The organism is Pseudomonas sp. TSO6 (assembly GCF_056098905.1).
The window spans coordinates 161,595-215,188 of sequence record NZ_JBLZWV010000024.1 but is presented as its reverse complement, the minus strand read 5'-3'; the positions used below and the strand labels follow the sequence as shown (position 1 = coordinate 215,188).

The window sequence follows — 53,594 nt, the reverse complement described above, 5'->3', positions numbered from 1 at the left end:
GCCGGGGGCGCTTTGCGCCCCTATCGCGGCACAAGGCCGCTCCTACAAGGGACCGGGTCAGCCCCAAAACAACAACAGCGTCTTATCGGAGACCCCCATGGGCAAACTCGCTCTCACTGCCAAGATTACCCATGTACCGTCCATGTACATGTCCGAACTGCCAGGCCCGCGCCAGGGCTTTCGCCAGGCGGCCATCGACGGGCATCACGAAATCAGCCGCCGTTGCCGTGAGCTGGGCGTGGACACCATCGTCGTGTTCGACACCCACTGGCTGGTCAACGCCAACTACCACGTGCTGTGCGGGCCGCGTTTCGAGGGCGTGTACACCAGCAACGAACTGCCGCACTTCATCAGTAACATGCCCTACGCATTCCCCGGCAACCCCGAGCTGGGCAAGCTGCTGGCCGAAGAGTGCAACCGTTTCAACGTCGAAACCATGGCCCACCACGCCACCACCCTCGCCCCGGAATACGGCACCCTGGTGCCCATGCGCTACATGAACCAGGACCAGCACTTCAAGGTGGTCTCGGTCTCGGCACTGTGCACCTCGCACTACCTGGCCGACAGTGCCCGCCTGGGCTGGGCCATGCGCAAGGCCGTGGAAGACCACTACGACGGCACCGTGGCGTTCCTGGCCAGCGGCTCGCTGTCGCACCGCTTCGCGCAGAACGGCCAGGCGCCGGACTTTGCCACCAAGGTGTGGAGCCCGTTCCTCGAAACCCTCGACCACCGTGTGGTGCAAATGTGGCAGGACGGCGAGTGGGAAGCGTTCTGCGGGATGCTGCCGGAGTACGCCGCCAAAGGCCACGGTGAAGGCTTTATGCACGACACGGCAATGCTGCTGGGTGCGCTGGGCTGGTCCGATTACGACGGCAAGGCCGAAGTGGTCACGCCCTACTTCGGCTCTTCCGGCACCGGCCAGATCAACGCGATCTTCCCGGTCACCCCGCAGGACGGTGGTGCCATCCCCGCTGCCCAGGCCGCCAACCCGGCCGCCGTGGTGCCCACCAGCCGCCTGTAACCCACCCGTTCGCGGCTGGTCGCCCTGGCGGGTGGCCAGCCGCCCCTCACCGAGGAGGCCCCCATGCCACACCTGGTTCTGCTCTACACCCCCGACCTGGAAACCGACGCCGACATCCCCGGCCTGTGCCGCGCCCTGGCCGACACCATGCTCGAGCAGCGCGATGCCGAAGGCAAAGCCGTGTTCCCCACTGGCGGTACCCGCGTGCTGGCCTACCCCGCCGCCCATTGCGCGGTGGCCGATGGTAAAGGCGAATACGGCTTCCTGTACGCCAACCTGCGCATGGCTACCGGCCGTAGCGCCGAGGTGCACAAAACAGTGGGCGACAGCTTGCTGGCAGTGTTGAAAGCGCGCCTGGACGCACTGCTGCAACAGCGCCCGATCGGCATCACCGTGCAGATCGACCACAGCACCGCCCAGGTCTACGACGCCAAGCACAGCACCTTGCACCCACTGTTCAACCGCTAGCGCGCCGGCTCAAAACCAAGCCCTCCCTGACTCATTACAGAACAAGTACAAAAACATGAGCACACTCGAACACGCCTCGCCGCGCGAGGCACACGTTGACCGGGCCGCCAGTACCCATCGGGCAGTCACCTGGCGGCTGATGCCGCTGCTGCTGGTGTGCTACCTGTTCGCCCACCTGGACCGCATCAACATTGGCTTCGCCAAGATGCAGATGAGCCAGGACCTGCACTTGTCCGACACAGTCTATGGCCTGGGCGCCGGGCTGTTCTTCATTGCCTATGCGCTGTTCGGCGTCCCCAGCAACCTGATGCTCGACCGCGTTGGCCCACGCCGCTGGATCGCCTGCCTGATGGTGGTGTGGGGGCTGTTGTCGACCAGCATGCTGCTGATCGAAAGCAGCAGCGCGTTCTACCTGTTGCGCTTTGCCCTGGGTGCGGCCGAGGCCGGGTTCTTCCCGGGCATTCTGGTCTACCTCAACCGCTGGTACCCGGCCGGGCGCCGCGCCCAGGTCACCGCGCTGTTCGCCATTGCCGTGCCGTTGGCCGGAGTGGTCGGCGGGCCAGTGTCCGGGGCCATCCTGGCCTTCATGCACGACACGGGCGGGCTGCGTGGCTGGCAGTGGATGTTCCTGCTCGAAGGGGCGCCGGTGGTGTTGCTGGGCCTGGTGGTACTGGCCGTTTTGCCGGAGCACTTCGAGCGGGTGAGCTGGCTGGATGAGCAGCAGAAAGCCACGCTGCGCGCGCAATTCGGTGAGGAAGAACAGCGCAAGCCCGTAACCTCGTTCGGCGCCATTTTCGCAAGCCGTGCGCTGTGGCTGCTGGTGGCGGTGTATTGCGCGGTGATGCTGGCGGTGAACACCCTTGCGTTCTGGATGCCCAGCCTGATTCACAGTGCCGGTGTGGCCAGCGACGCCAGTGTCGGCCTGCTCAGCGCTGTGCCGTACGTGGCCGGCTGCGTGTTCATGCTGGCGTGCGGCCGCTCCAGCGACCGCCAACGCGAACGCCGCTGGCACCTGTGCGTACCGCTGCTGATGGCTGCCATCGGCATCGCCATTGCGGCCATTGCCCCCGAGCAGGCGCTGCCGGTAATGGCCGGCCTGGTGCTGGCCGGCATGGGCGCCAGCGCTGCGCTGCCGATGTTCTGGCAACTGCCGCCGGCGTTCCTCAACGCCCGTACCCAGGCCGCGGGCATTGCCCTGATCAGCTCGCTGGGCAGCATCGCCTCGTTCTTCACGCCCTACTTCATCGGCTGGGTGCGCGACACCACCCAAAGCGCCAGCCTGGCCCTGTACGTACTCGCCGTCTTCATCGCCCTGGGCGGCCTGCTGGTGCTGCGCACCCAGGCTGCCATCGTCAACCCTTGAATCAAGAGACCGCCCCCATGCTAGACAACGCTTTCATCCAGCACGCCGCCGACCGCCTCGACCAGGCCGAACGCTCCCGCGAGCAAGTGCGCCAGTTCTCGCTGGAGCAACCGGCAATCACCATCGAAGACGCCTACGCCATTCAGCGCGCCTGGGTGGCAAAAAAGATCGCCGCCGGGCGCAAGCTGGTGGGCCACAAGATCGGCCTCACCTCGCGCGCCATGCAGGTGTCGTCGAACATCACCGAGCCCGACTACGGCGCCTTGCTCGACGACATGCTGTTCGACGAAGGCAGCGACATCCCCTTCGAGCGCTTCATCGTGCCGCGGGTTGAAGTGGAGTTGGCGTTCATCCTCGGCAAGCCGCTGAAGGGCCCGAACATCACCGTGTTTGATGTGCTGGACGCCACCGAGTGGGTGATCCCGGCGCTGGAAATCATTGACGCGCGCATCCAGCAGGTGGACCCGCAAACCCAGGCCACCCGCAAGGTGTTCGACACCATCTCCGACAACGCCGCCAATGCCGGCGTGGTGATGGGCGGGCGGGCCGTGCGCCCCACCGAAATCGACCTGCGCAAAGTGCCGGCGGTGCTCTACCGCAATGGCGTGATCGAGGAATCCGGGGTCAGCGCTGCCGTGCTCAACCACCCGGCCAAAGGCGTTGCCTGGCTGGCCAACAAACTGGCGCCGTACGACGTCACCTTGCAGCCCGGCCAGATCATCCTTGGGGGTTCGTTCACCCGCCCGGTCGCCGCTCGCCCAGGTGACACCTTCCACGTCGACTACGACATGCTCGGCTCCATCGCCTGCCGCTTCGTTTAAGGACCTGCCCATGGACATGCCCATCAACCACTTCAAGCGACGCCTGCACAGCGGTGAACCGCAAATCGGCCTGTGGCTCGGCCTGGCCGATGCCTACTGCGCCGAGCTGGCGGCCAATGCCGGTTTCGACTGGCTGCTGATCGACGGCGAACACGCGCCCAACGACCTGCGCGGCATGCTCGCCCAGTTGCAGGCGGTGGCACCCTACCCCAGCCACGCAGTGATCCGCCCGGTAATCGGCGACACCGCGCTGATCAAGCAGGTGCTGGATATCGGCGCACAAACCTTGCTGGTGCCGATGGTGGAAACTGCCGAACAGGCGCAGCAACTGGTCAAGGCCATGCATTACCCGCCCAAGGGCATTCGCGGGGTGGGCAGCGCGCTGGCGCGGGCTTCGCGCTGGAACACCCTCCCCGGTTACCTGGACCACGCCGATGAGCAAATGTGCCTGCTGGTGCAGATCGAGAACAAGGAAGGCCTGGCCAACCTGGACGAGATCGTTGCGGTGGAAGGTGTGGATGGCGTGTTCATCGGGCCTGCAGACCTGAGTGCGGCCATGGGGCATCGCGGCAACCCCGGGCACCCGGAGGTGCAGGCGGCGATTGAAGACGCGATCGTGCGCATTGGCAAGGCGGGCAAAGCCGCCGGCATTCTCAGCGCGGACGAGAAACTGGCGCGACGCTACATCGAGCTGGGTGCGGCGTTTGTGGCGGTGGGTGTGGATACCACGGTGCTGATGCGCGGGCTGCGCGAGCTGGCGGGGAAGTTCAAGGATACAGTGGCAGTCCCCAGTGCCGGGGGTGGTGTCTACTGAGGCTTCTGGTTGGATGGCACCGGCTTTGCCGGTGTTCGCGGCTAAAGCCGCTCCCACAGGGACCGCGCCGTAGTTGCTACTGGCGCTGGACCTGTGGGAGCGGGTTCACCCGCGAACACCGGCACAGCCGGTGCCATCCAAAGCAATGTTCAGATGTTGATAAGCGCCTTGAGCACGGTCTTGAAAGTCTCCAGCTGCTGTTCACTGAACTGCCCGAACACCTTGTCCTGCTGTTGCCGGGCTATGGTCCACAACGCCTCGGTCTCGTCCACGCCCTTCACCGATAGCCGCACTCGCCCTTCGTCATCGGCAATCAGCCCTTTGCGCTTGAGGTTGGCAACCGCTTCCTCAATCTCCCGCGCCGGCATCGCCACTTCGCGTTGCAGGTCGTTCAGGCTCAGGCCCGCATCGTTCTCCAGCACCATCAGCATGCGTGCCTCGCTGGTGCGCAGGCCGGTGCACAGCTGGCGTGGCTGGTAGTCAGCCTGATAGGCACGCAACGCCTGGGTCATCAGGTAGTACAGGTTGTGCTGCAGGCGGCCCTGGAAGTGGCTGCTCGGTGCCTGCCCCTCTGCGCCTTGGGTCATGCGGGTATGCGGCAGCACCATTGAATAGGCGCCCTGGTGGTACAGCAGCGGCGAGCGGCCAAAGTCATCAAAGGCCACTACCTTGCCCACCAGGATCCAGTGATCGCCACCGTCCAGCTGCTGGTACTTTTCACACTCAAAGCGCGCCGCGCAATCGGCGAACAACGGCGCGCCGCCAGTGCCGGTCTCGTAGTTGATACCGGCAAAGCGATCTTCCTTCGGGCGGGCAAAGTTGTTGGACAGGTCGATCTGGTCCGCAGCCAGAATGTTCACGGCAAAGTGCGAGGCCTCTTCGAACACTTCATGGCTGGTGGAGCGCTTGTCGATGCTCCACAGGATCAGCGCCGGGTCCAGTGACACCGAGTTGAAGCTGTTGGCGGTAACGCCGACCTTGCGGCCACTGGGGCCGGCGGCAGTCACCACCGTCACGCCGGTGGCAAAGTTGCCCAGGGCGCGGCGGAAGGCACGTGAATCGAAGGTTTCTTTGGACATGCAAGACTCCCGGGCAGGCCTGGCAGCCTGCCCTGTTTGTTGTTGTGCTTGTAGGGGATGGGTGACAACAGGTGGCGGTTCAGACCATCGCCGGGTCAGGCTCCAGGCCCATCAGCTCGCGGCCGAGGATTTGCGCACACACGTCGTAATCGGTGTAGGCATGGGCACCGGTCATGTGCGAATCGCGGAACAGCCGCTGCAGTTCGTTGCTCTCGAACCAGGCGCCACCACCGGCCGCTTCCATCAGGCGGTCGACGGCCTGGATGCACATCTTCACGGCGTAGCCCTGGTTGGTACGCCAGAACGCCAGCGTGCCACGCGACGGGTATTCGTGGCGGGCACTGTGCTCGGCAATCTCGTCCCAGCTCTTTTCCAGCAATGCCCGAGCAGCGGCCACCTGATGGGTCGACTCGGCCAGGCGCATCAGCGCCGGGGTGGCGGCGCCCACGGCAGCACCGGTGTAGGCACGCACGCGGTTGCGGGTTTTCTCGCGGAACACCTCCAGCATGCGCTCGGCAACGCCCAGGCTGACCGTAGAGAAGCCGCTGGCAAAATACGGGCGATACGGGGCGAAGAAAATCTTGCTGTCAGGGTACAAACCAAAGCCCGCCGACTTGCCCTCCATCATGTCCTTGGCCTTCTGGATGCGGTGCTCGGGCACGAAGGCATCACGCACGATCAGGGTCTTGCTGCCGCTGCCGCGCATGCCCACGGCATACCAGTCATCACGGATTTCATAGTCGCTGCGAGGCAGGACGGCGAAGCAGTAATCCTGAGCGCCTTCGGCATTCTTGCGGCGGAAACCGAGAATCGCCCATTCGGCGTGGTCGCAACCGGAACTCCAGCCCATTTCGCCGCTGAACGACACGCCACCCTCAACCTCTTCAGTGCGGCCGAACGGCGCGATACTGCTGCTGGCGGTAGCATCCGGGTCGCTGCCCCACACCTCCTGCTGTAGCTTGGGCGAGAACATTGCCATCTGGTGGCTGTGGGTGCACAGCAGGCTCATGGCCCAGGCTGTGCTGGCGCAGGCCCCCGCCAGCAAGGCGATGCACTGGGCGAACTCCGGCAGGGTGATTTCCATGCCGCCGAAGTGTTTGGGCAAGAAAGCGCGGTGCATGCCGATGCTTTTCAGCAAGGCGATATTCTCTGCCGGCACACTGCGGTCCTGCTCTGCACGCATGGCATTGGCGGCAATGGTCGGCAGGACGGACTTCAGGTCTTCCAGCAGGGGGTTTGGCTTTTTCATGAGCGGTCTCTTTATTATTGGATTCGAAGACGCGATCAGTATGTGAGCGGCGATTGGGTGGCGGAATGCACGTTACGAGGGGAACATTGCACTTTCCATGGCGCCCGGAAATTGCCTTGCGACAAGCATTGACCCGTGCATTTTCGATCACCACAATCCCACCCTCAAGACGCGCGCGGCCCGCCGCGCCCCTGACGGAGTGATGCTGTTGAAAGACCTTTCCCCTTCTGCGGTGCGTGTGTGCGATGCCGCCGTCGGCCACTTCGCCGAGTACGGTTATGACGCCTCTTCGCTGAACGAAATCGCCCAGCTGGCGGGCATGCGCAAGGCATCGCTGTATGCGCATTTCGCCAACAAGGACGCCTTGTTCGTGGAGGTGTTCCAGCGTGCGCTTGTGCAGGAAACGGCCTTTGTCGAGCACGGCTTTGCGCAGGAAGCCCGCGACGGCCTGGCGGCGGGGCACTGGCTGGCCCTGCACCTGGCCGAACGTTATCGCGACTCGGCCGAACTGCGCTTCGTGTTGCGCACGGCGTTCCTGCCCCCGGCGGGCATCAAGCCGATTGTGACTTCGGGCTTTGAACAATACCTGGACGGCATACGCGAAGGGTTCAGCGTGGCCCTGCAAGCTCGCCACGGCTGGGCGCATGAGCAGCACAGCCGCCTGGCGCTGTATGCCGATGCCTACCTGGGCATCATCGACAGCCTGTATGTAGAGCTGATGTACGCAGGCCCCGACGCCTATGAGCGGCGCGCGGCAGCACTGCTGAAAGTGCTGGAAGACTCGCTGTCACTCAACCGCTGACGCCTGGCGCGTCAGGGTTTGATCTTCTTCATTTCATCCAGCAGCTGCATCAGCTGCTGCAGCTTGTCCTCGCCAAACTGGGCGAGGATCTTGTCGTAGTTGTGCGTCATCTCCTCGCTCATCGCCAGAAACGCTTGCTGACCGGCCTTGGTCAGGCTGATGAACACCCGGCGCTGGTCTTCCGGCGACTTGCGCCGCGCTACGATGCCGTCACGCTCCAGGCGCTTGAGCACCCCGCTCATGCTGGGTTTGAGGATACAGGCCAGCTCCGCCAACTGATGGCTTTCCAGCTCGCCTTGCTGGCGCAGGATACGGATTACCCGCCATTGCTGCTCGGTCAGGTCATGGGCATTCAGCGCCGGGCGGAAGAATGCCATGGTGGCTTCGCGCGCCTGCAGCAAGGTCAGGGTGAGGGAGGGTCTGGGTGTGGTCATGCGGGCTCAAGGAGGCTGGAAATAGCAAACCGGCGAGTATGCCAGTGCACAATCATTAATACATTAATAGAATGATTTCTACCCATTTCCAGTCAGCAGGCGGCGTCATGATCACCCTCGAGAGCCCCACCTACTACTCGGCGACCAAGAAGTACAACCTGAGCTTCCCAACCCTGGAACGCGACATCGAGGCCGATGTCGTGGTGATCGGTGGCGGTTTCTCCGGCATTAACACCGCCCTGGAGCTGGCGGAACAAGGCGTGACCAATATCGTCGTGCTCGAGGCCCGTTACCTGGGCTACGGCGGTAGCGGGCGCAACGGCGGGCAGATCATGGCGGGCATCGGCCACGACCTGGAGAAGATCCGCAGCAGCGTCGGCGATCAGGGCGTGAGGGATATTTTCGAAATCAGCGAACTGGGCGCCGGCATCATCAAGGACCGCATCGCCCGCTACGCCATCGACGCCGACTTCTGCCACGGCTATGGCTACATGGGCTTCAACCGCCGCCAGGAACAGACCCTGCGCAAATGGGAGAAGGCGTTCAAGGCGATCAATACACGCGACCAGATCCGTTTTCTCGGTGGCAGCGAAGTGCGCCAGATCATCGGTAGCAACGCCTACAGCAGCGCCCTGCTGCACATGGGCGGTGGCCATGTGCATTCACTGAACCTGCTGCTGGGCGAAGCGCAGGCACTGGTCGGCCATGGTGCGCGCATCTTCGAACACAGCCCGGCCCTGGAAGTGACCTACGGCGAGCGCATCACGGTACGCACCGGCCGTGGCTCGGTACGCGCCAGCAAGCTGCTGTGGGCGTGCGACAGCTTCCTCAACAAGCTGGAGCCGCAGCTGCACGCACGCACTATAAACACCTATGCCTTCCAGATGATGACCGAGCCATTGCCGGATGAGCTGATCGAGCGCATCAGCCCGATACGCGGGGCCTACAGCGACATCCGCCCGGTCATCGACTACTACCGGGTCACCCGCGAGAACCGCCTGCTGTTTGGCGCCGCCACGCCCTTCGTCGAGCACTTCCCGCTGGACCTGAAGGCGTGGAACCGCGCGCTGATGCTGAAGATTTTCCCCTACCTGAAAGACGTGCGCATCGACCTGGCCTGGGGCGGCCCGATGGCCACCAGTGCCAACCTGTTTCCGCAGATAGGCACCCTCGACAACCGCCCCAACGCTTTCTATGTGCAGGGCTACTCCGGCTTTGGCGTCACGCCCAGCCACATCATTTGCAAGATACTCGCCGAGGGTATGCAGGAGGGATCGAAGCGCTATGACCTGGTCAGTTCGGTCAAGCATGCGCGCATCCTCGGCAAGGACCATTTCCGCCCGCTGCTGCTCACTGCCGGCAAGACCGTGCACCAGCTGTCGGGCTACTTCAACGGCCGTCGCTGATCCGCCGCCAAGTGACTTGGGGCTTCATCGCCGGCAAGCCAGCTCCCACAGGTACATCACAGGCCTGAGGATGCGTGAAATACCTGTGGGAGCTGGCTTGCCGGCGATGAGGCCCGCACAAGCAGCGCCATCACACTCAAGCCATCGCCTGCGCCCGGAAGTCCTTCGGAGAGCGTTCGAACTGTTTCTTGAACGAGCGGCTGAAATGCGCCGAGTCGGTAAACCCCCACTTGTAGGCAATCGAGGTAATCGACTCGCTCCTGAAGAACGGGTTGGCCAGGTCATCCGCACTGCGCTTCAGGCGCGCCCGCTGAATGTAGCGGCACACACTATCGCCCTCCTCCTCGAACAGCCGGTACAGGTGACGCACCGAGATGTTCAAGCGACCGGCCAGGTTGGACGGGGTCAGGCCGGGCTGTGACAGCGACTCGTCGATCACCTGCTGCACGTAGCCGCGCAGGTTGGCACCGCTCAAGGCCCCAAGGTTGCCCAGCGCTTCGCCATGGCGCTCGAAGCCCGGCTCCAGCAGGGCAATGAAGGCGGTCTGCAGCGCGTCGCCCTGGGCACCATCACCGCTTACATTGCCGTCCTTGCACAGTTGGTCCATCAGCACATGCAGCATGCGCCCGCAGGCGTTGCTTGAGGAGATCTTGCCAAACATCGGACCGCTGCCTTGCACGTACTTGCGTACCTGCTCACGCGACAGGGCCAGCGAGACATGTTCGATCAACCCAATGGGAGTGATTTCGCAGCGCCCGACCGAATCCATCAGCAGCAGCTCACCCGGCGCCAGGCTGACCTGCATGCCCGCCTGGGACACGGTGGAATGCCCCGCACGCTGGCTGACCAGGAAACAATGCTGGTCATCGTCAAGGGTCGGGTTTTCGCCCAGCCGGCGGATGTTGCCGGCATTGGTGCGCAGGTTGGCCAGCGGCAAGCCGGCACGGGAAAAGGTAGAAACCTCGCCGATGAACAGCGAGTGATTGGACGCAAGTTCCGTCTCGAAACGGCCACAGATCTGCTGCATGGCCGTGGTCCAGCGTTCCAGCCCCTGACGGTTGGATTGTTGAGTATGCATGGCTGCCCTCGACGCAGGATTTGTTGTTATGCGCACATTGTTAACATGTTATCTATGTGCGCACAACTGTCATCATTCGTCGGTTGATACAGCAAGGCGTATGCCAGTTTGCGTCAAAGGTTGGGTAGCAAAGTGTTGAACTGGGCCAGGCTGGCCATCAGGTGCGCCCGCTGTTGCGGGCTGATGGGGATGTAGCGGCGAAACGCTGGCATGCGGTTGACCACTTCGCTACCGCCCATGTGCTCCAGGGTCAGCAACCATTGGCCGTCGCGCCAGGCCAAGGCCAGGCGCTTGAAATCCAGCGGCATCAGCGCCGCCACCAGTGCGGCCTGCTGCAGCAACCGGTCGCGCAGTCGGGCGAAGCGCGCCCGGTCGCCCTTGCGGTACACACAGGCCAGGCCGGTACGGCGAAGCGCACCGGTATGGCGCAGCTCCAGGCTGACCTCGCCCCCTTGCGGAGCAGGCAACTGCAGCTGGAACTCACAGGTGACGATGTGCATCAGCAGGTGGGCCTCGACGCGTTCGTGCACCGTGGCCTGCCAACCCTGGGCCGGGTCGTGGATCACCCCGGCCGCCACCAGGTTCTGCTGCCCCAGGTTGCGCGCCAGGCATGCCAGCGTGGCGCCTGGGCGATAGCCTGAAGGCGCTCGGGGCGCCAGCAAGCGTTCACGCAAATTTCTGATCATGCAGCACGTGCTCCACGGCGTGGCCAGGCTCGGCAGCAAACTCTTTCTCGAGCACATCCTCGACCCGCGCCGGCTTGAACGGGTTGACCTTCTGCACGCACAGCGTCCAGAACAATGCATAGGCCGCAGTGGCGCCAAGCATGATGGCGAACGGCACGTAGACATCGGCAGGGTTCATGCCCGGCGGTGTGATGAACGCCATGCCGATGAGGATACCGCTACTGGAGAATATCTGCGGCAACGGGAACAGCGGCGAGCGGTAGGCACGCGGCAGGTCTGGGCGGCGGATGCGCAATATCACCACCGACAGGGTCACCAGCAGGTAGGCGGTGCTCCAGGCGCACACGGCGGCCAGCACCAGGTGCAGGATGTTGTCCGGGTTGCCGCCCAGGTACCAGGCATGCAGGCAAGGGATCAACGCCACCACCAGGATGCACAGCAGCGGCGTCTTGAAGCGCGGGTGCAGGTAGGTGAACACCTTGGGCAACGCGCCGTCCACCGCCATGCCGTAAAGAATGCGTGGCACACCGGCCATCAGCGTGTTGATGGTGGCCGCGCCGGCGAACAGGAAGCCGATACCCAGCCACACTGGGCCAATATCACCCATCACCTGCTCGGCGAAGCGCGGGATGGCCATGGGCGTGTCCAGCAGGTGCACGCCACTGGCGGCATCCAGCACCACGTTTTCCACCTGGCGCTTCATCGCCGCTCCGTAGATGAACATGCAGCTGGCCACGCCAAACAGGCCCAGCGCCATGGCACGCGGCAGCACCCAGGCCGACCGACGCAGTTCGGGGGCAAGCGGCGTGACGAACTCGCAGCCAACGAACATGAACATGGCCATGCCGACCAGCGAGAGGATGGTCATCAGGTCGGTGCCCACCAGCGACACGCCGAACGGGCCGTCCAGTTCCACTGCGGGTGCGGCGATCAGGCCGAGCACGCCGAACACCATCAGGGTGGTCCACATGCCGAAGGTGAGGACCACTTCCGCGCGGCTGAAGGCGCTGACGCCAAAGGCATTGAGCACCGCAAACGCCACCACGAAGCACACCCCCAGCAGCCACGAACCGCCGGCGGATTCCGCCAGGGTATTGAGGTGCTCGAAGTTCACCAGCGCCATCACCCCCGACAGGATGGTTTCGGCGGTACCGGCGAACACATGCACGATCAGGTAGGCCGATAGCGTGCCGGTAATGGCGAAGAAGCGGCCCATGCCACAGTTGATGTAGTCGTATACCGAGCCCGTGGTCGGCAGGATCGACGCAGCCTCGGCAAAGGTGGTGGACTGCGCCAGCATCATCAGTGCGGCGATGACCATGGCCACGGCGAAGGCGCTGCCGCCGATGCCAAAGCCCATGGTCGCGGTGAGGATCACCGGGCTGGCCATGATCAGCCCGACGGTGCTGGCCAGTGCGGTGGGGAAACCGACCGTGCCGCGGTTGAGGTGCTCGGTGAGCTTGTTATTGAGTGACATCGTATGCCCCGGTTTGTTTTTGTGGCGTTGAACGAGTGATTACTGTGCGCTGCAGGTGGCATGGCGTCTTGCCAATGGCTGCCGCCGGGCTTGTTGCTGCCTGCCAGCAATCAGCCCGGCCTACGCTCGCTCTTTTTGTGGGAGCGGCCTTGCGTCGCGATAGGGGCGCGAAGCGGCCCCAGCATTTTCAGCTTCGCCGCCAACATCGCCGGGGCCGCTCTGCGGCCCTATCGCGACACAAGGCCGCTCCCACAAGGCTTACCCAGTGCGGTTGGCAGCCACAGTCATGCACCTGTCACGCAGGCACAAGCACCGCACTGCCCCGCTCACTAAGCTGCAAACTTTGGCCACCTGCCCCGGAGTCTGCATGAGCGACATCACCCTCCTACCTGCCGTCACGGCCTTCCTGGCCCGCGAGCATGGCGTGTTCATCCACGGCCAGCACCTCGCCAGCCAGTCGTCGTCGAACATTGCCGTGGTCAACCCGGCCAACGGCCAGACCATCGCCCACATCGCCGACGCCAACCAGGCCGATGTCGACCATGCCGTCAGCTGCTCGCGCCAAGGCTTTACCGCCTGGTCGCACACCAGCCCCGCCGCCCGCGCCGCGGTGCTGTTCAAGCTGGCCGACCTGCTGGAAGCCAACCGCGAAGAACTGGCGCAGCTGGAAACCTTGCAATCCGGCAAGCTCATCGGCATTTCCCGTGCGTTCGAAGTAGAGCAGGCCGCGCACTTCCTGCGCTACTACGCCGGCTGGGCGACCAAGATCACCGGCCAGACCATCACCCCGTCGCTGCCCTCGTTCGCCGGTGAGCGCTACAGCGCCTTCACCCTGCGCGAGCCGATTGGCGTGGTGGTGGGCATCGTGCCGTGGAACTTCGCCAGCATGATCGCCATCTGGAAGCTGGCCTCGGCCCTGACAACCGGCTGCAGCATTATCCTCAAGCCCAGCGAATTCACCCCGCTGACGCTGCTGCGCATTGCCGAACTGGCCACCGAAGCAGGCCTGCCGGCCGGTGCACTGAACGTGCTGACCGGTGGTGGCCTGGTGGGCAAGGCACTGATCGAGCACGCAGGTACCGACAAGGTCTCGTTCACCGGCTCCGTGCCCACTGGCATCGCCGTAGGCCAGGCTGCCATGGGCGCCAAGCTGACCCGCGCGACCCTGGAACTGGGCGGCAAGAACGCGGTGGCCTTCCTGCCCGACGTGGCAACCGACAAGGCTGTGGACGGCATCATCGAGGCCGGCTTCCTGCACTCGGGGCAAATCTGTGCCGCGGGCGAGCGCTTCTATGTGCACCGGTCGCGCATCGACCCGCTACTGGACGCCTTGTCCCAGCGCCTGGGCCAACTGAAAATCGGCTCGCCACTGGACGAGGCCACCCAGTTCGGCCCCGTGGCCAACAAGCCGCACCAGCAGAAGCTGGCCGAACTGTTCGCCATCGCCCGCGCCGAAGGCAGCCAGATCATTCACGGCGGCACCCTGGGCGACGGCCCCGGCTGTTTCGTCGAACCCACGGTAATCCTCGCCCGGTCGGCCAGCGACACCCTGCTCACCCAGGAAACCTTCGGCCCGGTGGCGACCTTCCTGCCTTATGACGACGAAGACGAACTGCTGCACCTGATGAACGCCTCGCCCTACGGCCTCAGCGCCAGCCTGTGGACCAACGACCTGGGCAAGGCCATGCGCATGATCCCGCAAATCCAGGCCGGTACCCTGTGGGTCAACATGCACACCCTGCTCGACCCGGCTGTACCGTTTGGGGGCATCAAAGCTTCCGGCATTGGCCGCGAGTTCGGCTCGGCCTTCATCGATGACTTCACCGAGCTCAAGTCGGTGATGATCCGCTACTGACCGCGCCTGTGGCCAAGGCGTGCAAGCGCCTTGGCAGCCACGAACAAGACCCCGCCCCACCGCACACGCCCTAATAGGCCATCGCCGCCAACCGCGATGGCCCCTCGCCAGAACCGAGGGTGCCCCCGAACAACAAAGGCCCCTGTGAAGGTGGCCGAGAACAAACGAGGGATGTGCAAATGGTCAAACCACAGACGCTGTCCAGCCTGGCCCTGGCAACCTTGCTGGCCAGCCAGGCCGCGCCGGCCGTTGAGCTGTACGCCGACGATGACAGCCACCTGAACGCCGACATGCTGGCGGTATGGGGCATGTTCAACAGCCGCAAGAACTACGACGGCACCACAGGGGGTTCGACCTGGCGTGAAGGCTTTATCAAGTATGGCCTCAGCGGTGACCAGGGCCTGGCCGGCAACGGCACGCTGTACGGCAGCCTGAACTGGGTGAGCTCGGCCACCTGGGGCGATGGCGATGCGGCCGGCAACACCGATGGCTCCGAACGCACCACCAAGATCGAAGACGCCTTCCTCGGCTGGCGCTCGGCCGACCTGTTCCCGGTGCTGGGCAAGGATGGGGTGGACGTTTCCGCCGGCCGCCAGACCATTCGCCTGGGCAGTGGTTTTTTGATCAACGACGACGGCCCGAACCTGGGCAACGGCGTCGCCGACGGTGCGCTGGACCGTGGTGGCGCCTACTACCTGGCGGCCCGCCACGCTTTCGACCGCACCGCGATGCTGCTCCTGGGTGGCAGCGATGGCCTGCATGGCAGCCTGCTGTGGCTGAAATCCGACAACCGCGCCCAGGCCGAAACCGAACTGGCCGCCGGCACGCTGGACTACACCCACGCCCTGGGGACCCTGGGGCTGACCTGGATTCACGGCATCGACGTCGCCGACCAGTGGGCCAGCGACTTCCAGAAAGCCCGCGAAGGCATGGACGTGTACAGCGTGCGCGGCGAAGGCAACGCCGGCATCGACAATGCCAGTGTCGCCTTCGAATACGCCTGGCAGGACAAGACCGACGGCCCCGAGCAAGCCTGGTACCTGCAGGCCGGCTACACCTTCGCCGACCTGCCGTGGGCACCGCAGATTACCTACCGCTACACCCGCTACTCAGCGGGCTGGGACTCGCTATTCAGCGGCCTGTCCAGCGGTTACGGCACCTGGTTCCAGGGTGAAGTCGCCGCCAACTACGCCGGGCCCTTCAACAGCAACACCGGCATCCACCATGTGGGCGTGAAGGCGACACCGCTGGAAAACCTCACAGTCGGGGCGCTGTACTTCGACTTCGACACCGTGCGCACCCGCGACAGCCTCAACCTCGATGCGCGGGAGCTGGACCTGTATGTGGAATGGGCAGTCAACGAGCACCTGATCATCAGCCCGCTGGTGGGCCTTTACCAGCCGCGCAAGGACGAGAGCAACGGCGGCAACCAGGTGGGTGGGAATGGTACCAATGTGTATAGCCAGCTGACCGTGGCTGTGCCGTTCTGACGCAACCACGGTAGCCAACCTCTGTCTTGTGCTGCATGCGCATGACTTGAGGCGATGCGGTCAATGTGGGAGCGGGCATGCCCGCGAAGAAGGCGACTCGGTGTATGGCACCGGCTTTGCCGGTGTTCGCGGGCATGCCCGCTCCCACAGGAATCAGTGGCCTTGCGGAAGGGTTTGACCTTGGCCGACTCGGCGCATAACATTCGCAAACCTACCGGTCGGTAGGCGAAAAATCAGCCAGAGAAAACCATGCAAGTCAATCCCTCCTCTCCCATACCCTTCAGCTTCGCCCTGGGCCTGGGCCTGATCGGCGCCCTCGGCCCTTCCGCCGTCGACATGTACCTGTCGAGCCTGCCGGAAATCGCCAGCCACTATCAGGCAAGCTTCACCCGCGTACAGCTGACACTGACCTTCTTCCTGCTGGCCATGGGCGCCGGCCAGTTGATCTTCGGCCCCATCGTCGACGCCTATGGCCGGCGCAAGCCGCTGCTGGCCGGCCTGCTGCTGTTCATCCTGTGCTCGCTGGGCGCAGCCGCAGCCCCCAGCCTCGACACCCTGATCATGCTGCGCTTTTTCCAGGGCCTGGGCAGTGCGCTGACCCTGGTGGTGATCATGAGCATGGTGCGTGATGTGAGCCAGGGCGTGGCCGCGACCAAACTGTTCGCCCTGCTGATGACCATCGAAGGCGTCGCACCGATCCTGGCACCTGCACTGGGCGGCGTGATCGATGCACATTTCGGCTGGCGTGCAGTGATGCTGGTACTCGCCGGCATGGGCGTGGCGGTGCTGGTCAACAGCCTGATGAACCTGCCGGAAACCCTGCCACCCAGCAAACGCGACCCCCTGTGTCTGGACCACACCTGCCGCACATACCTGGCCATCCTCGGCGACCGCCGCTTTCTGCGCCCTACCCTGGCAGTGGCTGCGGTGTTCTTCTTCCTGTTCGCCTACATCGGCGGTGCCACCCTGGTGTACCAGGCCCACTACGGCCTGAGCGCCCAGGCCTTCGGCCTGCTGTTTGGCGCCACCGGTGTGTCGATCCTGTTCGGCGCCATGACGGCCAGCCGCCTGATCAGCCGGCTGGGCCTCAATACCCTGACTCGGGTGGGCGTGCTGTGCATGGCCGGCGGTGCCTGCATCAGCCTGCTCGGTGCACTGACCGGCCTGGGGCTGCCAGGTGTGGCCGGCGGCATGGTGATAGCCCTGTTCGGCCTGGGGATAGCCGAGTCGACGCTGATGTCGCTGGTGATGGCCTCGCAAGAAAAGGCACTGGGCTCCACCGCAGCGCTGCTGGGCGCTATCCAGCTGTCCGCGTCTGCCGGCGCAGCCCCACTGGCCGCAGTGGTACTCAACCACGGCCCGACCGCCTGGGCCGCGCTGCTGGCCCTGTGCACCCTGGTGGTTTGCCTGCTGACGGCCCTCAGCCTGCGCCACACCCCGGCCAGCTTCTCGCTCGCGGGCCATTGAAGCCCTGGCACTGACGGTCAACTCGGCTGGCAGGCAGACACAAGACGACCTACCAGTCGTTAGCGAAACTGGTTGCCTCGAAACCAACAACAAATCCGACGGCAGCCAGCCCTGCGAGATCCGCCATGACCCTCGATACCAGAATTGACTTCATCTACCTGTCCGAGCAGGACATGATCCGTGCCGGCGTCACCGACATGCCGGCCTGTGTCGACACCATGGAAGAAATGTTCGGCCTGCTGTACCAGGGTGACTACCGCATGGCCGGCCCGAACAGCGACTCGCACGGCGCGATGATTACCTTCCCCGAGCACTCGCCATTCCCCAACATGCCCAAGCCCACCGCCGACCGGCGCATGATGGCGATGCCGGCGTACCTCGGCGGCAACTTCCAGACCGCAGGCGCCAAGTGGTACGGCTCGAATATCGCCAACCGTGAGAAAGGCCTGCCCCGCTCGATCCTGATGTTCACCCTCAACGATGCCGACACCGGCGCGCCACTGGCGCACATGTCGGCCAACCTGCTGTCGGCCTACCGCACCGGCGCCATCCCGGGCGTCGGCGCCCGCCACCTGGCGCGCAAGGACGCCAAGGTCATCGGCCTGGCCGGCCCGGGGGTGATGGGCAAGACCACGGTCGCTGCGTTCATGGCCGTCTGCCCGCTGATCGACACCCTCAAGGTCAAGGGCCGTGGCCAGAAGAACCTGGATGCCTTCGTCGCCTGGGTGAAAACCAGCTTCCCGCAAATCACTCATGTCCAGGTGGTGGAAACCCTGGAAGAAGTGGTACGCGGTTCCGACCTGGTCAGCTACTGCAGCTCGGGCGAAGTCGGCGACCCCAGCCAGTACCCGCTGGTGCGACGCGAGTGGGTCAAGCCTGGCGCGTTCCTGGCCATGCCAGCCCCGTGCAGTATCGACGCCGGCATGGAGCAGGACGACGTGCGCAAGGTGGTGGACAACACCGGCCTCTACGAGGCCTGGTTCGAAGAGCTGCCCAAGCCTGCGCACAACCACGTGCCGCTGGTAGGTGTGCGCTTCATGGACATGATTGCCGAAGGCACGCTGGCCGCCGAGCAGGTGGAAGACATCGGCAAGATCATCAGCGGCGACGCACCGGGCCGCCTGCATGACGACGAAATCATCCTGATGTCGGTGGGCGGCATGCCCGTCGAAGACGTGGCCTGGGGCACCGTGGTGTACCGCAAGGCGCTCGAGCAAGGCATCGGCGTAAAACTCAACCTCTGGGAAACCCCCGTTCTCAGCTGATCCCCCGCAACCGGATAACAAGGCAAAGCCCATGACACAGATCATCAAACTGAAAACCGGCTCCAAGTTCGAAGACATGGCCAGCTACTCCCGCCTGGTGGCGGTGGACAACTGGATTCACGTCTCCAACACCGCCGGACGCAACCCGCAGACCCAAGTCATTCCAGAGGACGTCATCGAACAGACCCACCAGGTGTTCGCCAACATCGAAACCGCGCTGGCCGCAGTCGATGCCAGCCTGGCCGATGTCATCAACTCACGCGTGTTCATTCAGGACCCTGCCGATGTACCACGGGTCATGGACGTGATCGGCGAGAAGTTCCGCGGCATCGACCCGGCCACCACGGTCACCTGCCCGCCGCTGGGCTCCACCGTTTACAAGGTCGAGCTGGAGGTCACCGCCTACCGCGGCGCGGGGCAAGCGCAAGTGACACTGATCCGCCTTGGCCAGTGAGGCCGCCGGCTGGCGCTGAACACTCCCCCTGCACGCACAACAAAGAGTAAAGCCATGTCTCCCACGATCGCCCCTGTGCAAACCAGCACCCGCCACCCCGACGCCACTACCGTGGTGATCATCGGTGGCGGCATTATCGGCCTCACCGCCGCACTGAGCCTCGCCGAACGCAACATACCAGTGGTGGTGCTGGAAAAGGGGCGCATCGCTGGCGAGCAGTCGTCGCGCAACCTGGGCTGGGTGCGCAAGACTAACCGCCACGCCCATGACATTCCCCTGGCACTGGCGGCTGATCGGCTGTGGGCCGAGATGCCCGCACGGGTTGGCAGCGACGTTGGCTATCGCCAAGCCGGCATCATGTTCATCGGCCGTAACGACACGCAGATGGGCATGCATGAAGGCTGGCTGAAAAGCGTCGAGGCGCTGGGCCTGGATTCGCGCCTGCTGAGCACGCGGGAAATCGACCGGATGGTGCCGGGTGGTCGGGCGGATTGGGCAGGTGGCATCTTCACCCCCTCCGACGCCCGCGCCGAACCGACCCTGGCCGCCAGCGCCATCGCCCGGGCGGCGATCGCCAAAGGTGCAGTGGTAGTGGAGAACTGCGCGGTGCGCACGCTGGTCACCGCAGCCGGCCGTGTCAGCGGGGTGGTCACCGAGCAAGGTGAAATCCGCTGCGACCAGGTGTTGCTGGCCGGTGGCCTGTGGTCGCGCAAGTTCCTCGGCAACCTGGGCATCAACCTGCCGACCTTGCCGCTGACCTGCTCCGTGCTGCGCACAGAGCCCATGGACGGGCCAACCGACATCGCCGTTGGCGCACCGGACTTTTCCTTCCGCAAGCACAAGGATGGCGGCTACATCATCACCCAGCGCGGCGCGCTGGATGCCTTCCTCACCCTCGATCACCTGCTGCTGGGCAAGCGTTACCTGCCCCAGCTGCGTGCCCAGCGGGATTTTTTGCGGATCAGTTTTGGCAAGTACTTCTTCAAGGACCTGGCTTTGGCCCGGCGCTGGAAGGCCACGGATGTAACCCCCTTCGAGCGTGTACGGGTACAAGACCCGCACGCCAACCCGGCACTCAACGATGAGGCCATGCGCAACCTGAAAGCGGCCTGGCCGGTGTTCGAACAGGCCCGTATCGCCAGCGCCTGGGCCGGCACGATTGACGTCACCCCCGACTCCAACCCGGTCATCGGCCCGGTGGCCAGTATCCCGGGCCTGACCCTGGCCACCGGCTTTTCCGGGCATGGCTTCGGCACCTCGCCTGCTGCTGGCCAGCTGGCGGCAGACCTGGTGGCCCAGGCCACCCCGCTGATCGACCCGTCCCCGTACTGCTTCGAGCGTTTTGCCTGACACAAGTGGGAGTGGGCAAGCCCGTGCGATACACCGCGCTGCCTGCCTGGTGAGGATGCTGCCGGCTACCTGAACTGGTACTCCAACCCCGCCCCCGCATACCACGACCGCCCAGGCGCTGCCTCGTAATAACGCCCGTTGCCGTCACCGACAATCACCGACCCCACATACTGCCGGGCAAACAGGTTGTCCAGCCGCAGCAGCTGGTGGAACGTCCAGGGCCCCACATGTTGCTCGAACCGGGTCCGCCAGTTGAATACCGCATACGCAGGTGCGGCCTTGGCGTTGTTGCTGTCGTCCACATACACCTTGCTGCGGTACTGCCCTTCAACCCCCATGCTGATGGACGACACCGGCTTCCAGACCAGCTCGCCAAACAGGTTGTTCAGCGGCACACCGGGCAGGCGGTTGCCACTTTCGATGGTCTGGCTTATGTCATCGGCATAGCGGGCATCGGTGCGGGTATACGCCAGGGTGGTCTGCCACTGCTCGCTCAAGTCACTTTGCAGGCTCGCCTCAAAGCCGCGTCGTACAGTACGCCCTGCATTGCGATAGCTGGTTCGACCATCCGTAGCGCTGGCAACGACGATTTCGTCATCGGTATGAATCTCATACACCGCCGCATTCAGGCGTGTGCGCTCGCCAAGCCGGTACTTCACACCCATTTCGTACTGCATGCTGGTGGCAGGCTTGAGGCCGAAGTTGAAGCTTTCGGCCAAGCCCGGCGCATAGGCCATCTCGGCCTGGGTGGGGGTTTCGAAGCCTTTGCCGACGCTGACGTAACCGCGCAGGTCCGGCGTGAACGCGTACATCACCGACAGTGACGGCGTGGCCTGCTGGTACTTCTTCGAGCCGCTGGAGTCACCGTTGGCCAGGTAATGGTCGTCGACACGCATTTCCATGGTGCTGTAGCGCAGCCCCAGCTCGCTGGTCCAGTTGCCGATTTCCCAATGGGCCTGGAGGTACGGGTCCAGGCTGGTAGCGGTGTCTTTCTCGTCACGGCGCAACTCACCTTTCACGCCCAGTTGGTCACCGCTGAAATTCTGATAACCGCGACGGTCGTCCTTGCTCTGGTCGTAATCGGCGCCGACAGTGAAGGTGAGATTGCCGGGCACGTCCGCAACCGGCTGTATCCAGCGCAGGGTGCCGCCGTGGAACTCGCGGTCGAAGTCAACGACTCCGCCGCCACGCTGACTGTTGGAGGCCACCGATTTGGGGATGGACAAATACTGCACCACGCTGCGTCGCCCCGCGTACAGGTTGAACTGCAGCGTGGCATCGCCAAAGTAGCGCTCGTAGTTCATGCCCAGTTGCTGGTGGTCGATGCTTTTGCGGGTGTTGTAGGTTTCGGCCACCGCCGCCGTGGAACGTGGGTCATGCTTGTAGGCATCCCAGGTCTGCCCCAGCGGGTCCTGCGTGTTGTTCTGCTCCAGGCTGCTGTAGATCAGCGCCATGCGCGAGTCGTCGTCGGGCTTGAAATTGACCTTGGCGAAGGTCTGGTCACGGCGCGCAGCACTGTGGTCGCGGTAGCCATCGGTATCCAGGCGCGAGGCATCCAGGACGAAACCTGCAGTGTCGTTGCCGCCCTCTGCCGACAGGTGGTTCTTGTTGAAGCCGTCGCTGCCGAGCGTGGTTTCGGCACCCACACGTGCGGGCCCCTGCCCGTCGCGGGTAAACATCTGGATCACGCCACCGGCGTTGCTGCCGTACAGCGTCGCTGCCGGGCCGCGCAGCACCTCGATACGGTCGGCCACGTCCAGGTTCAGCGTGGCGGCCTGCCCTTGCCCGTCGGGCGTACTGGCCGGTATGCCGTCACTCAGCAGCTTTATGCCGCGCACGCCAAAGGCCGAGCGAGCACCGTAACCCCGTGAAGAAATCTGCAGGTCTTGCGCGTAGTTCTGCCGGTTCTGCACCACCAGCCCAGGTACTTTGCTGAGCACTTCCGACAGGTTGACGCCAAGCTGGCCATCCGTGCCGTGGGACAGGTCAACGGTATCCACCGAAAACGGCAGGTCGAATGTGCTGGTGGGCGCATAGGCACCGGTCACCACCAACGGATCCATGACCACCACATCGGGTGCGTCGGGGGCGGCTTGGCCGGTGGTGCTCATGCCCCCTGTCAGCAAAAGGGCAAAGCCTGTCCGGGCAGGCAAACGGGAAAGGATTGGGTACATGCGAAACTTCCTGAAACCCGGACCTGGCCCGTTACGAGCCAAGTCCGGGGTAACGCTACCGTGAGCAGGCACGGCATACGCAAAAAATGAGTTCAAAAGGGTAACGGCGAACCAGTACTAGATTCTGTTCGCGTAGCAGTGCCTCTGGGTGCTGACCACCGACACCCGCTTCTCGATTGCCCTGCCTTGGTAATCCAGGGCTATGCGCACGATCTGCAACAGCGGCGCCCCCACTTCGATACCCAGCACCTGTGCCTGGCTGGCATCGGCGCTGATGGCAAAGATGCGCTCATCGGCATGCGCCACCGTGGCACCGAAGCGCTGCTGGTACAGGCGATACAGCGTATTAGGCAGTACTTCGGGCTGCCTTTCCAGGCCAATGAAACGCTCGGCGCACAGGGTGATGTCCTCGTAGATGGCCGGCTTGCCATCCAGCTCGCGGGTACGCGAAATGTGGATCACCTTGGCGCCCGGCTGCAGGCCCAATGCCTGCGCTTCCTGCGCACTGGCCTTGCGCACCTTGCGGCCCAACACGATCGAAACCGGCAGGCAGCGCTCGCCGTCGGGGCGGCAGATGTTGAAGAAGCGGAACAAGGCATGGTCGCCATCATGGGTGGCGACGGAGGTCCCCTTGCCCTGCTGACGCACCACCACGTTCTCGGCCACCAGCTCGTTGAGCGCCTTGCGCAGGGTGCCGACGCTGACCTGATAAGTGGTCGCCAGCGCCGCCTCGCTGGGGATGAAGGTGCCGGGCGACCACTCACCTGTATGGATGCGCTCCATCAGCAAGTCCTTGATCTGCATGTACAGCGGCTGGAAGGTCGGGGCCTTTTGCGGGTTCTGCAGGGCGTCGGTCATGGTCATCTGTCGTCGGCAGTTCGTGTGGCGCAAGTATACCTCAAGCACGAAAGAAAGCAGCGCACCTTGACTATCCTATAACCTATGTCCTATACATGACTTACGGCATATGAATGACCGTCACAGGAGAACAACAATGAGCATTGATTTTGTCGTCCACGATGCCGACGACGCCGTCGGCGTCGTAGTAGTCGAAGGCGTGCAGGCGGGCCAGAAGTTGACAGGTTGGGTCATGGACCAGGACCAGACCCTGGAATTCGTGGTGCGCGACGCCATCCCGATCGGCCACAAGCTGGCCATCCGCGACCTGCAGGAAGGCGATACGGTGATCAAGTACGGCGTCGACATCGGCCGGGTGATCAAGCCCATCCGCGAAGGCGAGCACCTGCACGTCCACAACGTCAAAACCAAGAGGTGGTAAGCATGCAATTCAACGGACGCACTTTCCTGGGCTACCGCCGCGACAATGGCCGTGTGGGCATTCGCAACCATGTGATCATCCTGCCGGTGGACGACATCTCCAATGCGGCCGCCGAAGCGGTGGCCAACAACATCAAGGGCACCCTAGGGCTGCCACACCCTTATGGCCGGCTGCAGTTCGGCGAGGACCTGGAGCTGCACTTCCGCACCCTGATCGGTACCGGCTGCAACCCCAACGTGGCAGCGGTGGTGGTGATCGGTATCGAGCCTGGCTGGACCCGCCGCGTGGTCGAAGGCATCCGCGCCAGCGGCAAGCCGGCGGAAGGTTTCTGGATCGAACAGAACGGCGATCACAACACCATCTGCGCCGCCTCGCGCAAGGCTCGCGAATTCGTGCAGTACGCCACCGAGCTGCGCCGGGAGGAGTGCGACATCAGTGAACTGTGGGTCTCGACCAAGTGCGGCGAGTCCGACACCACCTCCGGCTGCGGCGCCAACCCCACCGTGGGCAATGCGTTCGACAAGCTTTATGCACAGGGCTGCACCCTGGTGTTCGGTGAAACATCAGAGCTGACCGGCGGCGAACACCTGGTCGCCGAGCGCTGCAGCACCCCGGCAGTGCGGGAGCGGTTCCAGTTCATGTTCGACCGCTACAGCGCCATGATCGACCGCTGGAAAACCAGCGATCTGTCCGAGTCGCAGCCAACCAAGGGCAACATCGAAGGCGGCCTGACCACCATCGAGGAAAAGGCCCTGGGCAACATCCAGAAAATCGGCCGCAAATGCCGGGTTGACGGTGTACTGGACAAGGCCGAGGCACCCACCGGGCCAGGCCTGTGGTTCATGGACTCGTCGTCCGCGGCAGCAGAAATGGTCACCCTGTGCGCAGCGTCCGGGTATGTGGCGCACTTCTTCCCGACCGGCCAGGGCAACGTCATCGGCAACCCGATCTTGCCGGTGATCAAGATCTGCGCCAACCCGCGAACCTTCCGCACCATGGGTGAACACATCGATGTGGATGTATCCGGCCTGCTGCGGCGCGAAATCAACATGGACGATGCCGGCGACCGCTTGCTCGACATGCTGATGCGTACCGCAAATGGTCGCTACACTGCCGCCGAAGCCCTCGGGCACCGCGAGTTCGTGCTGACCCGGTTGTTCGAAAGCGCCTGACCTGCCGTGCCGTTGCCTGCCTCATCAGGCAACGGCGCTTGTTTCTGCCTGCGTTCAAGAAGTACGTCTCACAACAACCATAAATGGAGACCTTCATGAAACCGCTCTGCCCTGATGCCCTGCCCCCTCCGGTGTTTCTCCCCGAGCCCACGCAGCCACGACGACCGTAGTGAGCGCCCGCGTGCCGCGCAAAAGACCCGAACCTGCTCCCCTGCCCTGATCAGCCAGCTTGGCGCGGGGTATTCGCTCATGGAGAAACAACCGTGAAAATTCTCAAGAACCTGTATGTCCAGGTGGTGATCGGCCTGATCGCCGGCATTGCCCTGGGCTACTGCTGGCCCTCGCTCGCGGTCGAAATGAAGCCGCTGGGCGATACCTTCATCCGCCTGATCAAGATGCTCATCACCCTGGTGATCTTTTGCACCGTGGCCATCGGCATTGCGCGCATGGAAAGCCTGAAGGAGCTGGGCAAGGTCGGCTTCAAGACCTTCATGTACTTCGAGGTGGTGACCACCTTGGCGCTGTTGCTGGGCATGATCATCGCCAACCTGGTGCAGCCCGGTGCCGGCATGAACATAGACCCGGCCAGCCTGGACGGTGGCGCCATGTCGCAATACCTTGACCAGGTGCATGCGCAGGAGTCCTCCAGCCTGCTGACCCAGCTGATCCCCAACTCGGTGGTCGGCGCCTTCGCCAGCGGCAACCTGCTGCAGGTGCTGCTGTTCTCGGTGCTGTTCGGCGTGGCGTTGTCCGGCATGTCCAGACGCAGCCAGCTGGCCGCGCGGGTGATCGAACAGTTTGGCGAAACCCTGCTGCGCATCGTCGGCATGATCATGTGGCTGGCACCCATCGGGGCGTTCGGCGCCATGGCCTTCACCATCGGCAAGTACGGCATCGGGGCGTTGCAGCAGATGGGTTTGCTGATCGTCTGCCTGTACGTCACCAGCCTGCTGTTCATCGGCATTGTCCTGGGCTCGATCAGCTTTGCTTGTGGGATCAACATCTGGTCGCTGATCAAGTACCTGCGCGAAGAGCTGCTGATCGTGCTGGGCACCTCCACCACCGAGTCGGTACTGCCGCGGCTGATGCAAAAACTGGAGCGGCTGGGCTGCGACAAATCGGTGATCGGCCTGGTACTGCCCACCGGCTACTCGTTCAACCTCGATGGCGCCGCCATCTACCTGACCATGGCCTCGTTGTTCCTGGCGCAAGCACTGAACATCGACTTGTCGTGGGGCCAGCAACTGAGCCTGCTGGTGATCCTGCTGATTACCTCCAAGGGCGGTGCAGGGGTAGCTGGCGCAGCGCTGATCGTGCTGACCGCAACGCTGGCCAGCCACGACATCATCCCGGTGGCAGCCATTACGCTGATTCTGGGCATCGACCGCATCCTCAATGAGGTGCGGGCGCTGACCAACATGATGGGCAACGTGGTCGGCACCCTGGCGATTGCCCGTTGGGAAGGCAAGCTCGACCTGGCCAAGGCTCGCGCCGAACTGGCCGCCCCTGGCCGCTTGCCTGCGCTTGATCAGGCACCGCTAAACCTGTCGCAGAAAAAACCCTGAAGCCCGCTGCAAGGAGCCACCCCATGACTGTGCAAATCAGCGTTCGGCATGCACATGAACTTGCCATGCAGGCACTGCGCAGCGCCGGCATGCCGCAAAGCGCCGCGCAAAGTTGCGCACAGGCGCTGGTGCAGGCCGAGCGCGAAGGCCTGCCCTCCCATGGCCTGTCACGCTTGCCTTTCTATCTGGCGCAGATGTCCACCGGCAAGGTTGACGCCAGGGCCGAGCCCAGCGTGGTGGTCGAAGGGGCAGTCGTGCGCGTAGACGCCTGTCACGGCTTGGCGTTTGCGGCCATCGATGCCGGCCTCGGCCCGGCGATGGCCACGGCACGCCGCCTGGGTATCGCGGCGTTGGCCATCGGCCGCTCGCACCACTTCGGCGTGGCCGGGCAACCGGTGGAACGGGCCGCACGCGAGGGGCTGCTGGCACTGGCGCTGAGCAATGCGCCAGCCGCGATGGCCCCCTGGGGCGGGCGCACGCCGCTGTTTGGCACCAACCCCATCGCCTTCGCATCGCCGCGCCGGGATGCTGAACCCGTTGTCATCGACCTGTCGCTGTCGAAGGTTGCCCGTGGCAAGGTGATGCTGGCCCGGCAAGCGGGCACGCCGATTCCGGCCGGCTGGGCGATCGACAGCGCCGGCATTGACACCACCGATCCGCAGGCGGCGCTGGCCGGCAGTATGGTGCCCATGGGCGATGCCAAAGGTGCCGCATTGGCGATGATGGTGGAGCTTCTGACGGCGGGCCTGACCGGCAGCCATTTCGGTTTCCAGGCAAGTTCGTTCTTCGATGCAGAGGGAGACGCGCCCGGGGTGGCGCACTTGTTGTTGCTGATTGACCCGCAACGGTTTGGTACGGGTTACCTGAGCCATGTCGAGGCTCTGTTCACCGCCATGCTGGCGCAACCGGGCGTGCGCTTGCCAGGGCAGCGGCGGATAGGTGAACGGCAGGTACGCAGTGATTTCATCGAGGTGCCGCAGGTGTTGCTGGACCGGCTGGAGAGCTGCGTTTGAACTTGTGATCCTGGGGCTGCTCTGCAGCCCCAGGATCTCCGACCAACCAAACTGTCCTTGACAACACCCTGGCCAGGAACAGCTCAATCCTCAGCAGGCAGCTTGTGCGCCAACGCTACACATCTGCGCGCCAGGATCATCGTCGGGTCCACAAGCGCAACCGCCCTGCCATTCAGGTCACAGGCATCACAGTGGCTGAGCACCAGCGGCAGCTCTGTACAGCCCAGTATCAACACCTCTGCCCCGACCTCTGCGAGATGCTCTGCAGCAATCAGCAACTGATCCCGGCACAGCCCGTCAGTGAAACCTGCCTTGATGCCGCGCTCACCGTAGATGGCCTCCATCACCAGCTTCTGATAATCCGGCCCCGGCACCATCACCTCAAGCCCTGCGCGGCTCGCAGCCTGGTGATAGACCTGGCTTGCGACGGTCCCCGAGGTGGCCAGCAAGCCGATAACCTTGTCTGAGCCATACGTGTGCTTTATCCAGTCGACCGTTTCGGCGAGCATGTTGACGATGGGCACGCGCAGGTGCTCCTGGATGCGCTCGACGAACGCATGAGCGGTATTGCACGGGATCGCAATGGCGTTGGCACCCGCGCTCTCCAGCCGTTTGCAGGTCGCGTACATGGCCATCGTCGGGTCCGCCTCATCATTCAGCAGATTGGCCGTGCGGTCCGGTATTTGCGGGTTCTGCTCCACCACCATCTTGATATGGTCCTGGTCACGACCTGCCGGTGTGCTGGCAACCACCTTGCCCATGAAATCAACCGTCGCTGCGGGGCCGACACCGCCCACGATACCCAGCTTGAAAGGCAGGTCACGTGGCTCACGTGAGCCTTGCGTGGCAAACGTGGCGTAAAGGTCGTTGATATCGAGCGCCGTGATACCACGGCGCTGCAGGTCGGCGCACACCAGTGACAGCTCGGTCATGCCAGGCACGATCAGTGCCGCCCCTTGCGCCTGCACTGAAAGGCAAGCCTGGTAGACCGACTCCAGTGGCACCCCGTCCAGATGCCCGTCCTTGATGCCGTTGCCCCCATACATGGCCTGCATAAGGGCCGCCTGTGCCTGCGCATCGGGGTACACCACTGCGTACTCGGCGCCCAACGCACGCTCGAAGAGCCCGGAATGGCGCACGTAATCCGAAGCAAGCACACCCAGCGTGCAGCCCGGCACGGCGATCTGGCGGATGTGCTGTACCAGGCTTTGCATCATGTCCAGCACAGGGATGCCCAGCTCGTCCTGAATCTCTGCACGAAACGTCTGGCTGGCGAAACACGGCAGCATGATTGTATCCACGCCGCTCGCTTCGAACGACCTGCACACCTCGAAGGCGTAGAACTTTCGCGATGTCATGCTCGCGTTCGCGTCCAGGGGCAGCTGTACCCCCTTGAACGGATGTTGCTCGAGCAGAAAATGAAAACGCCCCTGATCCTCCAGCACTGCTCGCGACTTCACAAGCTTGTAGAACAGGTCGCCACCCGCAAGCGCTCCCAGCCCCCCGACAATCCCGATCTTGTGCGAAAGGGGTTGCTGCGCAGCTGTCTTCTTCGACGTCATGAGCCTATTCCTCAGGCGACCGATACTGGGCGGTCGAGGGTGGACGGCTGGGCTGTGGCCTCATTGGCCTCATCCGGCTCGGCCTGTGGCTCTGACTTGGCGACTACAGCCGTGGCGATGCTGTTGCCCACGACATTGGTAGCGGTACGCGCCATGTCGAGGAACTGATCGATACCGATAATCAGCAGCAGGCCCGCCTCTGGCAGGTTGAACATCGGCAAGGTCGCCGCGACCACCACCACCGAGGCGCGCGCAACACCGGCCATGCCCTTGCTGGTGATCATCAGCGTCAAGAGGATCAACACCTGCTGGGTGAAGCTGAGGTCGATGTTGTAGGCCTGGGCGATAAACATGATGGCGAATGCCTGGTACATCATCGAGCCATCGAGGTTGAACGAGTAGCCCAATGGCAAGACGAAGCTGGACACACGCTTCGGAGCGCCGAACTTTTCCAGCGCCTCCATGGTTTTCGGGTAGGCCGCCTCGCTGCTGGCGGTAGAGAACGCCAACAGGACCGGCTCGCGAATCAGTTTGCCAAGCGTGATGACCGACTTGCCCAGGAACAGGTAGCCCACACCGAACAACACACCCCACAAAAGAAGGATGCCCAGGTAGAACTCGACAATGAGCTTGCCGTAATCGACCAACAAACCAAGGCCTTGGGTGGTGATTGCCGACGCAATAGCGGCGAACACCCCGATGGGTGCAAAAGCCATCACATAGTCGGTAATGCGGAACATCACCTTGGACAGTTCATCGATGCAATCAACAATCTTTGTATACCCGGCACGGTTGACGCCAGCCAGTGCGAATCCGAAGAACAATGAGAACACCACGATCTGAAGTATTTCATTATTCGCCATCGCCTCTGCAATACTGCGCGGGAATACATGACTGATAAATACTTTCAGGCTGAAGTCACCCGTGTTCACAGGCACTGCCACGGCATCCGCATGCTGTGCGACCTGCATGTTCAAGCCAGCGCCAGGCTCGAACAGGTTGACCAGTGCCATCCCGATAGCCAACGAAATGGCCGAAGCACAGACAAACCAGGCCATGGCACGAAAACCGATGCGGCCGACCGAGCGCGAATTGCCCATGCTGGCAATCCCGCCCACCAGCGTGGCGAATACCAGCGGCGCAATGATCATTTTAATCAGGCGCAGAAAGATGTCCGTCACCATGCTGAAGTAAGCAGCCATTTCCTTCGCGGCTTGCTCGCCGCCTGCGAAATGATGAGAGGCCCAACCGACCACTACGCCCAAGGCGATGCCCATGGCAATTCGGCGCGGAAGCTTATTATGTTTCACGACAGTTTCCTCAAGTGATGTTCTATTTCTTGTACTTGGCAGGATTGAAATAAAGACAGGGTCACCCACTTAGCAAGTGGGTGCGGGGTAAGTTTATCGCCACGGGAAAGGTAAGTTGATGAGTAATAGGGCTGGCCCTATGCGTTTTCGGAATAGTTTTTAGCCCTTGCTATCAGCGCATGTCCGAACACGCTTACACTGTGCGCCCGGTGAAGGAGATCAGCGATGCAGATCAAGTGGCTGGACGACCTGTTGGCGATCGCCGAGTGGAAGAATTTCTCGCGCGCCGCCGAGGTGCGGTGCGTTACGCAGTCCGCACTCTCCAGGAGAATTCGCTCTCTCGAAGAGTGGGTGGGTGTCGAGCTGGTTGACCGTGCCACCTACCCGGTACAGCTCACCCCCGCTGGCCAGCGCTTTTGCGATGAATCGCGCCAGGCGCTCGCCGCACTGATGGCGCTACGGGCCGACCTTCGGGACGTCAAGCGGATGCCGGGGCGTTCGATCCAGATCACCGCAGCCCACAGCCTGTCGATGACCTTTCTGCCAAAATGGCTCAGCCAGTTCCAGCAGCACAATGAGCGCTTCAATGCCCGGGTCGTGGCAGCCAACATCAATGACGCCGTCATCGCCCTCGAAGAAGGCAGCTGTGACCTGATGATTGTCTACCATCACCCGCTTACCCCCATCTCGCTGGACCCTGAGCGCTTCGCCAGTCTGGCCCTGGGGCATGACGCGTTCATCCCCGTGTGCGCACCCAGTGCGTATGGCAAGCCGCTGTTCACGCTTTCTGCAAACAGCAAACCCATTCCGCACCTGGCTTACACGGCCACGACGTTTTTGGGAAAAGTCGCAGACGTGGTCATTCGCAACGCCCCTGAGATCGCACCGCTGGAGCGGTGCTATGAAGCAGATATGGCAATGCTGCTGGTGCGCATGGCCGTGGAGGGCTACGGGGTAGCCTGGCTGCCCTACAGCGCTGTGCAGGATGAACTGGAAAGAGGGTTGCTGGTGCAAGCCGGCGGCGCCGAATGGAGCACGCGCCTGGAGATCCGCTCGTACTGCTCGCTGCTGAACCAGAACCCTACGATGAGAAGCCTGTGGAATACCCTGGACAACGCTGCACACGCATCAGCCCAGGCGTGAACGCAGTTTTCGCCTGACAAGCTGTTGCGAATTCACTTACAGTGAAATACTGTATGTGCATACAGCAAAATAAGGAACTACCTGTGTCCAGCACCGCCTCCGCCACCCCGAGCAGCTATGAACAGCTGGGTGTACGCATCCAGAAGATCATCAACAGCCCCACCGCCCAGCGCAGCCGTGCGGCGCTGATCTATCGCCTGGAGCAGGAAAGCCCGGATGACTGGGAAACCTTGCTCGAGGAAATCGCCGAGAACGACAACGTCACCCTCGCCCACCGTGACGACGGCGGCGTGCAGGTTTTCTGGACCGTACCGAAGGAAGACTGACTGCGCATGAGAGTTTCGCTTTTCGCGGCAGCCTGCCTGTTACTGACCACTCCACTTGTACAAGCCGACGCCCCGCGCACCTTCCAGGAGGCCAAGAAAGTCGCCTGGAAGCTCTATGCGCCGCAATCGACCGAATTCTATTGCGGCTGCAAATACAAGGGTAACAAGGTCGACCTGGCGTCCTGCGGCTATGCCCCGCGCAAGAATGCCCAGCGCGCGTCGCAATCGAGTGGGAACACATCGTACCCGCCTGGCAGATCGGCCATCAGCGCCAGTGCTGGCAAAGCGGCGGGCGCAAGCAGTGCTCGCAGCATGACGAGGTGTACAAACGCGCCGAAGCCGACCTGCACAACCTGGTGCCGAGCATCGGCGAGGTCAACGGCGACCGTAGCAACTTCAGTTTCGGCTGGCTGCCAGAACAGCGCGGCCAGTATGGCAGTTGCCTGACCCAGGTCGACTTCAAGGCCAAGAAAGTGATGCCGCGCCCGTCGATCCGCGGCATGATCGCCCGCACCTACTTCTATATGAGCAAGCAGTACAATCTGCGCCTGTCCAGGCAGGACCGCCAGTTGTACGAGGCCTGGAACAAGACCTACCCGCCGCAGGCATGGGAGCGGCAACGCAACCAACAGGTGGCGTGCGTGATGGGGCGGGGCAACGAGTTCGTCGGGCCGGTCAACCTCAAGGCGTGTGGTTGATCCTCAGCTCAGCGCTTGTAAATAGGCGCTGGCTTCCCGGTAACGGGCCAGCCGCGCCAGGTCGGCGGGGCCAGGGCATGGAATGCGGGAAAGGTCACTGTTATCGGCCAGGTCGGCCAGCTTGACGGTTCGCGCCAACGGGTCGTCGCCCAGGCGTACCACGAAGTCCTGGTACGGCTCGCCTTCACGGCGACTGAGCGCCAGCAAGGCGGCAAGGATTTTCAGCGCAAACCCCTCGCGCGCCAGGTCGGACAACGTCAGCGGGGTGTCCTCGATCACATCGTGAAGCACTGCGACAATCCGTTGCTCGGGCGTGGACACCCGCATCATCACCCGTAGCGGGTGGAGAATGTACGCCACCCCACCCTTGTCGTATTGCCCTTCATGGGCCCTGGCGGCCACGGCAATGGCCCGCTCCAGTGTAGACATGAGGCCCCTCCCCGTTCGGCATCTTCCACCCAAGCATAGCCAAACTTGTGTGAACAATGTCTAACACACGCCTGACAAAGCTTGCGCCATCCCTGCAGGAGCGGCCTTGTGTCGCGATGGGCTGCAAAGCAGCCCCATGATATTGGCGTCACGGCTAATCTTGCCGGGGCTGCTTCGCTGCCCATCGCGACGCAAGGCCGCTCCCACAAGTACAGCGTGCACCCGAACCTGCGGCGCACTTGTATGTACTTAGCGGGCTGCGCCGTGCTGGATCACCACCGAATCGGTGCCCAGCTTGGCCATCACTTCGTCCTTGCGCGCTTGTGCTTCTTCACGGCTAGGGAACGGCCCCATCAGCACCACCGGCTTGCCGTTGCGGTATTCCACCGAAGACGGAATACCCTTTTCAATCAGCCGCGCGGTCATGTCGCTCAGCGCGCCCATGTTGGCGCCCTGGATCACTTCAACATCCCAGCCTTCTGGTGCCGGCTGGCCAGCCAGTGCATCGGCACGGCGCTGCAGGTCGGCGCCGCCGCACACTTCGCGGATGCGCAGGTTGTTGCCGGTGTCGTCGACGATGATGTCGTACTGGCCGTCGCGCTTGATGGCCACGTAGCTGCGGTAGGCTTCGTACTGCCCGGCATCGTCCTTACCACGGACCTGGCCGCAGATGGTGCCCTGGGTGTCGATCCGCACGTTGCCGAACTTGGCGGTCTTGGGGTTGTGCAGGTGTTCGGCCACCTGCTTGTGCACGCCTTCGACCTCGTTCTCACAGCCCGCCAGGGCGAGCACTGCCATTACCACAGCCAGTTTGCGCACGCGTGTACCTCCAGTTTCGAAGGCGCGGATTCTAGCACGCCGGGGTATGCCCCGAACCGCGACCAAACGTTACACGCTAATTCACGCGCACATGAAAAAAGGGCGATCGTTTCTGATCGCCCTTTCTCGATTTGGTAGGCACAATTGGACTCGAACCAACGACCCCCACCATGTCAAGGTGGTGCTCTAACCAACTGAGCTATGTGCCTGTCGTGTGGTGCGCATATTAGTGATGCAATGCATACCTGTAAAGCTTTTTTTTGAGAAAAATCAAAAACTTTCGACTATGAGCGCTGCCTGCCCATGCCGCGGTTTCGACGCCCGCGAAATGGACAATGAAAAAAGGGATGACCCTTTCGGATCACCCCTTCTTCGATTTGGTAGGCACAATTGGACTCGAACCAACGACCCCCACCATGTCAAGGTGGTGACTGGATGGATGCTAAACCATTGATTTACATGGAATTAATCTGACCTCGGGCCGCCTGGGAAAAGTCAAAATAAGCCTATAACAATCAATAAGTTAGCATGTGGTTTTGCAAATTGACCTGCGTTAAAAATATTCCACGCAGCGCCCGCTCGACGAACGCAAGACCCGCCATTCTGTGGCGCGAGTATTTACGGAAGCCCTCGTAAAGCCTTCTTGGCGCCGATCTTGGCCAATCGGAACGCTAAAAATATTGCAGCTGCTGGGGGCTCGGCCCAGACTGGAGACAACGCTTCAGACAGCTACCATGCCAGTTGAGCAACCTGCTATGGACCCTGAGATTCTTCACATTCCTGAGCTGGCAAAACTACTCGGCCGCTCCGAATCCGCCATACGAAGCGCCATGCAAAACCGGGCAACATGGCTACCCCCTTTCTTCAGGCAGGGTCGGCGGATCTGTTGGCGGCTCGAATCTGTTAGAGAGTTTCTCAAAGATTGGGAGCAACGCGGCGGGCAGCAATCGAAGCCTGGACGCAAGCGGAAACCTCCGCCAACGCTTACCAGCGTGAGATATCGGCTCGGGACTGGAGGTCAGCATGATTTCAGCAGCGACTGATCGCTTCATGCGGATTGATGAGGTGATATCCGTGACGGGGCTGGGAAGGAACACCATCTACCGGCGGATGCGCGAGGGTACGTTTCCACGACAGGTTCGGCTCGGCCCCAACTCCGTTGCCTGGCTTCAGTCTACTATCTCGGAATGGATGTCGTCCGTTGTGGAGAGCACTTCGTCGGCTGAAAATGGCCGACTGTAAACCAACGTTATGATGGATTCGGTCGCTGCGGGAATCATCATGATCACGGCCCACGCTTCGCTGCACGAATGTAAAAGGCCCCGCAGCGACCCTTTTACATCCCTTTCTGGGCCTCTGCATGGCGGGCATCAATGTACTCTGCCAAGTCCGTGACGTGCACGCCACGAGATGACTTCTGACTGCGCTCCATGGCAATAAGCGGCAAGCGAATTCCGCCGCGATCGATCTTGATCTTCATTTTTGTCGGGCTGGGGTGCGGAAAATAGTCAGCGCACACCCGCCCCAGTGGTATGACGGCAAGGCCATCGTACTGAGCCATAAGGATGAATGCAGTTTTCATACCTTCTTCCTTTTCTTGGGCGCGACAAGCTCCAGAGTCTCTTTAAAAGTGAGGCCTTGGTAGGTTGACGATTCATGCGCCTGGCGTGGGGATGATTCCGCTACGAACCTTGGCTTGTTCCCAATTGAGTGCTTGTCCACGTAGGCATCCACCCAATCATCGAGCTCGTAGCGATCAAAGCCGACCCCTTGAACGCCGATACGGAACTCTCTGACATAAGGTCGTACTGTCTTGTTGAATTCGTCCTTACACATGCCTAGGTAGCTAGGAGCTGCCCGGTACCTCAGGATTCGCGGAAGGATCTGATGCTCCTTGCTCATAACCGTGCACTCGCCAGCAGCTCTGGAACCTTAGTTTTATCGGAGGTGGACGAGCCAGGCTAGAGCATTCTGTCGGCGACGCAACAGCACTCCACACCATTCTGGGGACTAATTTCCCAAAATCACCTGAGCAAGAATTGGGTTGTGAGGGACTTTCTCCGAGGGTAGCATTCCGCCACCATTTACTAGGTTTTAGCCAAGGAGGAGATTTTGAAGATTAAGCTAAGGGGCTGGGAAAGGGAGGTCGTGCAGCACGAGCATTCAGTGAAACCTGTGCGTCACGGGAGTGATGGATATCAGGCACTCAAGGCCGGTCCACTACTGTGGCATGATGCTAACAGCGCCTACGGAAAAGTAGATAAGCTGTCGCTAACCGGAGCATTTCTCGTCAAGTTCGAGTTCGAGGATGCCGAACTGGAGAACTGGCTGATAGCACACGCCAAGAAGAATCCGGCGGATGCGCTAAGGCTTGTCGCAAAAGCCCAGGCGGAAGCAATTATCGCCTTGAGTGAGACCGAGTAAAGTATCGGCTCAGTGTAGTGGTGGCAGGTCTTTGGCTCTGGCCTTGGCCACCACTCTCAGTTGGTAGTCCGAGACGACCTGGAACAGCGACTCAGCCAGCAGGCGAAGACGCTCGATCTCTTCAGGTGTCTCGCCACTGTCCTGGGCTTGGTGGTACTCGCGCATGGCATCGATAGCCTGCTGAATCAGCGGCTCGCCGGCCTCGACCATCCCTATGAAGGTACGCTTGTCCAATGTCATGTCATGGTCAGTTGATCCGCAGAGTATAGGACGCGCATGGAGCTGATCGAACAGGTACCACTGGTGACTATGGTGTTGCACGCTGGTAATATCCGCCTACGCTAACTTTCCATTCATAGGGACCAAGATAGCTAGAAGCCCCGGACGCCAGCATCCGGGGCTTCGTTTTTCTGCCTACGGACCCTTCATCCGGTCAACCATAGTCTCGCACGCCAACCCAGCTATTCGGCTTCGCTCAAGCGCTGCTGCGCAGCTGCCCGCCATTCGGTCAGACTCTTCAAGCAATCCCCCGAGCACCACGACGGCCGAGGTTCCTGCCTTGCGCTGCTGGGTAGCAATGGCACTGCAGGTTGCTGACTGGCCGGCGCGCAGTCGGGCGATTTCCCCGCGCAGCCCGCCAGCAGCAGACTCAGCAGCAGCGGCGCGGCCTTGGGCCAGCTCCAGGTGTTGTCGTGCACTCTCTCCCTCCTCGTCGGCAACAGATTGGCGGCGCTGTTCTTCGGCTCTGGCCTGGGCGGCTGCTCGTCGGTCACGCTCGGCAACCAGCAGGCGGTAGTCGGTCAGTTCTGTTCGCGCCGTTGCGGTTTCGCCGCGGGCGGCTGCAGCCTCAGACTTTCCCGATCCTACGCGAATTTCCTGGCCTCCAGCCACGAGCACCAGAGCGATCAGCCACCAGCACCAGGCGGGTACAGCGGCCAGCCAGTTCATGCCAGCGCCCGCCGCACGCCTTCATCGATGATCGCCGCCGAGTACGGGTTACCGCCGTTCTCGTGGATGATGATGCTGACCACCATGCCGCGCAGTGTGGCCGGGTCTTTGATGTTGATCGGGTCGGTGGCGCGCACGCCCAGGCGCTTGGCCACGCCCGAGGCGTAGGCCTGGGTATCGTTCTCGTTGCTCGGTGCCCAGCGGTTGATGGTTTCGAGCACGGTGTCTATGCCCTTCCCGCCCACGCCTGACATGCCGTCCTTGCCCCGGTAGTTGATCAGCAGCTTGCCCAAGGCACGAATGCCGTTCTCGGGCGTATCGAAGATGGCGAAGCGGCCACCCGGCTCCTTGCCGATCTGGCCCTGCCAGTCGTTGCGCGAATTGAAATCGATGTTTCCGGGGTTTCGGTTGCGGACGCCGCGAGGTGTGCTCATGGGTTTTCTCCAGGCGAAAAAATGCCCACCCGAAAGCAGGCTTTAAAATTGGGACGAATCAGAAATCTCGTGACCTATGATTGTTGCGATCAAGAATTGAACCTTGAACGGCTAGATGCGATCGAAAACCGTGATTAAATGAATCCAGCAACATTATGGAAATAAAAATGACAACGGTATCACTCTCGCGCCCCAGATATACAGCAACAAAGTTAATCGCAGCTCTTGCACTACCAATGAGTATAAATACACTATCATTTGCCGACTCAAACCATCCGAACTTGACAATAACGCCAGAAGTGAACGAAACGCAGGTTGTATTCCATTGGAAAAATGACAGGTGCAGTGATGACAACATTCCAGATTCACCAGCAAGAGCGTTTAGATCTGCCGATGGAACTGTAAACCTATATGCAACTCACTATATAAACAGATCAATGTCTGGCAAGACACTGGACAGCGTAAAACCGTCGTGCGATATCAGGTTCAAGGCTAACATGAGCCCTCAACCACAACTGTACGACGCCAGAATCTGGCTGCAAACATTCTACAGCGAGGACAATGGCAAAACAGTCGTATCTCTGGCCAGTTCCGACTATCATGGCAGATGGTTCAAGAACTGCGATGAATCCAATGGAAAAAATCTCGGTTGCTGGTGGAGCGCCATTATTCTCGCGTATTCCAATAATGGAGGAAAGTCATTCACTACAAAGAGCCCTTCAGATAGGATAATCGCTCAATCAGGTCACAAGTTTTCAAAAAAACAAGGAGGACCTATTGGGTTTTTAACAACCTCCAACATTATAAAGCTAAACAATCAGTATTATTCCATATTCTACACTTCAAAATATAAAAATCAGAAGATGGGAAACTGTCTGGCTAGAGCAAGCGACATAAAAAACCCTTCCTCTTGGAAGTTCTGGGATGGCCAAGACTTCACTATAGATCTCTCAAAAACTCATAACTCAAACACCAATAACAATACTTGCACCACTCTACAAAACATTACCAGCAAAGTGAGGAGCCTGTTATGGCATTCGGAAACCCAAGAGTTTATTGCAGTCTATGAAGACTTTATAAACAAAAAAGGTTACACCCCTAGAGTTGACGCAAGGTTTAGCTACTCGACCTCGAAGGATCTAATCCATTGGAGCAAGGGAAGAGAAATACTAACAATTGCTGGAAAGCAAAATTGTCAACCACAATCACCAGCTGCATACCCTTCAATCCTCGACAGCAAGTCTGAAGACGTCAACTTCGGGACCGTTGGCAGAAAAGCATATCTCTATTACACAAGGTTCAACCTAGGTGATGATTGTAAGCTCACCCTGGATCGTGACTTGCTTAGAGTGCCTATCACCTTGGGTGCTTCGGATCGGTAAGCTGGGTACTGCCTGTCTCATCCGCCACCCGCCAAAAGTGGATTCTGAACAGGCTATTTGATTCTAACAAAGCGAAGCCCGCGCTGGGCGGGCATGGACAGGGTGAGATTATCAACCGGTATGGGTGAGTTGATACAAGCGCGCGGCAGCCGCAGAAATCTCCGCCTCGCTCATGTTTCCAGAGTAGAGGGCTGCACCTTGGATGAATGCCCCAGCTTGCGCAGAACTGGTTGCGATACCGAGATCGAATACCGGATCCGCCGAGTACGGCAAGATGTTGCCGGTGTACTCGGTAATCGGATGAATGACCGCGACCGAGCCGTCCGGGTTATGAATCCTCATTCTGCTGGGGGTGCCTTTGACCGCTCGCGTCAATGAGATCAGGTACTCGGTGCCAGGGGTCACGGCCCTTTCCGCCGCCGCTGATGTTGGGCTTGGCGTACTGCCCAGATTAGCAACGCCGCTGGTGAGCGTGGTGAAGATGCGTCTAGCGTTCGCGTCAGCCGACATGCTGGCCTCGCTCCACAAGCTCGCGACACCAGCATCACCGATTGAAGTGCGGGTCTTGAAGGCCGCAAACAATGTGCACCCAGCGAAATTCGGGGCGCGCCCAAGCTTGAATCTGACGTAGTTGGTGTTACCTAGCGCCAGCAGGCCCTCACTGCTGAACGCAACATCTCCTACCGCCGTTGCATTTGCCTGGGTTGCATTGAGGTTCACCAGTGATTTTTCACGGTTCTCGCCAAATACCGCAAAGACATGGTTTTTGGCAATCGACGGAATACTGTAAAGCTGGGTGCGCTTTGGAAAAACCACATTTGGAACAATAATATTGAGAGCCATTAGAACCACCCCAGGCTGATAAGTTTTTCTTTAACCACTTGCGTGAATGCAGCATTAAGCGCCGGACTGAAGTGCGCTCCATCGGTAGTCAGTGATTGCGGCAGGCAATGACCCGCCTGGGCAGCCAAGTCGTCGGCAGTGGGTATGATTCCAGTGTCCGCCCAGACCCTTGGGGATTCCAGATACGCCAGCGTGTCGAAGTACATGTCCTCGTAGCGGGCTTTATGGAGGGCATTCAGCTGAAGTACCTTGGGTACAGAAGTCGGGCCGCCCAGCCAGTTCGTATTGCCGAAGTGCCCAAAAACCATAATGCGAGGAGTTCTGGCCTTGAAGTAGTCAAAGCTCGCGTCTATGCGCTGCGCAATATTTTGCGCAGTATCTGCGGTGGTAATGTCGTTCTTGCCCATCCACAGCAATCCAACACCGTCACGGTAAGTCGGCCCAACGTCAGGAATGAAGGGGGTATCCGCTGGTACATCGATCGCCGCTCCAGAAGCAGATCGCGTGAAGGTGAAGGTGCTCGCACTACTGCTCATCGTTCCGGCGATGCCCGCAAGCGTACCGGTGAAGGCTCGAATGAAAGAGTTCGGCACAACGTTCGAGGAGGTCACTGCCACAGCGCCCGATTCTGGCAAGGTGCCGCCAGGAATCGTGACCAGCATAGGCACCGATCCAAGCCTGGCAGCCAAGCTGCGAGAAGTCTCGCCGCCAGTCGCACCATTGAAGTACGAGGCGCCAGGAGCAATATCCGCAAACATCTGGGTAATGAATGTGGACAGGAACTCCAGACTTGAGCTTCCCCACCCCGAAATTTTGGCCATGGTTGGATATACCGGGACCAGCCCATTTTCCGTCATGACTTTGTCCTGTACGCGTGATCCCAGCTTTCCGGAAATATCCACGCCGCGCAGAAATAATTCTTTAGCGTCCACGGCCGCGAACACTGACGTTCCGTCATCCCTGATCAGCCATGGGCTATTACCTAGAGCATCAAGGATTGCCAGCACAACACCCACAATTCCTTTTGAGCGCAATTCCTCAAGGCCTTGAAGAGTAAGTTGCTCAGTGCTCAGGGCATCAGCCTCGGTAACGCCATTTTCTCGGATTCGAAGCGGCGCAGCCCCGTGCTCATCACCGACCGACCAAGCAATGTCGGGAAGTGCATTTGGATCAAGCGCGTCAAACAATCGCTGCGCGCTGGATGAGCTAACAGGTTGATCAGAAAACCTCAGCCACATGCCTTGCTCCATGCTCCAGGAGTACCAGCCATTCAGATTTGGATCTGGATCACCATCAACAATGCCCACCACACCGTCACGGGTTTGCGGGTCGACAAGCATCGCCGCATACGTCGGGTATCGCTTGTTGTTCAGGTCATCGCCAAGGTTGGCCGCTGTTTCCTCCATCTCCACGATCGCCGAGTCAGCTGCTGCGTTTACCGCCGCTTTGGCCGCTGCAACCGTTGGATCAATCTGCGCTTTGGCATTGATCACAAGGTTGTGAAAAGCCTGCGGCGCCCACCTTGGCTGACCGAATCGGTCATAAACGATCTCGTCGATACCCGTCATGTATTTGTCGAAAATCGACGAGTTATCGAACAAGTCCCGCGGATCGCTCGAGCCGAGTGGGTTGTTGGTGTTGTAAGCCATGTTTTCTCCGGGCACAAAAAAGCCCGCACTTGGCGGGCATGCTCGTCAGGGTCCGGTCAGGCCGGCGGGAATTGGTCGTCGTAGGTGTAAACGCGGGCGTCGTAGGGCATTCCTTTCATCGCGACGTTTCCGTTTGTTCCAGGGTCAGAGCTGGTGATCAGGGTTGGATAGGCCCATCTGGCGGCCGGGCCGAACAGGATATGCGGGGGCTCCAGAGGACCATCCACTTCGGGTGTAAAGTCGAGCGCTGCAACCCGCACCTGGTACTGGTCAATTTGCGTAGCTACCCACGGCCCGGACAGCGTACCGTCCAGTTTGCGTACGCCTATCAGATGCTCGCCGCCAGCACTGAAGTCGAGCGGCTCGGAGGACATGAGAAAGGTGCTGGGTTCTGTAACCACGAAGTCCAGCAGGATCGCGCTCTGGCAACGCTTGGGCGCGTCATCCGCAACGGCCGCGAAGCTCAGATAGCCGCTATTGCTGCCATCCATCTCGGTTTCCCAGGTGTAGATGTCCGTCCGGAACTTCTGGTGGCCACGCCGGCGCATTCCGACCCGCCATGCCCTGGTCCTGTCACTGACTCCAGGCATCTTGATCTTCTCGACCTTGGTGCCGAGGTCGCCTGGCCAGCGGCACTCGACCGTCTCCCACGCCCAGGTGGTGCGAGAGAAGAACTCCACATCCACCCCGTCGAAGTCGTTGATCGACGGCATGGCGCCGCTGATCTTCAGCATCTTGGTCATATTCTGGGGTGAGTAGGTCTGGGTTTTCGGGCCGTAGGTAACGTCGAACGCTGCCCGGGCACTGTCCCGAACCGGACGCAGCAGGCCCCGGAATGTGACCAGCTCACCGAATCCGCACGCCAGCGCGTTGTTGATCATGTCCTTGACGGTGATCGTCGAATCCAGCGTTTCGTCGTAGGTGTCACCCCGAGCTACGCAGATATGGTGGAAGGCCTGCCACTCAGGTAGATCCAGGTCATCGTCCGTATACCCGCGCTGCTTCAGCTGGTAGATGCACCAAGGCACGATGTCGCGGCTTGGCCCGGTACCGCCCTCCACCAGCGGCAGGATGCGGGTTGCCTCCACACTGACTTGGCTCTCCGACTGTGCAGACAACCGGTCACCACCCCGGATATTGCAGGTCATGACAGTCAGGCCGGGGTAGCTGGCCGGCGAGTTCTGCATCCGTCCCCGCAGGTCCGTCCAGGTGGCGTCATCCCGCGCTTCATCGTTGATACGTCCAGGTCGGTCCACATACTGCTTACGGACGCGGGCCTCAGCGCGCATTGCGTACGGCAGCGTGATGCGCTGCGTGAAGCCCTGAGCATCCAGCGAGCCGCCGACGTTCACGTACTGGATCTGCGTCCAGGCGCCGGCCACGTCCAAATCACGGTACTCGAACACGTAGTAGGTCGGAATCTCGTATATCTGCCCTTCCCGGCCGATACCAGCCAAGCCATTGGCGTAGGTGACCGTCCATTCCAGCTCGGTGACCTTCTCGTTCTCCGGGCAGCAGGCAAATGGCCCCCGGTATCCGCCCTGCAGGTTTGAAGCGTCCAGCGTAATGAGGCCGTTCACCGTCTGCATGGCGCTGAAGCCAGGCCATCCCGCATCGGTCGAGCCAGACGAGGTCAGACGCTCCACCTCAAGCAGACTGGTGCTGAATGCCGTGATCCGGTAACGCAGCCCGCGCGGGCCGATGGTTGCCAGTCCCTGCCCCAGCGCCAGGCCGACCACCGGTGCACCACCGTCATAATCCAGCGTCATTTCCGCTGGCTGCTCTGGAGTGCCGCTAGTGGTTGCGGTGCCGGTGACTCCTACCGGGGAGGAGCCGAGGATGGTTGAGGCACCGGTGGCAGAGATGGCCTGGCCACTAAACGGTGTCAATTCCACGAAACGCAACCGACCACTGCTCTGCTGCGCCTCGAACGGCAATCCGCTGAGCTGAGTGTTCAGCGCTGCTACCAGGCCAGCCAGATCGGTTGTGGCCGTGTTCAGCGTGACGGGATAGGTAGAGCTGCCGCGCACCAGGTTGAACGTGAGCGGCGTGACGTTGAAGTCGTAGCGAGTTGGCGCCGCCGATCCGGTGCGTGTCGATGCGGTGCCAGGGTTGGCCGGTACCGCCGGTGTGTATGGGGTGTAGCTGTGCACCACGTACAGGCCCGCGTTCGCTCCGGCCACCTCGATCAGCATGCCAGCCGTGGGGTTCAACATTTCCAGCGGACCACGGATGATGTCGCGTCCGGCACCGCCGTCGATCACCGTGTAGGTGTATGGCGAGAGCACGCGGATGATGATCCCGTTCGACCAGTCGGCCGGGAACTGGCCGGAACCGGACGGCACGCTGATCGTGTCGCCAACGAACTGGTACGCCGATGCCGAGGCCGACCTGGTGAGTTCGGTGGCCATGGTCAGCTCCAGGCCGGCCGACCCACTGGAGCTTGCCCCGACCTCGGGCACGTTGAACCAGTTGATGTGGGCCGGATCGGCCGACAGATCAGCGCCTGGCGGGTAGATGGTGAAGGTTGCGTCTGACCCCAGGGAGATCAGCGGGGTCTCACCCACCTTGACCTTGGCCAGCGGGACGTCGTACTCGCCCTCGCCGATGTACAGCAGCATTTCCACCCGCTGGTCGCGGGGTGCGACATGCGCCCGGCGGGGCTGGGTCAGGTAGGACGGATAGACCCGCTGGTGCCCTGCGATCTGGCGCACCGGCTCGCCCAGCTTGACCTTGTTGCCCTTGGCGCTGGCTTCGGTCAAGGGGTCGCCCTGCTGAGTGCCGGCGCTGGATGGCATGCCGGGCATCTTGGGCATGATCGACTTCAGCACCGCCTTGGCACCCTTGAACAAGGCGAAGGTGATGGAGAACGGGTCGGTACCCTTTGGTTCGCGGTAGATCTGCAGCAGGTCAGCAGGCTTGAACTTCACCTTGTGCCACAGGTGCTGCTCGATCAGCTCATCATTGAGCACAACGCTGATTGGCGGGCTTTCGCGGCGCTCGTAGGATGGGGCCAGGGACTTCAGCCACTCCTCGATCGACATCCGGCGGTCGGTCTTCCAGGTGCCGAGCGGCGCGGTGTCACTGAGCTTGTTCGGGTAGAACTCGATCACGGTAATAGACCACCTTGGGATGAGCGGCTTCGAACTCGCCGGTTCTCCGGAGGCAGGCGCCGCCGGGGTTTGTGTCCAGCACCTTCAGACGGCCCTCACTTTCAACCACCACGCCTACGTGCAGGCACAGCGCGCCGCGGAACACGGCGGCGATCGCGCCAGGTTCCGGGGCGCACTCTTCCATGCCCTGGCGCAGGTCGTGATAGGCCTCGGTGTTGGCCCTGAGCTTGTTCTTGCCCACGGCGCCTAAGCTGGGCAACAGCTGCAGACCGAACACCTGATGGCGGACTGCGATGCACAGCCCCCAGCAATCGAAGGCAATAGGCCCCCGTGCACCCTCGCGATACGGGGCGCGCATGAATTTATCGATCATGGTCAGATGTACTTCAGGCCAGGTGCCAGAGAGGTGGTCAGCACGGTGCGCAGACCGTTGGTGTTGAGCAGGTCAAAGAAGCCGGCAGTGAGCTTGGCCACGTCGTCCTCATACTCCCGGCTGAGCAGCGTCATGCGGTACCGCTCCTGCGGGAAGGACAGGTCCTCGGCCAGGTAGCGCCGGAAGGTGATGATGAAGCGCTTGTCGGCAGCCTTGGCCGCCTCCACCACCTCCTGCACCTCGCCTGTGACGTTGTCCAAGCCAAGCACCAGGTTCTGGAACGCGCTGTTGTCGTTCCTGGGCAGGGCCAAGTCCATGGCCATCGCAACAAAGGTCAGCGTGCGGCCGTCCTCGGTGGTGCACACCCGGTCTTCCCAGCCAGAGCAGTAGAGGTGAGAAACGGCGCCGCCCTCCTCCCGCGCCTCGATGGTGTCGACCAGCTCGCCTCTGCCCGAGGCATAACACTCCTCGATCAGGCTCATGCTTCTGGCCACTCCCTGTTGATTGCCAAGTCGATGATTTCCATACCAAACCAGAGTTCAGGGAAATGCTCCCATCCATCTGGAATCAATGGCTTTCTGCGTAGCATTAGTCGGAACGTGTACCGCCAGAATGACAATTGAACCAACTTCGGACCTTCGTAGATTCGAGCAAATTGGACCTCGTACATCTGCACCACATCGTCGATCTTCAGGGGACAGTTGAACCACTCGGTGCCCTCTTTCAAGATCCGGCTGTACCATGCCTCAAAAAAAGCCTTCTGCTTCCCGTTGAAAATCAATGTGGCGTCGACATACAGCGGCACATAGCTATGTCTGATGCGAGTCCTGACCCGCCCAGTAACCATCGGCGTGCGTGAAACAGGATCCTGGGTATCAAGCCCATAACCGTCTTGCAGCGGTGTCGGCAGTTGCTTGGGGTAATCAATGACGGCCATTCCTCAACCCCTGTATCCGTTGTGGCTGGTATTAAGTAAATGGGCTGAGGCCGAGCGCTTCCTCAATTCTGGAAAACCGGCGCTGAATGGCTTGCTCTTTCTCATCGGCTGGCTCCGGAATAGGATGATCTGCACCCTCCTCAAGACCTTGTTCGGGCTGGGTCTCTACTTCGCTCATAAAAACCTCTGCTTAACTCGCACTTCGCTTCAGGCCGTAGGCAGCTTCGAGTGCTTGCGCGCGCTCGCCGCCCCCCCAAATATCGGAAACAAAAACGTCTGCCTCCTCTTGCCCATCAGGATTCGTTCTTCGCTCCACCGTGCCGGCTTTGCTCCGGTCACCGATGATGTTTACGACAGTCCCGCCACCGCTCTGCTTGGATCGAACATCTTCCAAGGTGCGATCCAACTTTGCGCTGGTCTCAGCAGTGGTCACCCGCTCGCCCTTCTGAAGGAACCAGGTGCCATCCTCTGGGATGGAATCGATACCGTCGTGCGCCATGCCGGCCAGCGCAGCGCTGGCCACGCCCGCGACCATCGGCGCTGTAGCCGCTGCGGCCGCAAATGCGGCGCCAGGCGCAAGCGCCGGGCCGACAATTGGGATGGCCGCAGTGCTTGCGAACGCAGCCAGCTGAGCCTGGAAAGACGTGGCCTGAGCGTTCGCGATCAAGGTGGGTACGGCGCTGGCCTGCGTTGCTTTGCCCACCACCAGCTGAACCGCTTGATAAACCAGCCACTCGGCGGCCATTTGCGCCAAGGCATTGATAATGCTCTTGGCCATGGTCGAAGCGACATTGACGAAAGCGTCACCCAGGCTCTGCGACTCCAAGATCATCGAGGCTATGCCGTCGCCAACCGAACTGGTCATGCTGTCCAGAGTGCTGGCCGTGAAATCAGCAGCTTGCTGCTGGTAATCTACCGCGGCATCTCGGTAGTTCTCCCAAGCAGATGAGACACCGTCCAGCCAGTTGTTCTGCGCCTCGTCTTGCCGAGCGTAATAGTCTTGCTGGATCTCCATGCGCTCTTCAAGCGCTTGGCGCAGCAGTTCGGTTTCCTGCTTGTAGAGCTCCTCGCTGATATCGCCGCCGTTGTACTGCTTCTGCAGATCCGCCAGCTGGCTCTGGTAATCCTGCTGGATAGCCAGGTCAGCCTTCAGCCGCTCCTTCAGCTTGTCACCGCTCCCCGCGCCCGCTAACTCCAGGTCGAACCCTGCACGGGCGGTCCTGTTCGCTTGAGACAGCGTATCGGCGAAGGCCTGGGCCTTCGCTGCGTCCTCGTTCGCCTTCTTTAGCTGCTGCAATCGGTCAAGCTCAGCCGCCAAACCGTTCAGGCGCTCCTGCTGCTTGGCGTTGATCCCGACCAGCTTCCCAGATTCGATTTCGAACTGCAGCTTTGCCACCTCAGTGGCGTTTTTCCGGGCGTCAGTACTGGTATTGATCAGCGTAATCTGCCGCTTCAGGTTCTCCTCAGCGGTCTCGAAGGACTGATTCAGCTTCTTGGCTGCTGCTTCAGCCGCCTTCTGAGCTGCCTTCTGCTCGTCCGTTTGGCCGACGAAGCCGGCGCCCTGCCCACCAGGTGGAACGATCTTGGGAAGCTCGGAGGCAGCCTTGCGGGCTTCCTTCACATAGGCGCGGATCGTGTCGCCAGACCAAGGCTTGTTGAACGCCTCAGCAACCTCCTCCATGACGGTGCTGGCTGTTCGAGCATGGTCAATGGCATCCGCTGTCAGTTTGTCAGCGTTGGCCTTGAAGTCCTTCGACATGTCGCCGAAGGTCACGGCACCGAGCAAAGTGTTGGCCGTTGCGCCGATGCTCTGCAGATAGGCCATGGTGGTGGAGAACCCACTCACAATACCGGCGGCCACCACCTTGAAGGTCCGCCCGATGCCGTCAGCCAAGCTGGCGGTAACGGCGGTCACCTCAATGAAATCGTTGGCGAATTCGCCAACAACTTTCCGAAGCCCGCCGGCCTCCTTCGTGGTGCCGGCAAGGTCTTTTGCAAGTTGGGCCAGTACCGGCATGAACTCGGCCGCCAGGGCTGTCTTCGCAGAATTGGCGTACTGGCCGATGACCGTAAGCTCTGTGCTGAATTGCTGAGCAGCGCCGATGGTCTGCTCGTCCATGATCATGCCGGCCTGCTGCGCGGCATCCCCGTACTCCTTGAACTTCTTGCCCCCATCAGCCAGGAGCGGCACCAAAGCCGTTGCTTCGTCGGCGATCGCCTCCATGAAGAAGGTCATTTGAGCCTGGCTCACGTTCGCCTTCTGCAGGCTGGTCACATACAGCTGCAGCGCGTCGGCGCTGTTCAGGTTGCGGAACTGCTCAGCGGTCACGCCTACCTTTGGCGCGACGGTCTCGAAGAAGTTCTTGAGCTCGCCGCCACCAGTAGCCAGAAAGTCGCCGATCTTGTCGTTGGTGTCCTTGAAGATGTCAGACAGCTTGTCCTGCTCTACTCCGACTGAAGCAGCGCCGGCAGCGTAACGCTGGAACTCGGTGGTGGTGAGGCCTGCCAGGTTCGAAAGGTTGGTGATTTCCTTCGCCGCCATGGCCGAACTGGTGACTAGGCCAGCGACAATGGCCGGCACCGCGGCAAAGGCGGTACCGATGCCTTTGCCGAGGTTCTCAGCCGACTTCTTGATCTCAGCCATGCGCTTTTGCGATTCACGGCTGGCCTGGTCAAGCGGCCCTGTGAAACCGCCAATCTTGGCGATCAAGTCCAGGGTCAGCGTACCCAGCGATTTACTTGCCATGCCTTTCTCCTGCTGATCGCTGGCTCAGAGTTCGACTACGCCCATGTCTTCATGGCCTCCTCAAGCGTCAGCACAGGCGCGGACTCGTGAGGCATAAAGTCGTAGACGGTGTAGCCGCCGTCCTTTGTGTGGGTGTTCGCGTAAAGCGTGGCCAACAGAGCCGTGCCACGCTCGAAGCGCATTCCCAAGTGCAGGGAGCCGCGGCGGCTGCGGTACTTCATCCAGGAGCGAAACTCGTGGATGCTGATCCGCTCTTTCGCCTCGGCGATGGTCCTGCCCCCGACGCCGCATAGGACTAACTCGTGCCAGAACTCGTCGAGGTCGCTGAGTTCGGTGTCTTTCCCATGTTGGTCACCTCATTGATCGCTACCATCAGGGCGACAGTGAGATTGCCGTCCAAGGCCCCCAGGCGCTTGGTGCTATCTGGATCCTTGGCGAGCTCCACCGGATCAAGCGGCCCATGGGTGATGTCCAGCACGGTGAAGACAGTGTTGCCTTCCTCGTCGCAGATGGCCGCGGCGATGCGGCCGGCAATGTTGTCTTGCTTGCCGCCAGCCGCCAGAACATCGCTCACCGCTGCCTGGTAGCCCAACGGACGCACATACACCGTCGCGGTAAAGGTCTCGTCGCCTTGCCGCCAAGTGATTTCCTTTGCCACGGGCCGGCCAGTGAACGAGCCGGTTTTCTTCAACGAATCGAGCGTCAGCTTCATCACTTGCCTCAGGCGTTAGTGGTTTTACGGATCCAGGCAGAACCGCCCGAACGTTGAATGGTCGCCGCGGTGGTAACCGCCGCGTTGGCCGCGAAGTCGAACGGGAAGTCGGAGACGTAGCCGTCGAACAGGAACCAGGTGCGGGTCGGGGGCAGGACGAAATCATCCGCATTGCCCAAGACTGCGGAGGCCGCCGCGCCAGATCCAGCGCCACCGGTCATGGTGATGCTCGGCGCGCTGGTGTAGCCGGAGCCGGCATTGGTGATGTTGAAACCGACCACCTTGCCATCCTGGATGATCGCGGTTGCAGCGGCGCCAGTGCCTCCACCCCCCGAGAACGCGACGGTCGGGGCCGAGGTATAGCCAGTACCGCCATTGGTCAACGCGATCGCAGCCAGTGCGCCGGAAACGCCTACAGTCGGAGCAATGTCGGTGCCGTCCGACCAGCCCACGACCCAGCGGATGCTTTCGATCGAGTCATCTTCCGAGATTTGGTGGAGGCGCACGTGAGAGGGGTTACGCGGGTCGACGTTCAGGGTCAGCGAAGCCTGGCCAGGGGTGCGCAGACCGCGCAGGTACTTGCGAACGCGGTCGCTGAGGCAGGTAACTTCGACTTGGTCAGCAGGGTTACCGCCCGGGTTGAAGGCGGTCGCGCACTCCACCTCCATGACTTCAAACTGGGATGGGGTACCTACCTTGGGCACCAGGGCATAGATCTGGGTGCCTTGAGCGAGAATCGCCATGGGTTTCTCCAATTGCGGGCAAAAGAAAACCCGCACTGGGCGGGCTATTGGGGTATTGATCAGCTACCGGTGGACGATCCAGTCCACATCGAAGCTGGCTCGGTAATTCTTTGTGGTTGGGTCGCGGCCCTCGCCGCCCCACCGGGTGACGTAGGCACGCAACTCGATGGCGTCTCGTATGGCATCGCGCACCTGTCGCACTGAAGTGCCGGTGGTTCCGTAAATGTCGATCTGCAGCGTTACACCGTCAGCATCTGGCCGGCCAGCCAGGTAGTTCTCCGGTTCTCCATTGACCAGCTGCCACACTGCGTAGGGCTTGGCCACATCCTGCGGGGCCTCGCCAAATGAGTAGAGCCGCAGATTCGTGCCGGTACCGAGCAGCGCAGTGACGCCTGCGGCCTGGGAGCAGATATGAAAAATAGGTGGTGTCATGAGGATGCAGCCTTCTTCGCAGCGCGCCGGATGGCGCGGTCGATAGCCTTTTCGTATTCACTGACAAAGGTGGCCGTCACCTCACTAATGCTGTTGGCCAGGGCTGGACGCATGAAAGGAACAGCTGCCATGTTCTCGGTACCGAACTCGAACAGCCGCCAGTGAGGGGTCGGCGAATTCGGGCTGAGGCTGCCACCATCCTTGAGCACGGCGCCGTGCAGGACGCCAATGCGAAAGCCCAGGTCGCCGGTCTGCTTGAACAGCTTGCCGTTCCAGCGCAGGGCGATATTGTCAGCGATCGAACGCCCAGTTTCCTTGTCGTCGATTCGTTCGGCGCCGTCCTTTGCCTTCTGCATCACCACCTGAGCGGCCTTCCGCAGTGCGGCCCGGCCACCCTTGCGCCGAACGTCATAGCTGACCGACTCCAGCTTGCCCAGCAGGCTCTCCAAGCCGTTTATGCTGAACTCGACATCAGCCATCTTTCACCCCTCTCGACACGAGGATAGTCAGGTACTCCAGCCCAGAGTTGGGATCCGCCAAGGGCGGCCCCTCCATGCTGTAAACCTCATCGCGGTATACGATGCGCATAGTGGGCATCAGGCCGGCCCGGTATCGGATCACCATTCTCGCCGTGGCCTCGGACTGGGCTGCCTGAGCCGCCACCAGATCGCGGGCCGATAGCGGCTCGACACGCGCCGGACACTTCGTCCAGCGTGCCACCCACTGGGGTTCGCCGTATTCACCGGTAACCGGATCTCGGGGAATGGTCATTTCCTCGATGTCGATGCGGTGCCGGAGCTTACCGGCCTGCATCACACACCCATCCGGATGCGGTACGGCATCAGCAGGTGCTGGGACGCCAGCGGCAACTCGACTGCGGTCGTCCCGGTGATCACTTCCTCACGGTTGGCGAACAGGTGACCCAGCTTCAGCAGACAAGCAGCCTGGATAGCAGGGTTGAGCACCATGCCGTAGGCGATGGCGTCGGCTTGATCGTAGGCGTCGGCCAGCGCCTGGCGGGCATGCTCAAGCAGGCGGCAGCGCATTGTGTGATCCTGCTCGCCATCAGCAGCAGCAACCGCCGCCGCGTTTGCCTCCCTGGCTTGCTGCATGGAAGCCGATACGCCGGCGCGGGCCTGGCCGAGAGCCACCTGATCCAGGTAGAAACGACGATTGAGGAAATTCATCGCCGCATCCTCCGCCGCGCCAAGTTGCGCCTCGACCAGCACCTGGTCTTCCGGCTCGGCCAGCAGGTGATGCATGGCCAGATCGATGGCGATTACTGGCATGGGTCAGTCCTCGGCCTGCACCGGCTCGCCGCCGGCGATCAGCCGCTCAGCTTCCGCATGGGCTTCTTCCTGATTTCCGGAGAACTCGCCAACCTGATTGCCTTCGGCGTCCACGACGATGTACTTGCCTGCGCCCTTGTGCTTCGCCTTGAAGGCGGCGACAGGCTGCGCGATAGGCAGAGTGGCGGCGCCCAGGCTGTCGGTGGTCAGCACGCCAGCGCCAGCGGCATCTTCCTGCGAAATGGTCACTACCACCTCGCCTTCGGAGTCGTCCAGCTCGGCATAGCCCTTCTGGATCAACTGGCGTCCGTGCTGCTCGATGGTTTCGAAGGACGTTCCCGCAACCAGCGTCTGGCCGCCCAGGTACAGAGGTTTCAGGGTTTTCAGTTTCATGAATGCCTCCAGAGGCCGCCGATCGGGCGGCCCTCGTTCAGGGTTACGGGGCGACCGGCGCGGCGAAGTCACCGAAGATGAACGCTTCCGGACGTTTCACCGCCAAGGCGGCACGCTCTTCGCAACGGATCGAGATCAGGTTCTTCTCGAAGTCGTCGGCGTTCTCGGTCGAGATAACCACGTTGGCGTCTTCGCGGTCGAACAACTGAGCGCCGGTCTGGAATGCGCCAGTCAGGAACTTGCCCATGAAAGCAGCGACCTCGGTAGCCACAACAGGCAGCCCCCACAGCACAGGGCCAGCCAAGCCCAGCGGGTTGGCGAGGATGTAGCGGCCCAGCGTGTCTTTGGTCAGCTCGATCTTGGCCCAGTCCATGAAGTGCAGGACATGGCCGGAAGCCGGCAAGCGCGCCAGCTGGGCTTGCAACATCGCCAGGCGGAGATCATCGATGCCCGAACGATCCTCCACCTCGAAGGCCGGTACATATTTCGAGGCCTGAGGGACGATGCCGTGCAGGTGCACGCCAGTGCCGTCACCGAACAGGATCTCCTGCTCTTCGACGTACTTGAGGCCGTAGCGCATTTCTACGTCGATGGTCGAACCCAGCTGGGCGAAGTCGTCCAGGATCTGCTTGGAGGCCTTGAACATGTGGGCGATGGTCGATACCGCGGTGAGCTTCGACGCGAATTCGATGCTCGAGTACGGCTTGGCAGTGCCCTCGGCCACGACTTTGGCGGCGTTGGTGAAACCGGTCTGCTGCACCCAGAAGATCGCCGGGGCGGTAGTTCGACCCGGGGCGATCAGGTCGCGGATGAACAGCCGCTGCTTTGGCGCGGTGTCGATCCCGGGCAGGCGCTGAGGTTCGACGATGCCGGCGGGAACATCGGTGGACAGCAGCGCGGCGCTAACCGGGATGTTGACGCGCTTGCCGCCCTCGATGCTGGCCGCGAACTGTTTGAGAGCTTCGCTCTTGATCACCACGCCGCCGAGGCTGTCCTGGGTTTGCGGGGTGCCTGGCGAAGGCAGGCGTGCGAACTCCTGTTCGAGCTCACCAAGCTGGGCTTTCAGCTGCTTCTCGGCCTCGGTCAGGCTGTTGAACTTGGTGGCCA

General features: G+C 61.6%; 55 protein-coding genes, 1 tRNA gene and 1 pseudogene (1 of these 57 only partly in view). 23 read left to right on the top strand and 34 right to left on the bottom strand.

All coding sequences use genetic code 11. From position 1 onward, the window contains the following. Positions 1-97: 97 nt before the first annotated feature. The 5 genes from hpaD (at position 98) to hpaI (ending at position 4,487) form a co-directional block, all read left to right on the top strand. The gene (hpaD, locus tag ACN6NG_RS09510; RefSeq protein WP_063426929.1) at positions 98-1,021 is read left to right on the top strand and encodes a 3,4-dihydroxyphenylacetate 2,3-dioxygenase; all 924 of its coding nucleotides are present in this window, start codon (positions 98-100) and stop codon (positions 1,019-1,021) included. Between the two features lie 63 nt (positions 1,022-1,084). Beyond that, on the top strand, positions 1,085-1,489 hold the full coding sequence (locus ACN6NG_RS09505; RefSeq protein ID WP_063426930.1) for a 5-carboxymethyl-2-hydroxymuconate Delta-isomerase: 405 nt from the start codon (positions 1,085-1,087) through the stop codon (positions 1,487-1,489). A 55-nt stretch (positions 1,490-1,544) separates the two neighbouring features. Next, the gene (locus ACN6NG_RS09500) at positions 1,545-2,852 is read left to right on the top strand and encodes an MFS transporter (protein ID WP_063426931.1); all 1,308 of its coding nucleotides are present in this window, start codon (positions 1,545-1,547) and stop codon (positions 2,850-2,852) included. Positions 2,853-2,869: 17 nt separating this feature from the next. After that, a complete protein-coding gene (gene hpaH, locus ACN6NG_RS09495; RefSeq protein WP_049274708.1) occupies positions 2,870-3,673 on the top strand; it encodes a 2-oxo-hept-4-ene-1,7-dioate hydratase in 804 nt (267 codons plus the stop codon). A 10-nt stretch (positions 3,674-3,683) separates the two neighbouring features. Then, positions 3,684-4,487, top strand: coding sequence for a 4-hydroxy-2-oxoheptanedioate aldolase (gene hpaI, locus ACN6NG_RS09490; protein WP_063426932.1), 804 nt, complete (start codon positions 3,684-3,686; stop codon positions 4,485-4,487). 149 nt (positions 4,488-4,636) lie between these two features. Here the strand turns inward: hpaI and ACN6NG_RS09485 are convergent, their stop codons facing one another. Further along, positions 4,637-5,566 (bottom strand): p-hydroxyphenylacetate 3-hydroxylase reductase component, encoded by a 930-nt coding sequence (locus tag ACN6NG_RS09485; protein WP_474313671.1) that lies wholly within the window; start codon positions 5,564-5,566, stop codon positions 4,637-4,639. A 79-nt stretch (positions 5,567-5,645) separates the two neighbouring features. Beyond that, positions 5,646-6,815, bottom strand: a complete 1,170-nt coding sequence (locus tag ACN6NG_RS09480; RefSeq protein ID WP_280314166.1) for a p-hydroxyphenylacetate 3-hydroxylase oxygenase component — start codon at positions 6,813-6,815, stop codon at positions 5,646-5,648. A gap of 202 nt (positions 6,816-7,017) precedes the next feature. On the opposite strand from ACN6NG_RS09480, the gene ACN6NG_RS09475 reads away from it, so the two are divergent. After that, positions 7,018-7,617, top strand: a complete 600-nt coding sequence (locus ACN6NG_RS09475) for a TetR/AcrR family transcriptional regulator (RefSeq protein ID WP_016498990.1) — start codon at positions 7,018-7,020, stop codon at positions 7,615-7,617. 11 nt (positions 7,618-7,628) lie between these two features. Here the strand turns inward: ACN6NG_RS09475 and hpaR are convergent, their stop codons facing one another. Continuing rightward, positions 7,629-8,051, bottom strand: coding sequence for a homoprotocatechuate degradation operon regulator HpaR (gene hpaR, locus ACN6NG_RS09470; RefSeq protein WP_059395906.1), 423 nt, complete (start codon positions 8,049-8,051; stop codon positions 7,629-7,631). A 107-nt stretch (positions 8,052-8,158) separates the two neighbouring features. Here hpaR and ACN6NG_RS09465 point away from each other — a divergent pair, with 107 nt between their 5' ends. Further along, positions 8,159-9,457, top strand: a complete 1,299-nt coding sequence (locus ACN6NG_RS09465; RefSeq protein WP_353456117.1) for an NAD(P)/FAD-dependent oxidoreductase — start codon at positions 8,159-8,161, stop codon at positions 9,455-9,457. Positions 9,458-9,593: 136 nt separating this feature from the next. On the opposite strand, the gene feaR is transcribed toward ACN6NG_RS09465, so the two are convergent. The 3 genes from feaR to ACN6NG_RS09450 all read right to left on the bottom strand — a co-directional run bounded on the left by feaR (position 9,594) and on the right by ACN6NG_RS09450 (position 12,698). Continuing rightward, the gene (gene feaR, locus ACN6NG_RS09460; protein ID WP_474313670.1) at positions 9,594-10,535 is read right to left on the bottom strand and encodes a transcriptional regulator FeaR; all 942 of its coding nucleotides are present in this window, start codon (positions 10,533-10,535) and stop codon (positions 9,594-9,596) included. A gap of 113 nt (positions 10,536-10,648) precedes the next feature. Beyond that, positions 10,649-11,221 (bottom strand): DUF3156 family protein, encoded by a 573-nt coding sequence (locus tag ACN6NG_RS09455; RefSeq protein ID WP_063426946.1) that lies wholly within the window; start codon positions 11,219-11,221, stop codon positions 10,649-10,651. Then, positions 11,202-12,698: an APC family permease gene (locus ACN6NG_RS09450; RefSeq protein ID WP_016498985.1), complete on the bottom strand. Its 1,497-nt coding sequence runs from the start codon at positions 12,696-12,698 to the stop codon at positions 11,202-11,204. The genes ACN6NG_RS09455 and ACN6NG_RS09450 overlap by 20 nt, the downstream gene beginning before the upstream one ends. Positions 12,699-13,065: 367 nt before the next feature. Between ACN6NG_RS09450 and ACN6NG_RS09445 the strand changes: the two genes are divergently transcribed. The 6 genes from ACN6NG_RS09445 to ACN6NG_RS09420 all read left to right on the top strand — a co-directional run bounded on the left by ACN6NG_RS09445 (position 13,066) and on the right by ACN6NG_RS09420 (position 20,579). Next, positions 13,066-14,553: an aldehyde dehydrogenase family protein gene (locus tag ACN6NG_RS09445; protein ID WP_063426948.1), complete on the top strand. Its 1,488-nt coding sequence runs from the start codon at positions 13,066-13,068 to the stop codon at positions 14,551-14,553. 179 nt (positions 14,554-14,732) lie between these two features. Further along, positions 14,733-16,043: an alginate export family protein gene (locus ACN6NG_RS09440; protein WP_063426949.1), complete on the top strand. Its 1,311-nt coding sequence runs from the start codon at positions 14,733-14,735 to the stop codon at positions 16,041-16,043. 249 nt (positions 16,044-16,292) lie between these two features. After that, positions 16,293-17,510 carry a multidrug effflux MFS transporter gene (locus ACN6NG_RS09435; protein WP_063426951.1) on the top strand — a complete coding sequence of 406 codons (1,218 nt, stop codon included), beginning with the start codon at positions 16,293-16,295 and terminating at the stop codon, positions 17,508-17,510. A gap of 125 nt (positions 17,511-17,635) precedes the next feature. Continuing rightward, positions 17,636-18,775 carry an ornithine cyclodeaminase family protein gene (locus ACN6NG_RS09430; protein ID WP_049276149.1) on the top strand — a complete coding sequence of 380 codons (1,140 nt, stop codon included), beginning with the start codon at positions 17,636-17,638 and terminating at the stop codon, positions 18,773-18,775. Positions 18,776-18,806: 31 nt separating this feature from the next. Further along, positions 18,807-19,229, top strand: a complete 423-nt coding sequence (locus ACN6NG_RS09425) for a RidA family protein (RefSeq protein ID WP_016498980.1) — start codon at positions 18,807-18,809, stop codon at positions 19,227-19,229. A 54-nt stretch (positions 19,230-19,283) separates the two neighbouring features. Beyond that, entirely contained in the window at positions 19,284-20,579 is a 1,296-nt protein-coding gene (locus ACN6NG_RS09420; protein WP_063426953.1) for an NAD(P)/FAD-dependent oxidoreductase, read from the top strand. A gap of 65 nt (positions 20,580-20,644) precedes the next feature. On the opposite strand, the gene ACN6NG_RS09415 is transcribed toward ACN6NG_RS09420, so the two are convergent. Together ACN6NG_RS09415 and ACN6NG_RS09410 are read right to left on the bottom strand one after the other, a co-directional pair. Beyond that, positions 20,645-22,690 carry a TonB-dependent receptor family protein gene (locus ACN6NG_RS09415; RefSeq protein ID WP_474313678.1) on the bottom strand — a complete coding sequence of 682 codons (2,046 nt, stop codon included), beginning with the start codon at positions 22,688-22,690 and terminating at the stop codon, positions 20,645-20,647. A 180-nt stretch (positions 22,691-22,870) separates the two neighbouring features. Beyond that, positions 22,871-23,611, bottom strand: coding sequence for a GntR family transcriptional regulator (locus ACN6NG_RS09410; protein ID WP_050491877.1), 741 nt, complete (start codon positions 23,609-23,611; stop codon positions 22,871-22,873). Between the two features lie 136 nt (positions 23,612-23,747). Between ACN6NG_RS09410 and ACN6NG_RS09405 the strand changes: the two genes are divergently transcribed. The 4 genes from ACN6NG_RS09405 (at position 23,748) to ACN6NG_RS09390 (ending at position 27,782) form a co-directional block, all read left to right on the top strand. Continuing rightward, positions 23,748-24,032, top strand: coding sequence for a UxaA family hydrolase (locus tag ACN6NG_RS09405; RefSeq protein WP_043199623.1), 285 nt, complete (start codon positions 23,748-23,750; stop codon positions 24,030-24,032). Positions 24,033-24,034: 2 nt separating this feature from the next. After that, complete coding sequence (locus tag ACN6NG_RS09400; RefSeq protein ID WP_063426954.1) at positions 24,035-25,204, top strand: UxaA family hydrolase; 1,170 nt, start codon at positions 24,035-24,037, stop codon at positions 25,202-25,204. Positions 25,205-25,467: 263 nt separating this feature from the next. Then, positions 25,468-26,769 carry a C4-dicarboxylate transporter DctA gene (gene dctA / locus ACN6NG_RS09395; protein WP_063426956.1) on the top strand — a complete coding sequence of 434 codons (1,302 nt, stop codon included), beginning with the start codon at positions 25,468-25,470 and terminating at the stop codon, positions 26,767-26,769. A 23-nt stretch (positions 26,770-26,792) separates the two neighbouring features. Then, the gene (locus tag ACN6NG_RS09390) at positions 26,793-27,782 is read left to right on the top strand and encodes an Ldh family oxidoreductase (protein ID WP_063426958.1); all 990 of its coding nucleotides are present in this window, start codon (positions 26,793-26,795) and stop codon (positions 27,780-27,782) included. 83 nt (positions 27,783-27,865) lie between these two features. Here the strand turns inward: ACN6NG_RS09390 and cuyB are convergent, their stop codons facing one another. Both cuyB and ACN6NG_RS09380 read right to left on the bottom strand, forming a co-directional pair. Next, the gene (gene cuyB / locus ACN6NG_RS09385; RefSeq protein ID WP_063426960.1) at positions 27,866-29,344 is read right to left on the bottom strand and encodes a cysteate racemase; all 1,479 of its coding nucleotides are present in this window, start codon (positions 29,342-29,344) and stop codon (positions 27,866-27,868) included. A gap of 11 nt (positions 29,345-29,355) precedes the next feature. Then, on the bottom strand, positions 29,356-30,654 hold the full coding sequence (locus ACN6NG_RS09380) for a dicarboxylate/amino acid:cation symporter (protein WP_063426961.1): 1,299 nt from the start codon (positions 30,652-30,654) through the stop codon (positions 29,356-29,358). Between the two features lie 225 nt (positions 30,655-30,879). On the opposite strand from ACN6NG_RS09380, the gene ACN6NG_RS09375 reads away from it, so the two are divergent. From ACN6NG_RS09375 to ACN6NG_RS09365, 3 genes and pseudogenes are all read left to right on the top strand, one after another. Next, entirely contained in the window at positions 30,880-31,797 is a 918-nt protein-coding gene (locus ACN6NG_RS09375) for a LysR substrate-binding domain-containing protein (RefSeq protein WP_063426963.1), read from the top strand. A gap of 83 nt (positions 31,798-31,880) precedes the next feature. Continuing rightward, a complete protein-coding gene (locus tag ACN6NG_RS09370; protein ID WP_063426965.1) occupies positions 31,881-32,123 on the top strand; it encodes a DUF1654 domain-containing protein in 243 nt (80 codons plus the stop codon). 6 nt (positions 32,124-32,129) lie between these two features. Continuing rightward, positions 32,130-32,821 (top strand): annotated as a pseudogene (locus ACN6NG_RS09365) (endonuclease). A 3-nt stretch (positions 32,822-32,824) separates the two neighbouring features. On the opposite strand, the gene ACN6NG_RS09360 reads toward ACN6NG_RS09365, so the two are convergent. The 3 genes from ACN6NG_RS09360 to ACN6NG_RS09350 all read right to left on the bottom strand — a co-directional run bounded on the left by ACN6NG_RS09360 (position 32,825) and on the right by ACN6NG_RS09350 (position 34,278). Then, on the bottom strand, positions 32,825-33,250 hold the full coding sequence (locus tag ACN6NG_RS09360; protein ID WP_028613309.1) for a bifunctional (p)ppGpp synthetase/guanosine-3',5'-bis(diphosphate) 3'-pyrophosphohydrolase: 426 nt from the start codon (positions 33,248-33,250) through the stop codon (positions 32,825-32,827). A 249-nt stretch (positions 33,251-33,499) separates the two neighbouring features. Then, the gene (locus tag ACN6NG_RS09355; RefSeq protein WP_063426967.1) at positions 33,500-34,069 is read right to left on the bottom strand and encodes an SPOR domain-containing protein; all 570 of its coding nucleotides are present in this window, start codon (positions 34,067-34,069) and stop codon (positions 33,500-33,502) included. Between the two features lie 132 nt (positions 34,070-34,201). Continuing rightward, a tRNA-Val gene (locus ACN6NG_RS09350) sits at positions 34,202-34,278 on the bottom strand. A gap of 814 nt (positions 34,279-35,092) precedes the next feature. On the opposite strand from ACN6NG_RS09350, the gene ACN6NG_RS09345 reads away from it, so the two are divergent. Beyond that, positions 35,093-35,311: an AlpA family transcriptional regulator gene (locus ACN6NG_RS09345; protein WP_474313666.1), complete on the top strand. Its 219-nt coding sequence runs from the start codon at positions 35,093-35,095 to the stop codon at positions 35,309-35,311. A 94-nt stretch (positions 35,312-35,405) separates the two neighbouring features. Here ACN6NG_RS09345 and ACN6NG_RS09340 read toward each other — a convergent pair whose 3' ends face one another. Next, the gene (locus tag ACN6NG_RS09340) at positions 35,406-35,651 is read right to left on the bottom strand and encodes a pyocin activator PrtN family protein (RefSeq protein ID WP_474313665.1); all 246 of its coding nucleotides are present in this window, start codon (positions 35,649-35,651) and stop codon (positions 35,406-35,408) included. 530 nt (positions 35,652-36,181) lie between these two features. Between ACN6NG_RS09340 and ACN6NG_RS09335 the strand changes: the two genes are divergently transcribed. Beyond that, the gene (locus tag ACN6NG_RS09335; protein WP_474313664.1) at positions 36,182-36,493 is read left to right on the top strand and encodes a hypothetical protein; all 312 of its coding nucleotides are present in this window, start codon (positions 36,182-36,184) and stop codon (positions 36,491-36,493) included. Between the two features lie 9 nt (positions 36,494-36,502). Here ACN6NG_RS09335 and ACN6NG_RS09330 read toward each other — a convergent pair whose 3' ends face one another. The 3 genes from ACN6NG_RS09330 to ACN6NG_RS09320 form a co-directional block, all read right to left on the bottom strand. After that, positions 36,503-36,727: a hypothetical protein gene (locus tag ACN6NG_RS09330; protein WP_474313677.1), complete on the bottom strand. Its 225-nt coding sequence runs from the start codon at positions 36,725-36,727 to the stop codon at positions 36,503-36,505. A gap of 180 nt (positions 36,728-36,907) precedes the next feature. Next, a complete protein-coding gene (locus tag ACN6NG_RS09325; protein WP_474313662.1) occupies positions 36,908-37,441 on the bottom strand; it encodes a DUF2514 family protein in 534 nt (177 codons plus the stop codon). Beyond that, positions 37,438-37,875, bottom strand: a complete 438-nt coding sequence (locus ACN6NG_RS09320; RefSeq protein WP_474313660.1) for a structural protein P5 — start codon at positions 37,873-37,875, stop codon at positions 37,438-37,440. Before ACN6NG_RS09320 ends, ACN6NG_RS09325 begins: the two co-directional genes overlap by 4 nt. Before the next feature lie 167 nt (positions 37,876-38,042). Between ACN6NG_RS09320 and ACN6NG_RS09315 the strand changes: the two genes are divergently transcribed. Beyond that, on the top strand, positions 38,043-39,257 hold the full coding sequence (locus ACN6NG_RS09315; protein WP_474313659.1) for a hypothetical protein: 1,215 nt from the start codon (positions 38,043-38,045) through the stop codon (positions 39,255-39,257). A gap of 111 nt (positions 39,258-39,368) precedes the next feature. On the opposite strand, the gene ACN6NG_RS09310 is transcribed toward ACN6NG_RS09315, so the two are convergent. The 17 genes from ACN6NG_RS09310 to ACN6NG_RS09230 all read right to left on the bottom strand — a co-directional run. Continuing rightward, positions 39,369-40,100 (bottom strand): hypothetical protein, encoded by a 732-nt coding sequence (locus tag ACN6NG_RS09310; RefSeq protein WP_367868881.1) that lies wholly within the window; start codon positions 40,098-40,100, stop codon positions 39,369-39,371. Next, a complete protein-coding gene (locus tag ACN6NG_RS09305) occupies positions 40,100-41,749 on the bottom strand; it encodes a hypothetical protein (RefSeq protein ID WP_474313657.1) in 1,650 nt (549 codons plus the stop codon). The genes ACN6NG_RS09310 and ACN6NG_RS09305 overlap by 1 nt, the downstream gene beginning before the upstream one ends. A gap of 56 nt (positions 41,750-41,805) precedes the next feature. Then, complete coding sequence (locus ACN6NG_RS09300; protein ID WP_474313656.1) at positions 41,806-44,862, bottom strand: host specificity factor TipJ family phage tail protein; 3,057 nt, start codon at positions 44,860-44,862, stop codon at positions 41,806-41,808. Beyond that, on the bottom strand, positions 44,831-45,235 hold the full coding sequence (locus ACN6NG_RS09295; protein WP_474313654.1) for a hypothetical protein: 405 nt from the start codon (positions 45,233-45,235) through the stop codon (positions 44,831-44,833). The genes ACN6NG_RS09300 and ACN6NG_RS09295 overlap by 32 nt, the downstream gene beginning before the upstream one ends. Before the next feature lie 2 nt (positions 45,236-45,237). After that, complete coding sequence (locus ACN6NG_RS09290; RefSeq protein WP_474313652.1) at positions 45,238-45,717, bottom strand: DUF1833 family protein; 480 nt, start codon at positions 45,715-45,717, stop codon at positions 45,238-45,240. Further along, positions 45,714-46,172 (bottom strand): transposase, encoded by a 459-nt coding sequence (locus tag ACN6NG_RS09285; protein ID WP_441211965.1) that lies wholly within the window; start codon positions 46,170-46,172, stop codon positions 45,714-45,716. The genes ACN6NG_RS09290 and ACN6NG_RS09285 overlap by 4 nt, the downstream gene beginning before the upstream one ends. Positions 46,173-46,203: 31 nt before the next feature. Continuing rightward, positions 46,204-46,350 carry a hypothetical protein gene (locus tag ACN6NG_RS09280; RefSeq protein ID WP_449117832.1) on the bottom strand — a complete coding sequence of 49 codons (147 nt, stop codon included), beginning with the start codon at positions 46,348-46,350 and terminating at the stop codon, positions 46,204-46,206. Positions 46,351-46,362: 12 nt separating this feature from the next. Beyond that, positions 46,363-48,918 carry a phage tail tape measure protein gene (locus ACN6NG_RS09275; protein ID WP_474313650.1) on the bottom strand — a complete coding sequence of 852 codons (2,556 nt, stop codon included), beginning with the start codon at positions 48,916-48,918 and terminating at the stop codon, positions 46,363-46,365. Positions 48,919-48,953: 35 nt separating this feature from the next. Continuing rightward, positions 48,954-49,160 carry a phage tail assembly protein T gene (locus ACN6NG_RS09270; RefSeq protein ID WP_474313676.1) on the bottom strand — a complete coding sequence of 69 codons (207 nt, stop codon included), beginning with the start codon at positions 49,158-49,160 and terminating at the stop codon, positions 48,954-48,956. Between the two features lie 53 nt (positions 49,161-49,213). Next, positions 49,214-49,630, bottom strand: a complete 417-nt coding sequence (locus ACN6NG_RS09265; RefSeq protein WP_441211968.1) for a phage tail assembly chaperone family protein, TAC — start codon at positions 49,628-49,630, stop codon at positions 49,214-49,216. 8 nt (positions 49,631-49,638) lie between these two features. Further along, on the bottom strand, positions 49,639-50,373 hold the full coding sequence (locus ACN6NG_RS09260; RefSeq protein ID WP_474313648.1) for a phage tail tube protein: 735 nt from the start codon (positions 50,371-50,373) through the stop codon (positions 49,639-49,641). A 63-nt stretch (positions 50,374-50,436) separates the two neighbouring features. Continuing rightward, positions 50,437-50,805, bottom strand: a complete 369-nt coding sequence (locus ACN6NG_RS09255; RefSeq protein WP_474313646.1) for a DUF3168 domain-containing protein — start codon at positions 50,803-50,805, stop codon at positions 50,437-50,439. Then, a complete protein-coding gene (locus tag ACN6NG_RS09250; RefSeq protein ID WP_474313644.1) occupies positions 50,802-51,284 on the bottom strand; it encodes an HK97-gp10 family putative phage morphogenesis protein in 483 nt (160 codons plus the stop codon). Before ACN6NG_RS09250 ends, ACN6NG_RS09255 begins: the two co-directional genes overlap by 4 nt. Beyond that, entirely contained in the window at positions 51,277-51,618 is a 342-nt protein-coding gene (locus ACN6NG_RS09245; RefSeq protein ID WP_474313643.1) for a phage head closure protein, read from the bottom strand. The genes ACN6NG_RS09250 and ACN6NG_RS09245 overlap by 8 nt, the downstream gene beginning before the upstream one ends. Next, entirely contained in the window at positions 51,618-52,094 is a 477-nt protein-coding gene (locus tag ACN6NG_RS09240) for a head-tail connector protein (protein WP_306380971.1), read from the bottom strand. Before ACN6NG_RS09240 ends, ACN6NG_RS09245 begins: the two co-directional genes overlap by 1 nt. Positions 52,095-52,097: 3 nt before the next feature. Continuing rightward, positions 52,098-52,487 carry a DUF7210 family protein gene (locus ACN6NG_RS09235; protein ID WP_474313641.1) on the bottom strand — a complete coding sequence of 130 codons (390 nt, stop codon included), beginning with the start codon at positions 52,485-52,487 and terminating at the stop codon, positions 52,098-52,100. Positions 52,488-52,530: 43 nt separating this feature from the next. After that, a protein-coding gene (locus tag ACN6NG_RS09230; RefSeq protein ID WP_103446284.1) for a phage major capsid protein crosses the window boundary here: on the bottom strand, positions 52,531-53,594 show its 3' portion. Its footprint extends 151 nt past the window's final position; the window shows 1,064 of its 1,215 coding nt (coding positions 152-1,215); its start codon lies off the right edge, out of view — the gene reads right to left on this strand; it ends in the stop codon at positions 52,531-52,533.

Excerpts from the sequence above, each read along its gene's own strand:
- ACN6NG_RS09440 (WP_063426949.1), top strand. The coding sequence starts at position 14,733 with ATGGTCAAACCACAGACGCTGTCCAGCCTGGCCCTGGCAACCTTGCTG.
- ACN6NG_RS09310 (WP_367868881.1), bottom strand. The coding sequence starts at position 40,100 with ATGGCTCTCAATATTATTGTTCCAAATGTGGTTTTTCCAAAGCGCACC.
- ACN6NG_RS09240 (WP_306380971.1), bottom strand. The coding sequence starts at position 52,094 with ATGCCAGTAATCGCCATCGATCTGGCCATGCATCACCTGCTGGCCGAG.
- hpaR (WP_059395906.1), bottom strand. The coding sequence starts at position 8,051 with ATGACCACACCCAGACCCTCCCTCACCCTGACCTTGCTGCAGGCGCGC.
- ACN6NG_RS09320 (WP_474313660.1), bottom strand. The coding sequence starts at position 37,875 with ATGAGCACACCTCGCGGCGTCCGCAACCGAAACCCCGGAAACATCGAT.
- ACN6NG_RS09405 (WP_043199623.1), top strand. The coding sequence starts at position 23,748 with ATGAGCATTGATTTTGTCGTCCACGATGCCGACGACGCCGTCGGCGTC.
- ACN6NG_RS09465 (WP_353456117.1), top strand. The coding sequence starts at position 8,159 with ATGATCACCCTCGAGAGCCCCACCTACTACTCGGCGACCAAGAAGTAC.
- cuyB (WP_063426960.1), bottom strand. The coding sequence starts at position 29,344 with ATGACGTCGAAGAAGACAGCTGCGCAGCAACCCCTTTCGCACAAGATC.
- ACN6NG_RS09390 (WP_063426958.1), top strand. The coding sequence starts at position 26,793 with ATGACTGTGCAAATCAGCGTTCGGCATGCACATGAACTTGCCATGCAG.
- ACN6NG_RS09235 (WP_474313641.1), bottom strand. The coding sequence starts at position 52,487 with ATGAAACTGAAAACCCTGAAACCTCTGTACCTGGGCGGCCAGACGCTG.
- ACN6NG_RS09340 (WP_474313665.1), bottom strand. The coding sequence starts at position 35,651 with ATGAAAACTGCATTCATCCTTATGGCTCAGTACGATGGCCTTGCCGTC.
- ACN6NG_RS09315 (WP_474313659.1), top strand. The coding sequence starts at position 38,043 with ATGACAACGGTATCACTCTCGCGCCCCAGATATACAGCAACAAAGTTA.
- ACN6NG_RS09505 (WP_063426930.1), top strand. The coding sequence starts at position 1,085 with ATGCCACACCTGGTTCTGCTCTACACCCCCGACCTGGAAACCGACGCC.
- ACN6NG_RS09500 (WP_063426931.1), top strand. The coding sequence starts at position 1,545 with ATGAGCACACTCGAACACGCCTCGCCGCGCGAGGCACACGTTGACCGG.
- ACN6NG_RS09410 (WP_050491877.1), bottom strand. The coding sequence starts at position 23,611 with ATGACCGACGCCCTGCAGAACCCGCAAAAGGCCCCGACCTTCCAGCCG.
- ACN6NG_RS09260 (WP_474313648.1), bottom strand. The coding sequence starts at position 50,373 with ATGGCGATTCTCGCTCAAGGCACCCAGATCTATGCCCTGGTGCCCAAG.
- ACN6NG_RS09450 (WP_016498985.1), bottom strand. The coding sequence starts at position 12,698 with ATGTCACTCAATAACAAGCTCACCGAGCACCTCAACCGCGGCACGGTC.
- ACN6NG_RS09435 (WP_063426951.1), top strand. The coding sequence starts at position 16,293 with ATGCAAGTCAATCCCTCCTCTCCCATACCCTTCAGCTTCGCCCTGGGC.
- ACN6NG_RS09325 (WP_474313662.1), bottom strand. The coding sequence starts at position 37,441 with ATGAACTGGCTGGCCGCTGTACCCGCCTGGTGCTGGTGGCTGATCGCT.
- ACN6NG_RS09475 (WP_016498990.1), top strand. The coding sequence starts at position 7,018 with ATGCTGTTGAAAGACCTTTCCCCTTCTGCGGTGCGTGTGTGCGATGCC.
- ACN6NG_RS09250 (WP_474313644.1), bottom strand. The coding sequence starts at position 51,284 with ATGGCTGATGTCGAGTTCAGCATAAACGGCTTGGAGAGCCTGCTGGGC.
- ACN6NG_RS09280 (WP_449117832.1), bottom strand. The coding sequence starts at position 46,350 with ATGAGCGAAGTAGAGACCCAGCCCGAACAAGGTCTTGAGGAGGGTGCA.
- ACN6NG_RS09255 (WP_474313646.1), bottom strand. The coding sequence starts at position 50,805 with ATGACACCACCTATTTTTCATATCTGCTCCCAGGCCGCAGGCGTCACT.
- hpaI (WP_063426932.1), top strand. The coding sequence starts at position 3,684 with ATGGACATGCCCATCAACCACTTCAAGCGACGCCTGCACAGCGGTGAA.
- ACN6NG_RS09290 (WP_474313652.1), bottom strand. The coding sequence starts at position 45,717 with ATGAGCCTGATCGAGGAGTGTTATGCCTCGGGCAGAGGCGAGCTGGTC.
- ACN6NG_RS09400 (WP_063426954.1), top strand. The coding sequence starts at position 24,035 with ATGCAATTCAACGGACGCACTTTCCTGGGCTACCGCCGCGACAATGGC.
- ACN6NG_RS09275 (WP_474313650.1), bottom strand. The coding sequence starts at position 48,918 with ATGGCAAGTAAATCGCTGGGTACGCTGACCCTGGACTTGATCGCCAAG.
- ACN6NG_RS09265 (WP_441211968.1), bottom strand. The coding sequence starts at position 49,630 with ATGAAGCTGACGCTCGATTCGTTGAAGAAAACCGGCTCGTTCACTGGC.
- ACN6NG_RS09295 (WP_474313654.1), bottom strand. The coding sequence starts at position 45,235 with ATGATCGATAAATTCATGCGCGCCCCGTATCGCGAGGGTGCACGGGGG.
- ACN6NG_RS09455 (WP_063426946.1), bottom strand. The coding sequence starts at position 11,221 with ATGATCAGAAATTTGCGTGAACGCTTGCTGGCGCCCCGAGCGCCTTCA.
- ACN6NG_RS09480 (WP_280314166.1), bottom strand. The coding sequence starts at position 6,815 with ATGAAAAAGCCAAACCCCCTGCTGGAAGACCTGAAGTCCGTCCTGCCG.
- ACN6NG_RS09415 (WP_474313678.1), bottom strand. The coding sequence starts at position 22,690 with ATGAGCACCACCGGCCAAGCCGCCCCCGACGCACCCGATGTGGTGGTC.
- ACN6NG_RS09430 (WP_049276149.1), top strand. The coding sequence starts at position 17,636 with ATGACCCTCGATACCAGAATTGACTTCATCTACCTGTCCGAGCAGGAC.
- hpaH (WP_049274708.1), top strand. The coding sequence starts at position 2,870 with ATGCTAGACAACGCTTTCATCCAGCACGCCGCCGACCGCCTCGACCAG.
- ACN6NG_RS09425 (WP_016498980.1), top strand. The coding sequence starts at position 18,807 with ATGACACAGATCATCAAACTGAAAACCGGCTCCAAGTTCGAAGACATG.
- ACN6NG_RS09345 (WP_474313666.1), top strand. The coding sequence starts at position 35,093 with ATGATTTCAGCAGCGACTGATCGCTTCATGCGGATTGATGAGGTGATA.
- ACN6NG_RS09285 (WP_441211965.1), bottom strand. The coding sequence starts at position 46,172 with ATGGCCGTCATTGATTACCCCAAGCAACTGCCGACACCGCTGCAAGAC.
- ACN6NG_RS09305 (WP_474313657.1), bottom strand. The coding sequence starts at position 41,749 with ATGGCTTACAACACCAACAACCCACTCGGCTCGAGCGATCCGCGGGAC.
- ACN6NG_RS09245 (WP_474313643.1), bottom strand. The coding sequence starts at position 51,618 with ATGCAGGCCGGTAAGCTCCGGCACCGCATCGACATCGAGGAAATGACC.
- ACN6NG_RS09485 (WP_474313671.1), bottom strand. The coding sequence starts at position 5,566 with ATGTCCAAAGAAACCTTCGATTCACGTGCCTTCCGCCGCGCCCTGGGC.
- ACN6NG_RS09360 (WP_028613309.1), bottom strand. The coding sequence starts at position 33,250 with ATGTCTACACTGGAGCGGGCCATTGCCGTGGCCGCCAGGGCCCATGAA.
- ACN6NG_RS09445 (WP_063426948.1), top strand. The coding sequence starts at position 13,066 with ATGAGCGACATCACCCTCCTACCTGCCGTCACGGCCTTCCTGGCCCGC.
- feaR (WP_474313670.1), bottom strand. The coding sequence starts at position 10,535 with ATGCATACTCAACAATCCAACCGTCAGGGGCTGGAACGCTGGACCACG.
- ACN6NG_RS09375 (WP_063426963.1), top strand. The coding sequence starts at position 30,880 with ATGCAGATCAAGTGGCTGGACGACCTGTTGGCGATCGCCGAGTGGAAG.
- ACN6NG_RS09420 (WP_063426953.1), top strand. The coding sequence starts at position 19,284 with ATGTCTCCCACGATCGCCCCTGTGCAAACCAGCACCCGCCACCCCGAC.
- hpaD (WP_063426929.1), top strand. The coding sequence starts at position 98 with ATGGGCAAACTCGCTCTCACTGCCAAGATTACCCATGTACCGTCCATG.